We start from the raw sequence: 57,671 nt of genomic DNA on the forward strand, positions 1-57,671 counted from the left end.
CAATCGACGCACGATTGGCACATTTATCAATTTCAGATGACGCCATTATTGCAAGCCTTGCGGACATTTATGCCGATGTAATTAGTCCGCTTGGACAACGTATTCAAGTATTTGGTAAACCAGCATTGCTACAACAAAAATCGGTGCAACATCGTATTCGCGCCCTGTTGTTAGCTGGTATACGCGCCGCAGTATTATGGCGCCAAGTTGGTGGTAAACGCCGCCACTTTTTCTTTGGCAAAGGTAAAATTGTCAAAATTGCAAAACAGTATTGTTAATCTCTAGTACAAATATTTAGGAGTGATTATGGAGCTTTCAGCGTTAACTGCTATTTCACCTGTTGATGGTCGTTACGGCAGCAAAACAACTGAGCTTAGAGAAATCTTTAGTGAGTATGGCCTAATTAAATACCGCGTTACTGTAGAAGTTCGCTGGTTACAAGCACTTGCTGCTGCCGAGGGTATCGACGAAGTACCATCACTAAGCGCTGAAGCAAATCAAATCTTAGATAACATCGTTGCAAACTTTAATGAAGAAGATGCAATGCGTGTTAAAGACATTGAGCGCACCACAAACCACGACGTGAAAGCGGTTGAATACCTACTAAAAGAAAAAGTAGCTGACAACGCCGAGCTTAATGCAATTAACGAATTTATTCACTTTGCATGTACCTCAGAAGACATCAATAACCTATCACACGGTTTAATGTTAAAAGAAGCACGTGAAAACGTTCTTTTACCATACTGCGATAAGCTACTTGATGCTGTTCACGCACTTGCAAAAGAATACCAAACAATTCCGATGATGTGTCGTACACACGGTCAGCCAGCTTCACCTTCAACTATGGGTAAAGAAATGGCAAACGTGTACATGCGCTTAAAGCGTCAACGCGACCAAATCGCTAATGTAGAATTACTTGGTAAAATCAACGGTGCAGTTGGTAACTACAACGCACACATTAGCGCTTACCCTAACTACGACTGGCATGCACACGCTGAAAAGTTTGTAACAAGTCTTGGTCTTGAGTGGAATGCGTTTACAACACAAATCGAGCCACACGATTACATCGCGGAACTTTACGATGCAATTGCACGTTTCAATACTATCTTAATTGATTTTGACCGTGACGTTTGGGGCTACATTGCGCTTAATCACTTCAAGCAAAAAACAATTGCAGGTGAAATTGGTTCATCAACCATGCCACACAAAGTTAACCCAATTGATTTTGAAAACTCTGAAGGTAACTTAGGTATTGCGAACGCAATTTTTGCACACCTAGCGCAAAAACTACCAGTATCTCGCTGGCAGCGTGACCTTACGGATTCAACCGTGTTACGTAACTTAGGTGTAGGTATGGGTTATGCGTTAATCGCTTACCAAGCAACGCTTAAAGGTATTAGCAAATTAGAAGTTAACCAAGAGAAGCTACTTGCTGAACTTGACCAAAACTGGGAACTACTTGCTGAGCCAATTCAAACTGTAATGCGTAAATATGGCATTGAAAAGCCATATGAAAAACTTAAAGAATTAACACGTGGTAAGCGCGTTAACAAAGAGATCATGGCTGATTTCATCGATAATCTTGATTTACCAGAAGCGGTAAAAGAAGAATTAAAACAACTTACACCGGCTAATTATATTGGCCGTGCAGTTGAATTTATCGACGACATCAAATAACCAGCAGTTTTAGCTTGAATAAAAAGCGAAAGGTATTTCTAATATCTTTCGCTTTTTTATTATCAATTTTTAGAGACGCCTATGTATCAACTCAGTTTCAATATCAAAACACCAGATGGTGTTAAAACCCGCTCTCAACAAGAATTTATTAATGAGTATTGGCAAAAAAAACCGGCGTTAATCAAGTCGGGGTTTGCTGACTTTGTTGATCCAATTAGTCCAGATGAACTTGCAGGCCTTGCGATGGAGGAATGCATTGAGTCGCGTCTTATTTCTAATCACAACAATGAATGGCAAGCACACCACGGCCCGTTTGAAGATTTCGAATTATTAACACCAAAAAACAGCACACTTCTTGTGCAAGCCGTTGACCACTGGCATCCTGAGGCTGCCGAGTTAATCGAACCGTTTCGCTTTATTCCAAACTGGCGTATTGATGATTTGATGATCAGCTTCTCAACGCCCGATGGTGGCGTTGGGCCTCACTTAGATCAATACGATGTATTTATTATTCAAGGCCAAGGTAAACGACATTGGCGCGTTGGCGAATCTAAGCAAAGCTTCAATGAAGTGATTCCGTGTAAAGATCTGCTGCAAATTGACGGGTTTGATGCCTGTATTGATGAAGTACTTGAACCAGGCGATATTTTATATATTCCACCTGGCTGCCCTCACGAAGGTTACGCAGTCGAAAACGCCATGAACTATTCAGTTGGCTTTAGAGCGCCAAATCAGCGCGAATTATTGTCGTCATTTTCAGATTACCTCATTGATAACGATTCGGGTAATACACGTTACAGCGATCCAGCGCTTCAATTACGTAATAACACCGGCGAGTTTTTAGCAAATGAAGTCGCAGATGTTAAACGACAAATGCTAGATGCACTTAATAACAATCAAGATTTTAATTTATGGTTGTTACAAAGTCTGAGCGAAGCAAAACACGATCTCGATTTAGCGCCGCTTGAAGATGAATACGAACCCAGTTATGTACTTGAATTACTAAACCAAGATATTGAAATTCATCGCCTAGGTGGTCTTCGCTGCTTTTATTTATCAACAGAAAGCAATGTGTTGTTTGCAGTAAACGGTGATGTACTTACCCTACCACTTTCGTGCCTTTCATGGGTGGAAACACTTTGCCAAAACGTAACAGTGACATCCGATCAGATTAAAAGTTCCACAACTTGTTCACACTTTATGCAAAACTTTACTAATCTTTTAAATGAGGGCTATTGGTATTTCGATTAGTAGAGGAAATGATGAGCTTCACATTTAAACAGGTCACATGGCGAGAAAAGCGTAACGAACTCAAACAAGTGAGGGAAAAAGTATTTGTTTATGAATACCATATCCCAAAAGACGTTGAATTTGATAAGTGCGATTTAAGTTGTCAGCATCTGCTTGGGTTTGATCATCAAGGTAACAGCATAGCAACCGCAAGAATAACGCAACAAGGTGAAATTGGCCGCGTTGCTGTGCTGCAAGCTTACCGAACTCATGAGTTTTATAATCTAATGTTTGAGCAAATTGCGTTGTGTGCGAAAGAATTAGGTGCCGAAGAACTAAGTTTCAATTGTAATATTGTTGAGAAAGAAAAATTTAAGCGCTGCGGTTATGCCGAACAAGGCAATGTGTTTATGGAGGCTGGAATAGCGCGACAACGATTATCGTGTCCGTTATCGCGTTTTGACCCTAAACCCTTTACTTTGGTTCATTAGTCCAAAGTTTTTCATTGCTGTATAAGTCATACAGACCTTCAGCACGGTTCACAAGCAAGTTAGCAAAATCGATTTGAGCTTTGTCACCTGCACTGTTTTTAGCAAGCTGGTCTGCTTTTAATTGCCATTGAAACGAAAAATGGCGAAGTGCGTCACGGGCATTGGTTGCCGCAGTCACTTCAACGTGATCTGTCGGTAAATTGCCAGACACAACCCAATAAGTTTTGCCTTGTTGACTTTTGATTTTCCAAATTGCACACATAGGCGCAATATAACGGCTTTCTTTATCTAGAATCGTCTTTGGAATAACGCCTTTTTCTGCTAAATGTTTATTAGCGCGATCAAGTGTAGAGCGGATCCATTGATTTTGAGCAGCTTGAATTTCTGCTTGAGTTGGTTGTGGTTTTTGTTCTTGGTTTTCCATAATACATCTTTAGAAAATTTCAATTTCATCACTGTACTGTGTCACCCTTTGCAAAGCAAGATGTAACGTTAAAAAGATGAATTTGGTTGTGTCAAAAATGTTAACTCTTGCTCAGTAGATTTGCGCCCTAATATGGCGTTGCGGTGTGGATAACGCCCAAACTGGTCGATTATTGACTTATGCGCCGCTTCAAATTCATAACTAGGATGATCTTTATACAGCATCATCGCCAATTCATGAATTTTCGCGCTTTCGCTGTGCATAAATGGTAAGTACATAAACCCGACTTCAGTTTCATTAAGTTGCTTATCAAAGCCCTTATCAATTGCTGTTTGCGCCAAAGCTAGCGCCAACGGATCTTGGCGAAACGCCTGAGCTTGGCCTCTAAAAATATTCCTTGAAAACTGATCGAGCACTATTATCTCACACAGCGAACCCATCGCAGTGTGTCGCCAATGATGTAATTCGCCTGCAATCGCTGCATCAAGAATAACCGTAAATTTATTGTTGATTGTTTTATCTAGCGCGTCATTAACAGAAAACCAATCATTAGGTGTTAATTCCGTAAACCAAAAGTCGTATATATCTTGATAATTCATATTATCCCAACCAACTAATAAATTGATTAATCACCAACGCATTTACAATATCAATAAAAAATGCGCCCACCAAAGGTACAACAATAAATGCTTTAGCTGAAGGCGAATAGTGTTGCGTTACCGCCGTCATATTAGCAATTGCTGTTGGTGTCGCGCCTAAGGTCAACCCAGCATAGCCAGAAGCCATTACCGCTGCATCGTAGTTCTTACCTAGACTAGGAAACACTACATAGGTGCTATAGAGTATTGTCGCCAACACCTGAAAAACAAGTAACACAACAAATGGCATTGCTAAACTCGTCAACGTCCAAATCTTAATACTCATTAACGACATTGCTAAAAATACCCCTAAGCAGACATCGGAAATAAACGACAACGACGCACTATTAGTAGGCCAAAGCTTAACTGATATTAAGCGTGGTACCGTGTTACTAATAATGATGCCGGCAAACAGACAACATACAAAAAATGGTAATTCAAAATCAAAATAAACTAATGCGGCTTCAATACGATTACCTAATCCAATTGCCAGTAAAATAACAAAGATACTGATCAGAAACTGATCTATGTTAACACTTGCAAATTTCGCATTGTCATGGGAAACCCCAACTTTCAGTGGCTTAGCAGAATAAACCGTTTGTTTTAACTGGTGCTTCTCTATTATGAACTTCGCGATAGGACCACCAAGCACACCACCAAAAATTAAGCCAAATGTCGCGCACGCCAAAGCGAGTTCCAACGCCCCTTCAATCTGATACTGCTCACTAAAAAATGGCGACCAGGCGATTGCCGTGCCATGCCCACCGCTTAATGAAATCGAGCCACCTAGCAATCCGCTCACCGGTGGCATGCCAAACGAGGTAAATACACCAATCCCAACAAGGTTTTGTAAGATTAAAAAACCGACTGCCAGTAGTAATAGAATCATTAAGCTTTTACCGCCTTTTATTAGGCTATCTAACTGTGCATTTAAGCCAATCGTGGTAAAGAAAATGATGAGTAGCACATCGCGCTGTTGAAGTGAGAAAGTGATTTCAGTATTGAAAACATAAAACGACAAAGCCGCTAAACTTGAGGCAACAATGCCGCCGGTAACGGCTTCTGGAATATTAAAGCTTTGTAACGGCTTATAACGACGGTTTAACCATTTACCTAAAAAGTAAACCAGTATTGCCGCCATTAAGGTAAGCCGTTCATCTATCAGCATCTAATGTCCTAGTATTTTTGCAGGGTCCGTTTTGCTGGCTTTAACTGCTGGATAAATGCACGCAATTATCGCCATTGTAAACGTAATCGCCGCGGTGATCAGTAAATCGTTTACGTTAAGCTGACTTGGTAGATAGTCTATAAAGTAAACACCAGACAACACATTTTTGCCTAGCAATTCACTTATTAGTAAATAAATATCACTTACTGTCAGCGATAAAATAATGCCTAAAATCAAACCAATACCTAACCCTATTGCCGCCTGATGAATACCTTGTAGTAAAAAGCAGCGCACAATTGTGCCATCGGTTGCACCCATGGTTTTTAAAATCGCAATACTCGCGCTCTTTTCTTTCACTTCCATAATCAAGGTAGAGACAATATTAAAGCTAGCAACAGCGACAATTAAAAACACCGTGATGTAAACAATTAAGCGCACCATTTGTATATCTTGATACAAATTGCCCTGACTACGGTACCAGGTTTCGATATACACCAATTCATCTAATTTTTGACCTATCGCAAGGGCGCTGTTTCTCACATTAAATACATCACGTATCTTAACTTGCAGCCCATCAAACTGGGTATTGCTCACGTTTTTTAGCTGTTGCGCTTGGCTTAATGCAATTTGGCCAAAATTCATATCAAGTTGACCACCTAAATTAATGGTGCCAACTAAGCTTAAATTAATTCGCTTAATACTCGCGAGCGATTGAGTTCCAGGCTCTGGCAGTAACACAGACACCGTATCACCAGTTTCCAGCTGTAACTTATTTGCCAGAGCCTTACCGAGAATAACCTCACCCTTTTCAAGATTAACGCTGCTTTTAGGGGAAATGTACTTAGCACTGTCTGACACGGTCGCGTCTAACTCTGGATCAACGCCTTTTAATAGCACGCCATGCATTTTACCTTTGTGCGACACCATCGCATTTAGCTTAATATAAGGGGCAACTGCGACCGCTTCTGGATGACTGAGTAGTTTTTCTTGATGAGAAGCGAAATTATCCAGCGGTTTTGCTGGCGCATAATACTCAATATGTGGAATAACGCTTAATAAGCGATCTTTTAGTGCAACTTCAAAGCCGTTAATCACCGATAGCGCCAAAATAAGCACCGCCACACCAAGTGAAATACCAATTGTAGATGACTTACTAAAAAAGCCACTAACCGTGGTATCGCCTTTACCGCGTCGAAAACCTTTAACTAAATAAACACTTAAACTCATTGGCTAACCAACTTTCCCTGTTTAATAAACATGGTTTTATCAAGCTTTGCCGCTAACTCTAAATCATGGGTCACCACAATAAACGCAGTATTGTGAGTGGTTTTTAGCTGGTTAATCAGTTCGTATATGTTCTCGCCATTATCTTTATCAAGGTTACCTGTCGGTTCATCAGCAAGCACTAATGCAGGTTTGGTGATAAGCGCACGGGCAATGGCAACACGCTGACGTTCACCACCCGAGAGTTGATCCGGTTTATGCGTAATTCGATGACTTAATCCCACGTTTTCGAGCATTTCACTTGCTTGAATTTTGGCGTCTGATTTTGCCATTCCCCCAATCAATAGCGGCAGCATCACATTTTCAAGCGCGCTAAACTCCATCAGTAAATGGTGAAATTGATATATAAAACCAATGTGCTTATTACGAAAATCGGCTTGCTGCTTGCGATTAAGCGTCGTTGTATCGACACCTTTTATTTCGATTTTACCAGTATTAGGCTTATCTAATGTGCCGAGCAAATGTAATAGCGTACTTTTACCCGAACCTGAGCTGCCAACAATGGCAAGTGTTGTGCCCGCTTCAAGGGTTAAATTTAAATCATCTAAAATATCAACTTTAACATCGCCATCTTGATAAGACTTAGCGAGGTGTTCACATTTTACTACTAGGTGATTATTCATATCGTAAAACCTGTGCTGGTGCTAATTTCGCAGCGCGTCTAGCGGGATAAAAGGTGGCTAAATAGCTCATCGCAATACTTAACGTAAAGATCACACCTACTTGCAACCAAGATACATCGACCGGTAACTGCATACCTGCAATAATTTGAATGCCAATCAGTGCTAATATTTCATTAATGTTTAGCGCAACAGCTAAACCAAGTAGTACCCCAAGCACACTGCCAACTAAGCCATTGTATAAACCTTGTACCATAAATACCTGTAACACACCGTTGGGTGTTAAACCTAAGGTTTGTAAAATCGCAATTTCAGACTGTTTTTCAGATACCATCATGGTCAATGCCGAGAGAATATTAAAAACCGCAACTAAAATAATCAGTCCAAGTAATAAGCTCATAATGCGCTTTTCCATTGCCACTGCAGAAAAGAGCGAACCTTGGGTATCTTTCCAATCTGCTACCTTCAGCGTTTTCAGCTCTGGCATGTCATTAATTAGGTCATCTAATTTAAATGGATCGGTTAAATACAGTGCAAATTCGTTAAAACTCGATGGTTTTATACGATTAAGTCTTAATAAGTTTGGTGTACTCGTTAAAATTACCTGACTGTGAAACGCGCTGTTATCAAGCAGTACTGAAACGGTAAATAAACGTTGCGATGGCATACGTCCAACTGGGGTAAAGGTAGTGACACTCGGTAGCATTAAGCGAATTTTATCGCCGACAGAAACATTAAGCTCTGTTGCTAAGCGCCGCGTAATCGCTACCGAATATTTAGTGTTCGCCAATTGTTTAACGGTTTCACTATTAAGCATGACTGTCAAAGGCGTGTCTTGGCTATCATCTATGCCATAAATTTTTGCCGCTAATAATTTAGTATTTGACACAACCAACCCTTCACTGCTTTTAAAACGTGATATTGAGGTAACATCTGGATGTGTTGCCAAGGTTTGATACAAGGGGTGGTTTTGCTTGTCGGGTAGTACAACAGATAAATGCGGCGTAATTTGCAGCATCGATTGCTTAAGTCGGTTCTCAAACCCGTTCATTACGCTGGTCACACAAATTAGCGCAATGATACCGAGCGTAATACCCGCGATAGAGAAAAATGAAATAAAAGAGATAAAGCCGTTGCCTTTGGCTAATTTCGCATAGCGCATGCCAATAAACAAACTAACTGGCTGAAACATAGATTACTGATTGTTTAATAAGTGTAATTTTTTGGAAGTTTAACACTTATTAATAAGAAGTGTATTATTTTCTAGGCAATCTCAAAATAACAGATCTGATCAGTGAAATTTTTGCCATAATTCCAGTTAAGCTACTGTAACTATTTAAACAGTCTAGGTAGAATACCGCGTCTGCAATATAGGGGTATGCCTTTTGTTCGAGCGATTTAAGCACTTTCAACTCCGTGGTGACTTATTTGGTGGTGTCACTACTGCAATTATCTCACTACCACTTGCCCTAGCCTTTGGTGTGGCGTCAGGCGCGGGTGCCGAAGCCGGTATCTGGGGCGCTATTTTAGTGGGCTTATTCGCTGCACTGTTTGGTGGTTCAAACTCGCTCATTTCTGAGCCAACCGGTCCGATGACCGTGATAATGACTGCAGTACTGACCGCAATGATGGCCAAACACCCAGAGCAAGGCATGGCAATGGCCTTTACCGTGGTGATGATGGCCGGCGCATTTCAATTTTTACTTGGTTCATTAAAACTCGGTAAATACGTTACCTTAATGCCTTACAGTGTTATCTCCGGTTTTATGTCAGGCATTGGTGTTATTTTAATTATCTTACAATTAGCACCACTTTTAGGCCATCAAACGCCATCTGGTGGCGTAGTCGGCACGCTGACTGAACTCCCCAGTTTAATTTTCAATCTTCACTTTTCAGAATTATTTTTAGGTCTTGCAACGCTCGGTATCTTATTTTACTTCCCAAAGAAATACCGTAAATATATCCCCGCTCAACTCGTTGCACTTATCGCAATTACGCTTGTTTCCGTTATTTTATTTAGCGATGAATCGATTCGCCGTATCGGTGAAATTCCAACCGGGTTACCTAATTTAGTATTCCCGACGTTTACCGCCGACCAATTCGTTACCATGATCATTGAAGCCATGGTACTTGGCACACTTGGTTGTATCGATACCCTTTTAACTGCCGTAATCTCTGACTCATTAACGCGTCAAGAACACGATTCAAATAAAGAACTGAAAGGTCAAGGTATCGCTAACATGATCTCAGGTTTATTTGGCGCACTGCCGGGTGCAGGTGCAACCATGGGCACAGTCGTGAGTATTCAAGTGGGTTCTCGCTCTCCTGCCGCGGCAATTATCCGCGCCGTTATTTTGATGCTTGTGGTATTAGTTGCTGGCAGTTTAATTGAGCCAATTCCAATGGCGGTGCTTGCAGGTATCGCGCTGTATGTTGGTATCTCGATTCTCGATTGGAGTTTTTTACAGCGCGCGCACAAAGCCAGCATGCAGCAAACCGCGATTATGTATGCGGTAATGCTACTAACTGTTTTTGTTGACTTACTTATTGCGGTTGGCTTGGGTGTATTTATCTCAAATATCATCGTGATTGAACGATTAAGTCGTGAGCAGGCAAAACAAGTCAAAGCTATTAGTGATGCTGATGACGACGATGTACCGTTAAATAAACAAGAGCGGGCAATTTTAGATAAAGCAAAAGGCAATATTTTGTTCTTTTACTTGTCGGGTCCAATGATTTTCAGTGTATCTAAAGCGATTTCTCGTCAGCATTCTTCTGTACATAAGTACAAAGCGATGATCCTAGATTTAAGTGATGTGCCGATGATCGATATGACCGTTGGTCTCGCCTTAGAAAATGCCATTAAAGATGCTATAGAAGCACGCTGTGAAGTCTTTTTATATTGCCCAAATAATGATGCTAAACATCAACTTGAAAGGCTTGGCATTGATGAATTAATCGGTAAAGAACGTTTTGTAAATACACGACTTGAGGCACTTAATCAGTCGTTAGAAGTTATCGAGAACGTGCCGTTCACCGGCAGCTAACTGAAAGTTAAATAAATTCTTTGCCTGAACTCCCCTGTTCGGGCTAAGATTATTTATTATTTAATGATTTACAATGCATATGTCCGACCTCATCGAACAATTTAATCAATACTTTCAAATCGAACACGCAATTAGCGTTAACTTAGAACAGGTTAACGAAGATAAATTGCCTAGCGATGACAGTGACATAGACAAAATAATCCCACCGCTATTTAAACTAGCCAATGAAGTAAACGTGCTAGAGCAAACCGCCCTTCGCCCACTCAGACAGCTAGGTGATGTAGCAGATGATTTAGCGCAGTACCTTAAATTACAGTCACGTAAAATTGACCTTATTTTGTCGCATATATTAGCGACGGAAAATGAAGACGAAGCTCAGCTAGAAACGGTAAGTTTTGGTGGCAGCGGCTTTGTACTGCAAACAAACACTTGCTATACCCCCAACAGTTTTTTTCGGAGCAAACTGTTTTTAGCGGATGAAGCGGCAGCAGTGTTTTGCTTTACCCAAGTTGTGGATAGTGAACCGCACCAAGATGGATATAAGACACGATTTATATTCAGCCACATTCGAGAACAAGATCAAGAACTTATGGTTAGAGCAAGCCTGCATACACAAGCCAAAGTGTTAAAAAAGAAGCAATCAAAGAAAAACATCAATTAAACACTAATAAATAGTGTCGCCATTTGCTAATATTGGCCAAAATTACCCTTGTTAACTACTATGAACACTGTTTTTCCAGCTGAATGGGCATTGCAAGATGCCGTGCTTTTAACTTGGCCGCATAAAGATACTGATTGGGCCGATATTTTGCCTCAAGTTGAGCTCACCTACCTTGCTATCGCAAAAGAAATTCTGTCGCAGCAAGCACTTGTGATTGTTGCGCATAATGATGCGTTAAAACAACATATTAGTGCGCTTTTTCATAGCAACGATCTACCATTAGACAAGGTCCATTTTGTTGTATGCCCAACTAATGATACGTGGGCGCGTGACCATGGGCCAATTAGCACATATCGTGGTGACACTCTTCATGCCCTTGATTTTACCTTTAATGGCTGGGGTAATAAGTTTCAATCAGAACTTGATAATGCGATTAATCAGCAGCTATTTAACACAGTATTAGCCAATGGCGCATCATCACAAAAAGTGCCGCTGGCACTCGAAGGTGGTGGTATTGAAAGCGATGGTAACGGCACACTGTTAACAACCAGCGAATGCTTATTAAACGACAATCGTGAAAACAATTTAAACAAAGCACAGCTAGAAGCAAAGCTAACGGAATTATTAGGCGTTAATCACTTTCTTTGGCTTGATCACGGTTACCTTGCAGGAGACGATACCGACAGCCATATCGACACGTTAGTGCGTTTTGCACCTAACGATGCCTTAGTTTACGTTTCATGCCCTGATCAAAACGATGAGCACTTCCAAGCGTTAGACGCAATGGCTAAGCAGTTACAGACATTCACTACAAAAAGTGGCGAGCCTTATACTTTGCACGCCTTACCTTGGCCACACGCGAAATACGATAACGATGGCGAGCGCCTTCCAGCAACCTATGCCAATTATTTAATTATCAATAACAAGGTATTGGTACCTACTTACCAAGATGCTAATGATCAAGCTGCACTTGATGTAATCGCAGAAGCCTACCCTCAACATCAAGTTGTTGGTATTGACTGTCTGCCATTAATTCACCAATTTGGCAGCTTACACTGTATTACCATGCAATTACCTAACGGTTTTTTACGGAGCTAATTATGTCTCAAACGATTAAAGTTGCGGCAATTCAACATTCAAATAGCGGTGATTTACAGCATAACCAAGACAAAACAGTACTTGGCATAAAAGAGGCCGCAAAAAATGGTGCCAAGTTAATTGTATTGCAAGAACTGCATCGCAGTCTTTACTTTTGCCAAGTAGAAAGTACCGATAACTTTGACTTAGCAGAATCGATTCCAGGCCCAAGTACCGCGCTTTACGGTGCGCTTGCAAAAGAGTTAAATGTCGTTATTGTTACCTCATTATTTGAAAAACGTGCAACGGGCTTGTATCACAATACCGCCGTTGTACTTGATACTGACGGTGAAATCGCGGGCACTTACCGTAAAATGCATATTCCTGATGACCCTGGCTTTTATGAAAAGTTTTACTTCACACCGGGCGATTTAGGTTTTCAACCAATCGAGACCTCAATTGGTAAACTGGGCGTGTTAGTATGCTGGGATCAATGGTTCCCTGAAGCTGCGCGTTTAATGGCAATGGCAGGTGCAGAGTTTTTAATTTACCCAACTGCCATTGGCTGGGATTTAGACGACGACAGTGCTGAACAACAACGTCAACTTGATGCTTGGGTTATTGCCCAGCGTGCTCACGCGGTATCAAATGGACTGCCTGTGATTGCCTGTAACCGCCAAGGCCATGAAGCCGACCCAAGCGAGCAAAGTAAGGGCATTCAGTTCTGGGGCAATAGTTTTATTACTGGTCCACAGGGCGAAATTTTGGCGCACGCGTCAAATAATGACGATGAAATCCTGTATGCCGATATCGATCGTGCACGCAGTGAATCCGTACGTCGTATTTGGCCGTATTTACGTGACCGTCGTATCGACCATTACCAAGATCTAACGAAATTATACCGAGATTAGTAAGGAGTGACATTAATGCAAAGTCAGTGGCTTAACTTACCCTGGATCAAAACCCAAAACGACAAAATTGCGTGGGGCAATTTAGCAGGTTCAGCCTTAAGTTTAGCAATTTCAGATGCGGTAAAAAGCCACGCTGGATTTAAATTAATTGTCACTCAAAACACACAGCAGGCGCTTAAGCTTGAAGCTGAGCTAAATTACCTGTTGCCTAATATCCCAGTTAACTTATTTCCAGACTGGGAAACCTTGCCTTACGACCATTTTTCGCCGCACCAAGATATAATTTCCCAGCGCTTAAGCCTATTAAGTCAGCTTAGAAATCAGCATAACGGAGTGTTGATTGTGCCTATTGCGGGGCTTATGTTGCGCACCGCCCCGTGTGAATTTATTTACGGTAAGGCAATCAAATATAAAGTTGGTGACACGCTCGATAGCATGACGTTGCGCACCGCACTCGAGTCGGTTGGCTATATCAACGTACAACAAGTAATGGCCCATGGTGAATTTGCGATTCGTGGTTCCATCATCGATCTATTCCCGATGGGTAGTAATACGCCGCTACGTATTGATTTATTTGATGATGAAATTGACTCAATTCGCCAATTTGATCCGGAAACTCAACGCTCACGGGACAACATTCAAGAAATTGACTTATTGCCCGCGCACGAATTTGGTACCGACGAAGACGACATCGAGCGTTTTCGTATTAACTATCGTGAAACCTTTGGCATGGCACATGAAAAAGGCTCTGTCTATTCACAAGTCAGTCAAGGTAGTTTGCCCGCAGGTATTGAATATTATTTACCATTGTTTTTTGATAACACCGCAACCCTGTTTGATTATTTACCAAGTGACAACGTTATTTTTACCTTGGGCGATATTGAACACAGCTGCCGTGAAACTTGGCAAGATATTGAAAAACGCTTCGAAAATCGTAAAGTTGATCCATTACGCCCACTGCTCGAACCGTCAAAGCTTTATCTTAATGTAGAAAACTTATTTTCTGCGCTAAATGGTTCGCCGCGCGTTGCGCTCTCTCAAGCAATGCTTGGTACGAAAGCAGGCAATAGCAATATCGCCCTTGATGCTATACCTGATATCCGTGTAAACCATCAACTTAAGCAGCCGTTTGAACACGTCTTAAACTACATTAGCGCGTTAAAAAGTGATAACACGCGTATTTTATTTTCAGTAGAAAGTGACGGCCGCCGTGAATCATTATTAACTTTGCTGAAACCAACTGGGTTAAAGCTTTCAGAGTTCGAGTCTATTGATCAATTTACTGCAGCAAACAGTGATGTTGGCTTAATTGTTTCACCGCTTGAGCAAAGTATTCACCTTACTACGCAAAACTTATGCATTATCACTGAGCAAGAGCTGCTTGGTGTAAAAATATCTCAAAGACGCCGTCGCAAACATAAATACGAAGTCAGTCAAGATTCAATTATTCGTAACCTTGCTGAACTGCAAATTGGTCAACCCATAGTACATTTAGATCACGGTGTCGGCCGTTACCAAGGGCTAGAAACCATTGACGCTGGGGGTGTCAGTACCGAGTTTGTTACCATTCATTATTTAAACGACGCGAAGCTTTATGTGCCTGTGGCATCACTGCATTTATTATCGCGTTATTCAGGTGGCGACTTAGAAACTGCTCCACTCAATAAACTGGGCTCCGAAGCGTGGGAAAAAGCCAAACGTCGTGCCGCCGAAAAAGTCCGCGATGTTGCCGCTGAATTACTTGATATTTATGCCCAGCGCGAAGTTAAGCCAGGTTACGCATTTAACCATGACAGCAGCGCTTATCGCCAATTTGCCGATAGCTTTCCGTTTGAAGAAACCGATGACCAACAAAATGCCATTGGAGCCGTACTGAATGATATGCAAAAAGCACAAGCGATGGACAGACTTGTGTGTGGTGATGTTGGTTTTGGTAAAACTGAAGTTGCGATGCGCGCCGCGTTTGTCGCAGTAAACGACTCTAAGCAAGTCGCGGTTTTAGTGCCAACTACCCTGCTCGCTCAACAGCATTTTGAAAACTTTAAAGACCGTTTCGCCAACTCTGCCGTTGAAGTCGCCTTATTGTCACGATTTAAAACGGCAAAAGAGCAAAAACAAACGCTTGAAGGCTTAGCTGAAGGTAAAATTGATATCGTTGTTGGAACACATAAGTTACTGCAGCAAGACATTAAGTTTGATGATCTTGGCTTACTGATTGTCGATGAAGAACACCGTTTTGGCGTACGCCAAAAAGAAAAAATTAAGTCGTTACGTGCTGATGTTGATATTTTAACGCTCACCGCAACGCCAATTCCGCGTACGCTAAATATGGCAATGAGTGGCATGCGCGATTTATCAATTATTGCCACACCACCGGCTAAACGTTTAGCAGTCAAAACCTTCGTTCGTCAAAGCGACGATGAACTGATTAAAGAAGCAATCATTCGTGAAATTAAACGTGGTGGCCAGGTTTACTTCTTACATAATAATGTTGAAACCATCGACAGCTTTGCAAGCGACATTGCTGCGTTAGTACCTGAAGCTAATGTTCAGTACGCCCACGGGCAAATGCGCGAAAAAGAACTCGAATCATTAATGTCGGATTTTTACCACCAAAAGTTTAACGTGTTGGTGTGTACCACGATTATTGAAACTGGTATTGATATTCCAACCGCAAATACCATTTTGATTGATAGAGCCGACCGTTTTGGCCTTGCACAATTGCACCAATTACGTGGCCGCGTTGGTCGTAGTCATCACCAAGCCTACGCCTATTTGCTGACTCCAAATGAAAAACTGATTAGTAAAGATGCGAAGAAACGTTTAGAAGCAATTTCATCACTGGAAGATCTTGGCGCTGGTTTTACCTTAGCAACGCACGATTTAGAAATTCGTGGTGCGGGTGAACTATTAGGTGATGAGCAAAGCGGTCAAATTGAAAGCATTGGCTTTAGCTTGTATATGGAAATGCTCGACCAAGCTGTTGAAGCGTTAAAACAAGGCAAAGAGCCAAGCCTTGAAAACTTGCTACGCAAACAAAGTGACGTTGATTTAAAAATTCCTGCGCTTATTCCAAACGACTACATTCATGATGTAAACACGCGATTAAGCATGTATAAACGTATTGCAAGTTGTACTGATAAAGATGCAATGGATGAATTGTCAGTTGAATTAATTGACCGATTTGGTTTACTACCAGAAGCATTGCAAAACCTATTTGCAATTCAACAACTCAAAATTACGGCCTCAAGCCTTGGTATAACTAAGATTGATGCCAATATCAAAGGCGGTTATTTTGAATTTGGCCAAGATACTAAAGTCGATCCAAGCTTTATTATTGGATTACTTCAATCCAATCCGCAATTTTATAAGATGGAAGGCGCCAGTAAATTGCGTTTTATGATTGAAGAAAAGAATAACCAAGAGCGCTTAAAGCTCGTTACTGCAATGCTAAGAGACTTTGCCCAAAAGGTTGTAAAATAATGATAATAAAATATGTTTTGCCGTTAAGCCTGCTTAGCGCAAGTTTTATGGCCAGCGCCAATTTACGTTGGTTTGATATTGAATTGATCTTTTTTGAAAGACCCACCGATAGCGAATTAAAAGAAGATCTTTCAGCCGAAGACTTCCCAGCGATTAACTACACTAACAGTAAAGACATTATCGCTGAAGCCTATCAAGAACTGCAAAATGTGAAATATAAAGAATGCATGGGCATCGAAGTCGATAATGAAAATGGCGAGCAGATTGACGGCCTTGACCAGCCTGCCATTAGTAGCAATGAAGTTATTGAAACATTAGAGACATCACCACAAATTAATAACGGCGATGAACTTGATAACCTTGCGCAGCTTGAGTGCCAACGTTTTAGCAATGTAGCCGAATTAGAGGCGTTACCGCTTACCCCAGATGCACTGACGTTCGAACACACCGATTACATTTACTTGTTATCAAAAGAGCAGCTAGAGCTTAACGAAACCGTAAGCCGCTTAAAACGACGTGGCTTAACGCCGTTATTGCACACCGGTTGGCGCCAACCTGAAAGTAATATTCGTAACGCGACACCTATGTACTTGTATGGTGGTAAGAATTTATCGGCAGTTATTAATAAGTCAGAAAATGAGCAATCACTTGAGCAAATGCTTAATGAATATACGCAATTTGAACAAAGCGATGCAATTGATTTAAATGGCGTGCCGCAAAGTTCAGACATAGATGCGTTTCCAAACGATATTGTTAACAACGTTGAACCGTTCGAAAACACGCCTAGTCCGCTTTTAACTGAACAAACATGGCAGCTACAAGGCAAATTTAAAGTATTTATTCGTCGCAATTATCTCAATATTGAAGCCGATTTTGATCTCAACGAGTTAGTGGAACAGACCGTTGACAACATCAACTTTACTGATGGTGACAATGGCTTGGCTTTGCAACAACTCACTGAAACTGTATTAAAAACCGAACGATTTTCACAATTCCGTCGTGTGATAAGCTCCGAAATACATTATTTCGACCATCCAAAGCTCGGCATTATTATGCAAATTCGTCGTTATAACCATTAAGGACTTTGTCTTATGAAAAAATTATTTATTACTGCTGCTGCACTACTTACGTTAACTGCATGTTCAAAAGTGACCTTAGAAAACTACGAAAAAATTAAAGTAGGTCAAGACAAGCAAGAAGTTGAAGCGATCCTTGGCAGCGCATCACAATGTGAAGAAAAAACCATGCACACAGACTGTACTTGGGGCAATGACAGCACAAACATTAAAGTAACCTTTGTAGGCGGTAAAGTAACCCTTTACTCAGAGAAAGGCCTTTAATCGCATATTGCCGATACAATATAAAAAGCCGAGCTATCTCGGCTTTTTTTATTTTTAAAAACGCTAAGTTTAACTAATGCTAAGCCGTAATTACCGCACAAACATATTTATTATTAAGCTAAGTTCATTCACATCTAACTGTTCTGAATACATATTTTTATGTGCAAGAAGCATCGCATAAATATTCAAATTGGTATAAGTTGTACCTTGATTTAACGCAAAGCTTGTACAGAAACTTATGAATATTCGCAATATTGACCTAAATCTGCTGGTATATTTAAACGTCTTATTAGAAGAACGAAGTGTTTCACGCGCTGCAAACAAGCTTGCTTTAACACAGCCAACGGTCAGCGCTGCATTAAAACGACTACGTGAATATTTTTCTGATCCTTTATTGGTTCGCACCGCAGGTGGCATGCAACCAACTGAAAAAGCATTAGCACTTAAACCACAGATCAATGAGTTTATTCGCCTCAGTGAATCAATCACCCAATCCGACAGCCAATTTGACCCGATTACTGCGCAACACACCTTTAAAATTTTAACCAACGATTATATTGAAAGCTGTTTACTGTTTCCGTTTATAGCGAAGACTGCTGAGTGTTATCCGAATATTAGCTACAACATTACGTCCCCTGGCGACAGTTCACTTGGTGAATTGCAAGAAGGCAGTGTTGATATCGCAATTAACCGCTTTAAACAAGCGCCGACATCATTTCACCAAAAACGATTATGGCGCGATAATTTTAGGGTGATCTGTCATCAGGATAATCCGTTTGCACAAACGCCAGACCTTAATAGCTATTTAACACAGCCACATATTTGGGTGAGTCGCAGTGGTATTATCAGTGAAAACCGCATTTCAAAAGATAGTCATCCCAGTAAGCTTGGCGAGCTTGACGAAGCCCTTTGGCAGATGGAAAAAAAGCGTAATATTCAGATATTTACCCGCCATTTTCAAGCACAAGCGTTAATCACCGGCAGTAAAAGTTTGCTGCTTACTATTCCTAACCGCTTGGCATTGGCGAGTTTTCAAAACGAACCATTGGTTACCTTGCCATTGCCATTTCAAATGGTGCCGCAAGAGATCAGCATGGTTTGGAGCCCAATAAAGCACTACGACCCAGCGCACACTTGGCTGCGCCAGCAATTGACAGGGTTTGCATCTACTTTACCGAGTTAAGCTTAGATTTAGCACAGCTAATATAGACAACATCTATATCAACAATTGAATTATTCAATTTTTAAATTTTGATTAGGTTAGTTACTCTTTTTGTTAAGGCAAATGCCAATTTATCAACAAAAACGAGGAACATTACAATGAGCTCAGGTCAATTTCATAAACATCAATTCTTATACATTGAAGAAAACTTATTTAACCAGTTAACAGCAACTTACCATTTAGATAACGCAGAATGTCAGGCGCAGTTTATTGAGAATTACATTAAACTATTGAAAGAGTTTGGTGGCAAAATCAGAAAAGCGATTACTAAGCCGTGCGTACACACTATTAGCAATGAATCACTCTGTGAACTGGCAAGCGTTACAACACCAAGCATTACGGCTCGCCTGTTGGCTGGTGAAACCTTAGAAATTAAAGATAAATACAGCTGTCCCACACCAACGTTAGTATTTGCAGCTTTTATTGCTGCCGCAGGTAATGCACAAGTTGTTGATGTTAAGAATATTGATGCAGCGCTGCTGTCGGTATATCAACAATGCGTTGATTACTTGCGACCGCTTTATCAATCACAACTAAAACTATCAGCCTAATGTTAAGGCTAATGTTTCTTGAAATTGCTTAAAGGATATCGTGTTATCCTTTAAGCTTTTTTCCGCCTCAAATAAACCCTTTGTTAGATAGTTAGCCGCTTCTAAACAACCCAAATGATAAAACAGCGAAACAACCGCATTTATCAGTGCAACTGGGGTTATCTCATCACTACCCACTAAACTGTGCAACGGTCCGTGTTTTGGTTCAAAAATACAGATGTCATTGCCAAAATTAGTTTGGCTTACCTTGTTTATTTGCCCTAAACTACCCGTAAAATATTCATTTAAAATGGTCGCTAAATAGTTCGCTGCAATATAAATGGTATCGCCCTGCTCTGTGCGGTTTTGAGTGAAAAACTGCAGCAAAGAGCACACATCAATTGCAATATCATCAACATATTTTGGCAATGAATCATCGTCTGATTTTTGACTGTAACGCTTGATTGAACTGAGCGCCCAACGCACAACACTGCCCTCAGAAATCGGTAAACTATTGGCATGGTGCACTATAGTGATTTTTTTAATATTTCGCAATTTTGCTAGCTCAATTACAGAAGATAGCAGCATATCTACGCCACTTTCTGAAATATACTTAAGTGCCATTACACTTTTTTCTGCCAGTGGCACCTTATTGACACCTAGCTCTTCTTTTAAAAATGTCGCAAGTAAATTGCCATCAAATGAATCCGTTTGCCATTCAAGCTTTATCGGCAAATCTTCACTGTTATCGCGCAGGACATAAAGAGCATTACCATTATGTGATACATATCGTGTATACGACGTGCGCAGTCCAAGTTCGTGGCGTAGCGCGACATTAAGGGATTTAAAACCATAACCTATCGGTGCGGTAATAGGCCCTATTAATGCGCATTTGTATTGTTCGATTACATTCAATGTTTCTTCAGGAAACCAATCACCTTGATACTGCGCAGCGGCTTTCTCACCGCAAAGTACAGCTTTCCAAATAATTCTACGCTGCTCGCCATAGCACTTTTTAAGTACGTACTCGGCGATAGTGCGGGCATAGGTCATTAACTCAGGGCCTACACCATCACCTTCAACATAAGGTACACAAAATTCTTGATTGGGTTGGATTGTCATAGTGCGGTTGATTGGTTTATTTTCCTACACTATGACAAATATGTAAGCTTAGGTTCAAGCTTTATAACTAAAGTGTTGATAAAACCTTAGTAACATGGCTTTGTCGTGCTCAGCGAGGTGCAACTTTTGGCCAAGTTTATCAATCAATTTAATCACCTTGTTAATGTAGGCAGCATACCCTGCTTTCACTACACAGTTTTCAGCCATGTAAAATACTAAATAGGCGTTACTATTGATGTAGTCGTCGTCAATTAGTTGGATCACTTCATGTTCTGTATTGCCAAAATTTAAACTCACTAGCTCACCGTTTTGATTAGCACTGCCTGAGACTAAGTTTGACTTAACAACCGGATAGCGATTCGATGCAACATAGGCTAAGTGACTTATGCCAGCTTCTTGTGCTAGTTGAATAAGCAAGTGTGATACTTCACCATGCATCTGACTGACATCGTATTCATGATTCAGCACTTTTTCACTAAGCAGTTCACTAAAATTGGCTTTTACCACGATAAAGGCTTTACTGTTGCGCTCTTGCGGCAAGGTTAAACCAGAGCTTTCATAACGTTTTTCAATAACACGAAAACCATGAGCTTTCGATTGGGTCGCCGATGAGTGCTTTTCAAGTCCAAAACTAATGTGTTGGTGATCTTGCAGTTTAATTGCATCAACAAAGCTAAACGCCGCTTTAATTTCATTTACCAACATCACAACTTTTTGATGAAATAACGCTGCATTTTCACGTAAATTTTCGCCGGTAGCAAAACACACGAGGCGAAAAGAATGGATGGTGCTTGCATCGTCTGCGCATACACCCACTACGCCTTTACTTTTTTCTGGGTTGTAGTAAACGATATGCTGCTCATTAGTGGTGTTAATTTCATTATCAACACCATAACGTACTCGGATAAACTTGTTTGACGCAATCAAGGCAACAAAATCTATCTCATGGTTTGCGACAATACGTCTTACCTTGTTAAGCAATAACGAAAGTAATTCTTTTGGCGATGGGTTAAGTGTTTTGTCAGATAATTGTGCAACAAGCGCGTCATTTACCGCGAGCTCCGCGATCACATACTGATTGTCCCTTGAATCAGCCGGTACATAAACGCGATTATCTTGCTGCTTATTACGACTAATTAAACTTCTATTCCTGATGATTCCCATGTGCTTTCAACTCAATTGTGGATTTGCCGAGAGCTTAGGTGGGTTTAATTACAATTAGTTTGCAGTTTAGTGACAGGTAAATTAAATAGGCGAGCAATGCATTCTAGAACTAGTTTACAACGCGTTTTATTCGATAATTAATATCAAATATTAAATTTGAATGGCATCGCAATGATCGTTTTGTGAATAAAAAAGCCGCAGGTTATTAACCTGCGGCTTTATCGCTAATTATTCTTAAATTAGAACTTAACGTTTACACCAGCGAAGAAACGACGACCAAGTACATCGTACGTGTACGGGTCAGTGTTTGAATCGTTGTTACCTGTGTAGTAAGGCGCTTGCTTATCAAATAAGTTGTTTACGCCAGCTTGTAATGACACAGTGTCATTAAGCATGTAAGAACCGCTGATGTCGTGGTACACCACAGTACCAACACTTGGTACTAAACATTTTGCGTCTGCTTTTTGACACGAGTAGTCGTCAACACCATCGATCATACGCGCTTCGTACTGTGCATCCCAGTTGTCGCCAGACACTTTAAGGTTTAAGTTAGTTTTTAGCTCTGCGTAGCTACCTAAACCTGAAGTGATAAGGCCTGCGTAATCTACGCTGCCTGCGCCTGCCGATTCAACTGTGTATTCGTCTAGAATGGTTACATCTAGACCTGTACGCCAAGCTAAACCAAGTGCGTCGAATGTATACTTGAAGTTTACATCGTAACCTTTAGTGTGCTCAGTACCAATGTTTTTAAGTTGGTTGTTAAACGTTACACGACGTGTTTTGTCGTTATATTTAACAGATGCGAACTGACATAGTGCTAAATCGTTATTAACGTTTTGACCTGTCGCATCAAGACATGTTTCAACAATGTATTGCTCGTTTTCACGTGCGATTGCGTTTTCAATTTCGATATCGAAGTAATCAACCGTCATTGAGAAACCGTCTAACCAAGATGGCGCATATACAAAACCAGCTGTTAGTGTGTCAGCTTGTTCTGGTGTTAGGTTTTCGTTACCGCCAACCGTTACTTCAGCTTGCTTTTGAGCATATGGTAAATCAATTTGCTCGAATGACGGACCTTGACCTGCATATAGTTCGTTAACTGTTGGTGCACGGAAAGCTGTTGAACGTACTGCACGAGCCATAAACTCATCATTTACACGCCATGTTAAACCTAGCTTCCACGTTTCGTCAGAACCGAATGTGCTGTAATCGAATGCACGTACTGCTGCACTTAAATCAACCATTTCTGCAAACGGTGCGTCAGCTAGAAGTGGTACTGCTAATTCAACGTAAGCTTCATTTACGTCAAAACGGCCGCCTGTAGGATCAACACGAGGGTCGTTAGCTAAACCTTGTGATGTAAGTGAATCTGGCACATACCATGCTTTTTCTTCACGGTGCTCGATACCTGCAGCAAAACCTACGTAACCTGCTGGTAATTCCATTACTTCGCCGTTTAAACCAGCTGAAAGAACTAATAACTGGCTACCACCTGAGTTGTTTTCAGTGTAGTTGTAAGGCTTTAAGTTCTCTTTTGACCAGTCACCTTGATCTAGTGGGTTGAATTCTTGCTTGCTGATAGCGTCTTGAATTGAGCCCATGTTTAGTAAGTTTGTAGCGCGGTCAACTGAGTCGTTACGACCGAATACAACTGACGTATCCCAGCCCCAACCGTTATCGAATTCACCGTTTAAGCCAATTACTGCGCGAACTGTATCAACAACTTGCTCGTAACCACGAGGACCAACGTCAGTCATACGACGACCGTAAGAGATCTCCTCACCATCAACTACACCGTGAGATAATAGTGAATCGCCCATTGCGTCAGCATCGTATTTAAAATCAAACCATACTGGCTGTGGTGCCATTTGCTGATCTGACCAACGCTTTGAGTAAGTGAATTCAGTTACTAAACGTGTATCGTCAGTTAGGTCAAAGTTACCAACACCCGTTAGGTTTAAACGACGCATTGGCGTATATAAATAGCTCGCCTGAGAGAAGTTATATGCATCGTTTTCAGTTACATAGTCATGCCAGCTGCCGTCTGCGTTACCTTGAAGGTCAGCAGTGTCACCCCATACGCGACCAAACGGTGAGTAAGGAGAACCACCACAGTAGAAGCTACCATTTTCGAAATCTTCTTCAATTGGACAATCAGAGAAATCGCGGTCTGCTTGAGACGCATCGCCACGGTCTGTGTATTGTAAGCCAATTACCACGTTACCGCGGTCAAAGCTTGAACCCATTGTGATATCAAATGATGTTTCGTCTGCATCGCCCTCGCCGCTAATCGCGCCGTTAAGGTTCATATCTAGACCTTCGAAATCATCTTTTAAGATAATGTTTACAACACCCGCTACTGCGTCAGTACCGTATACTGCTGAAGCACCATCTTTTAGTACTTCAACCTGTTTGATCATTGACACTGGGATTGTGTTTAAATCAACGGTTGATGCAGCACCTGTACCTGAGTTGATCATACGACGACCATTAACAAGTACTAATGTACGTTGTGCACCTAAACCGCGTAAATCAACACGCGCATTACCACCAGAGCCATTGTTTACTGCTGGGTTAGTCATTGCACCGCTTGCAGCAGTCATTTTTTGTAAAACGGCATCAATTGACGCTGCGCCAGAGGCACGAATTTCATCAGCACCAATCACTGTTACCGGGCTTGCTGTTTCCATATCAGTACGTTTGATGCGTGAACCTGTTACTTCGATACGTTCTACAGCACTTGCTGACGTTTCTTCAGCTGCTACAGCATTATGAGCAGAGAATAGTGGAACTGCTGCGGCAATCGCTAAGCCCAATTTAGTTTTATTCATAATAAACCTTTATTAGTTGTCTAACCCTTTAGTTGAAAGCACTTCAACTAAGTGAATAACTTGTTGCATTACCCACTTTCAGATACAGATTGTTGTTCCTAAATTGACGCTAGAAACATGGCTTCGGATATAAAACCAGGGAGAAATCTGAAAACGGATGCAGCAAACTAGGCTTGTGAAAATGAATGAAAACTGAATGCGAGTTCAGCTTTTGTTCAGGCATAAAAAACGGCGCTTAGGATGCGCCGTTTGTTACGATTAGATTAACAGAAATAACATCTGTACCGCTTATTTATCAGTATGTTACACACTAATAACGCGCTTTTATTGATACTCGTTTTCGTGCGTTACCAGATGTAATCAATTGTAACCAAGCTACATCTGTAGACGCTCAGTTAAGCATTTGTTACGACAAAGTTGAGAGTTGCTGTTTTTTCACGCTGGCTTGAAACATCAAGGTAACGTAGCTGAATTTGCCACACCATTTCGCGCTTACTACATACCCCAACCATGCCCATGGCGTGATAAGTTGAGCCATCTTTTTGCGAAAAGAATAATGGGATTTTTCCCATATACATATTTACCCCCTCAATATGCGCGTCGATGATTTCAATTTTATTACGTGGGGTAAAAACAATCTCAAACTCGGTTTCTGGTTTGACGGTTTGTTCATTAATTTTGAGCTCAGAAGAATTTATGTGTTGCTCTTTGCTCGATGCTTTTTGTGAACGACTAAACTCACCACAGCTTGTTAAAATGAGTGCTGTAAAAATGATGGTTAAAATGCGCATTAATTTCTCTTCAATAACGGGCGTTTGTAAGATGGCCGCGAATTTAGACTAAATTTGCACAAAAATAAATCACCCTCACCGAGAATATTTGATTGAGGTCATAATTTTGGGCAAATGCGCTATCTTTTTAAAAGCAAAAATTTTATTATTTCTCATGCAAAAAAAGAGTTTTACTGGGTTTGTTTTCTTGCCAGCTTAATCTTTGACTTTAGTCGTACAAAAAAGTTCGAGTTAGTAAGGTAACGAATTTGGTAAATATTTTAGAGGCCCCATTTCTTTAATTAGAACTGGGAAATTCATTTCTTATTGCAATTTATTGCAGCGGAAACCGGAAAATGAGCCAAACAACAGTAGCATCACAAACAGAATACAACTATAAAGTTGTACGCCAATTCGCCATTATGACGGTGATTTGGGGCATTGTTGGCATGGGTGCCGGAGTTTTCATCGCAGCTCAGCTAGTATGGCCTGCGTTAAACTTTGACATTCCATGGTTAACTTACTCTCGACTTCGTCCGTTACATACGAACGCAGTTATTTTCGCATTTGGTACAAGTGCACTATTTGCAACGTCTTACTACGTTGTACAACGTACCTGTCAAACGCGTTTATTCTCAGACAAGCTTGCATCATTTACCTTTTGGGGTTGGCAACTTGTTATTGTATTAGCAGCAATTACACTGCCTCTTGGTTTCACAAGTGGTAAAGAGTACGCTGAGCTAGAGTGGCCAATCGACATCCTAATTACGGTTGTTTGGGTTGCTTATGCGGTTGTATTCTTTGGTACCTTAATCAAGCGTAAAGTGTCGCATATTTATGTTGCTAACTGGTTCTATGGTGGTTTCATTATCACTGTTGCTGTTTTACACATTGTAAACAGCATGGCAATTCCAGTTTCTCTGACTAAGTCGTACTCAATCTACGCGGGCGCAGTAGATGCCATGGTGCAATGGTGGTACGGTCACAACGCAGTAGGTTTCCTACTGACAGCTGGTTTCCTAGGTATGATGTACTACTTCGTTCCTAAGCAAGCTGGTCGTCCAGTTTACTCTTACCGTTTATCGGTAGTTCACTTCTGGGCACTAATTTCTCTTTATATTTGGGCGGGTCCTCACCACCTACACTACACTGCTCTACCTGACTGGACTCAGTCTTTAGGTATGGTAATGTCAGTAATCCTATTTGTGCCATCATGGGGTGGTATGATTAACGGTATCATGACGCTATCTGGCGCATGGCATAAACTTCGCCACGATCCAATTCTTCGTTTCTTAGTTGTTTCACTATCGTTCTACGGTATGTCAACGTTCGAAGGCCCAATGATGGCAATCAAATCTGTAAATGCACTATCTCACTACACTGACTGGACTGTTGGCCACGTACACTCAGGTGCATTAGGTTGGGTTGCAATGGTATCAATCGGTGCGGTTTATCACTTAATCCCTAACCTATTTGGTCAAGCTCGCATGTACAGCACTAAGCTTATCAACACACACTTCTGGTTACACACAGTAGGTGTTGTTCTGTACATCGTTGCAATGTGGATTTCAGGTGTAATGCAAGGTCTAATGTGGCGTGCAGTTAACTCTGACGGTACATTAATGTATAGCTTTGTTCAGTCACTTGAAGCATCGTATCCATTCTACTTCATGCGCTTTGTAGGCGGTGTATTCATCGTTGTTGGTATGCTAATCATGTTATACAACGTTGTTAAAACTGTTGCAGCTGAAAAAGGTGCATTGCAAGCTGAAGCTCAGCCTGCTTAAGGAGTAATGTATGAGCCAGAATAATTCACAAAACAAACACGAGATTGTTGAAAAGAACGTTGGCCTAATGGCTATCCTAACGGTTTTCGCAATCAGCTTTGGTGCACTTGTGGAAATTACACCACTAATGTTCCAAGAAGATACGACAAAACCTGTAGATGGCTTACGTCCGCTAACAGCGTTAGAAATGGAAGGTCGTGATATCTACGTGCGTGAAGGTTGTTACAACTGTCACTCACAAATGATCCGCCCATTCCGTGACGAAGTTGAGCGTTACGGCCACTACTCGGTCGCGGGTGAAAGCGTTTGGGATCACCCATTCCAGTGGGGTTCTAAGCGTACTGGTCCAGATCTAGCTCGCGTAGGTGGTCGTTACTCAGACGATTGGCACTATGCTCACTTGGTAAACCCACGTGATGTAGTTCCAGAGTCAAACATGCCAGGTTACCCTTGGTTAGCGACAAACAAAGTTGACACAACGCATACACTTAAGAAATTACAAGTGTTCCGTGACAATTTTGGTATTAACCAAGAAGCGTATCCAGGTCGTGGTTACGGCAGTGATGAAGAATTACAAGCTGATGTTAAATCTATTGAAGGTAAAACTGAAATGGAAGCGCTTATTGCGTATCTACAGCAGCTTGGTACTCACTTAAAGTAAACCACTATGGATTACGGCACATTCAGAGGCATATTTACTCTGGTATTATTAGTACTTTTTATTGCCATTGTATGGTGGGCTTACAGCAAACGTTCTAAAAAGAACTTTGATGAAGCAGCAAACGCGATTTTCGAAGACGAAAACGTACATAACAATACAGTTGGCGAAAAGGAAAAAAAGGAGTCTGAGAAATGACTACGTTTTGGAGCATTTGGGTTATTGTATTAACCATAGCATGCTTAGCAATCTGCTTCGGACTACTAGTTTGGAACTTAAAGAACTACGTAGGCGTTGAAGAAAATGAAACATGTGGCCACGAGTTCGATGGTATCGAAGAGATAAACAACCCACTACCTAAGTGGTGGACAATTATGTTCTTCGCAACCTTCGTATGGGGCGTTGTATACCTTATCCTTTATCCGGGTATGGGTAACTTTAAAGGTGTTTTAGACTGGACGAGTTCAAACCAAGGTGTTTTGAACATCCAAGAGTCGAAAGACGCTGTAATAGCTAACGCAGACAAACGCGTACAGCTAGATAAAGAAATGGAAGCTGCAGAAGAACGTTTTGGTCCGGTATTCCAGCAATTCGCAAAACAAGATATTAAAGATCTTGCTACTAACGAAGAAGCACTCGAAATCGGTCAACGTTTATTCTCGCAAAACTGTGCACAGTGTCACGGCTCTGATGCACGTGGCGGTCAAGGCTTCCCTAACCTAACGGATAACGATTGGTTATACGGTGGTTCACCTGAAGCTATCAAACAAACACTTCTTCACGGTCGTGTTGCTGCTATGCCAGCGTGGATTGATGCACTTGGTGAAGATGGCGTTAAAGAAGTTACAGCCTATGTACTAAGCCTTTCAGGTCGTACCGTTAACCAAAAAGATGCAGCTGCAGGTCAAACTAAATTTGCAATGTGTGCTGCGTGTCACGGTATGGACGGTAAAGGTAACTACGCGTTTGGTGCACCTAACCTAACAGATAATGTTTGGTTATACGGTGGTTCACAACGTGCGGTTGAAGAAACGCTTCGCAATGGCCGTGCCGGTGTAATGCCAGCGTGGAAAGATATCCTAGGCGAAGATAAAGTACATATCTTAACTGCGTACGTATACAGCTTATCTCAAGATAAGTAATTGATTAGTTAAACTTAACGCGTTATTTAAACTAATTTTAAAATTGCGTTAAGAGTACGAATCTAGATCAAAAAAGCTCCCAATCGGGAGCTTTTTTTTACCCTTTTCACACCACATCAAGTAGAATAACGCCACATTTGATTTAACGATTATTCACTATGTCTACAACCCCTTGGTATAAACAATTTTGGCCTTGGTTTATCATCTTTGTACCAGCGAGTGCCGTTATCGCATGTATTACCCTGCTTTTTTATATGTCTGACAAAGGGCCTTCAATGGTTGTTGACGACTACTACAAAAAAGGTAAAGCAATTAACTTAGAACTCTCTAAGTTTGACCGTGCTAAAGCACTTTACTTGCACGCAGACCTAACCGTTAGTAACGGTGTTGTTACCGTTAATTTCACAAAGGGCGACTCACTTAAGCCGGCTGCACTAAAAGTATCGTTTTATCACACCACATTAAAAGATAAAGACGTTGACTTAATGCTAGCACCTAACGCCAACGGTGCGTATTCAGGCGTTAGCGAAAAATTGCTTGATGCACGCTACACGGTATTTATTGAACCGATTGGCGGCGAATGGAAATTAAAAGAAAACATAAAACTACCTTACGACAGCGCATTTAAGATTAAGCCAGAATATAAGTAACCTATGTCTAAAAATTGTTTTCATTGCTTAGAGCCTATTCCAGCAGGTATTTCATTAAACATTACCTTTGAAAATGACGAAAAGCCGATGTGTTGTTTGGGCTGCCAAGCAGTTGCCGAGGCGATTATTGAACAAGGTATGTCGGATTATTACAAATACCGCACCGACAGCGCAGGTAAAGTTCAAGAACTTGTGCCGGAACAGATTAAAATGTTCCAAAGCTACGATGATGAAGATATTCAGTCAGAATTTCTCACCAAGCAAGGTGATATCGCAGAAATCTTGCTAAGTGTCGAAGGCATTAGTTGCGCGGCATGTGCTTGGCTTATTGAAAAACAGTTACTTAATCTAGGTCACGTGGTGCGTGTTGATGTAAATACATCAACCTATCGCGCCATGGTAAAATGGGATCAGTCCAAACTAAAACTCAGTACCATTATTGAATCATTGGCACGCATTGGTTACCGTGCCTACCCCTTTCAACAAGATCATGAAGAGCAACAAAAGCGACAAACAGCGCAATCCTATGTGCGCAGGTTAGGTGTCGCTGGCCTGATGACCATGCAAGTCATGATGTTCGCTTTTGCCATGTACTTTGGTATGTTCTCAGGCATGGATGAAGGCTTTGAGCAATACTTCCGTTGGATCAGCTTAGTACTTGCCACACCGGTTATTCTCTACTCTGCCCTGCCATTTCTTACGTCTGCGATTCGCGGTTTAAAAGCCAAGCAATTGAATATGGACTTACCGGTATCACTTGCTATTTTTGGCGCGTATGGTGCAAGTTGCTGGGCAACCGTGTTTGAAACCGGCGAAGTGTATTTTGAATCTATCTGCATGTTTACCTTCTTATTATTGTTAGGTAAATATTTAGAATTCCGCGCTCGTTTAAAGGCTTCTGAATTTACTGCCAACTTGCAAAAACTGTTACCGCTTACCGCCCGTTTAGTAAATGATGAAGAAGAAATCATTGCGGCAAAACGTCTTAAATTAAACGACAAAGTGATGATCAAAGCAGGTGAAACAATCCCTGCGGATGGTATTCTAATCGACGGTAAAACGTCTGTTGACGAAGCAATGATGACAGGCGAACACGCCGCCGTTGCTAAAACAGTTGGCGACCAAGTTTATGCCGGCACGGTCAATCACGATGGCGTTATTAGCATTGAAGTTAACCAAATTGGTCAAGACACACTTATTAATCAGATAGTCCGCCTACAACATCAAGCGCTCACTTCGCGCCCTAAAATCGCAGAAATTACCGATAAAGTGGCGCAATGGTTTGTGGCATGTTTACTTGTATTTGCATCGATTACCGCTTTTTCGTGGTACCACATCGAACCAGAACATGCGTTTTGGGTGACCATCGCAGTACTGGTAGCTACCTGTCCATGTGCACTGAGTTTAGCTATTCCCACAGCGCTTACCTGTGCTGTTGCCAAACTCACCCAGCAAGGGGTACTTATTAAACGCTCCCACGTGCTCGAAACTTTAACTAAGGTTACTGATATTGCGTTTGATAAAACGGGTACGTTAACCGAAGGTAAATTCACCTTACTTGATACCAAATTGTATGATGACAGCGTGTCATTAGAACAGGTTTACGCGCTAGCAAAAACCTTGGAAACCTATTCAGAGCACCCTATTAGTAAAGCTTTTACCGAATTAGATGTGTCACCTGTCGCAATTAGTGATGTTGAAATTGAAACAGGAAAAGGTATCTCTGCAGTATTTCAACAGCAAACTGTTGCAATCGGTAAAGCAAACTGGCATTGCCAAGTTGCAGATACAACGCACGACGTGTTTTTATACCTAAACGAGCGCGTGATCGCGGGCTTTAAATTGCAGGATAAAATTCGCGACCATGCGGCAGATACCTTAAGTGCACTTAAAGCTAATAATTTGCAGCTGCAAGTTTTAACGGGCGACCCTTCGCTTGCAGGTAAACAACTAGTATCAAGCTTAGGTATTGATCATGTAAAAACAGGTTGTAGCCCAAGCGATAAACAAAAAGAGGTTGAGCAACTTTCGCATCAAGGCAAAATTGTTGCTATGGTCGGTGATGGCGTGAATGACAGCCCGGTATTTAATAGTGCGCATTTATCAATTGCGATGGCATCGGGTGCAGATATATCAAAAAACACCGCCGATGTTGTTTTGCTAAACAGCGAACTTAAAGGCATCAGTCGATTATTTAATACCGCTAAATTAACTCGCCGAGTGATAAAGCAAAACCTTGCTATTTCGCTATGTTACAATGGCTCTATATTACCACTTGCGGCAATGGGCATGGTACCACCATGGGTTGCTGTTATCGGTATGTCGGCAAGTTCACTAATTGTAATCGGTAATTCATTACGTTTACTTAAATAAAGGGGCACGTAACAGTGAGCATTATTTATGTATTAATTCCCATCGCTATTTTGTTGGTAATTGTCGCAATTGGCGTGTTCTTTTGGGCTGTTCGCAGTGAGCAGTTTAATAATCTTGATAAACAAGCACACAGCATATTATTCGAAGACGATAAAGAGCAGCACAACAAAAGTAATGACAACTAGTCACTTAATATCAGCGCTTGTTATGGGGTTGTTAGGCAGCGGACACTGCTTAGCAATGTGTGGCGGTGTTGCGTCATCATTAACGCTCGCCATTAAAGACAAAGCACAAATTAAGCGCTATACCCTAATCTATAATTTAGGCCGCGTACTAAGCTATTGCACCGCCGGTGCACTGGCCGCTGGCATCAGTCAGCAGTTTGCTTCGCAATCAACCACATTTTCACATGCTTTATCAATATTAAGCGGTGTGTTTATGATTTTGGTTGGACTTTATATTATGCGCCTTACGTTTTCGCTTAATTGGATTGAAAGTTTTGGTAAAATCGCTATCTGGCAACATTTAGTTAAACTAAACAAACGCTTATTACCGATTAACACAAAATCAAAAGCACTTGCGTATGGTATGTTGTGGGGCTGGTTGCCTTGTGGCTTAGTCTATTCTGCCCTGCTTTTTGCTATATCAACCCAATCAGCAGTGCAAGGTGCAGCCTTTATGTTGTTGTTTGCCATTGGCACGTTACCCGCCATGGTTGGACTGGCATTTGCGGCAGAAAAATTTAAGCAAATACTTAATCATACGATGATGCGTATGGTGTTTGGTAACATCTTCATTTTCTACGGTTTATACCTTTTGATAATTGCGTTACTATAAGGTTTTAGTATAAATTATTCTGGTATTTCCTTTTCTCTAGGTGTGTCATGGAATTGAACAAAAAATCAGTATCGAAAAACTGCGCGATTAAGTGTCAGGATTGTAGTATCAGTCAGCTGTGTATTCCGGTTTCTCTTAACGCGGAAGAAATGGGCAAGTTAGATGACATCATCGAGCGAAAGAAACCGCTTCATAAAGGTGATTACTTATTTGAAGCCGGACAACCACTTCGTTCTATTTACGCCGTGCGTTCAGGCTCGTTTAAATCATATACCTTAACTGAAAGTGGCGAAGAGCAAATCACAGGCTTTCATTTAGCGGGCGACATTGTTGGCTTTGATGGCATTAGTACGATGAGCCATAAAAGCTACGCACAAGCGATGGAAACAGCCATGGTATGTGAAATTCCATTCACCACATTAGATGACCTTTCAGGTAAATTGCCTAAATTACGTCACCAAGTGATGCGTATGATGAGCAATGAGATCAATTACGACCAAGAAATGTTACTGATGCTGAACAAAAAGACTGCTGAAGAGCGTTTAGCAGCGTTTTTAGCGAATCTTTCTACCCGTTTTGGTGAGCGTGGTTTTAGTAAAAAAGAATTCCGTTTAACCATGACCCGTGGTGAAATTGGTAATTACCTTGGCCTAACCGTTGAAACTATCAGCCGTTTATTAAGCCGCTTCCAAAAAGCCGAGATCATCAAAGTTGAAGGTAAGTTCATTACCATTTTAGATGCTGACGAATTATTCAAAGTCGCTTCTATTAAGTCTTGATCTAAAACAAAATAATCTATTAGAAACCTTTCAAATTAGTATAGATCCAGTACACTGAATTTATAATTTGGGAGGTTTTTATGAATACCATCAAAAAAATTCTTGCGGTTATCGACCCAAGTAAAGATAAGCAAATCGCGCTAAACCGCTCATTCGAGTTGGCAAGGAAGTCCGGCGCTCAAATTACTGCCTTTTTGTCTATTTACGACTTTTCATATGAAATGACAACTATGCTCAGTCGTGAAGAGCGCGATGCGATGCGCGACGCGGTTATCAACGACAGAAAAGAATGGATCACATCTTTAATTAACCAGCATGGCGGTGACATAAAAGTGGATTGCCAAGTGGTTTGGCATAACCGCCCTTTCGAATCCATTATTGAAGCGGTGCTTGAGCAAAGCTACGACATGGTTGTAAAAGGCACGCATCAGCATGATACGCTTAAATCGGTTATTTTCACGCCTACCGACTGGCACCTAATTCGAAAATGCCCAGTGCCTTTGTTACTTGTAAAAGAGCATGATTGGCCAGCAGGCGGACAAATTTTAGCTGCAGTTAATGCATCAAGCGAAGAAGAAACCCATCAAGCGCTTAACCATACAATTATGAAAGAAGCCGCTTATCTGGCTGATTTAATTGACGGTAATCTTAACTTAGTCAATGCCTATCCAGGTACGCCGGTTAATATTGCAATTGAAATTCCAGAATTCGACGCAGGTCAATACGCGGAGTCAGTAAAAGCACACCATGTTGCAACTACCCATAAGCTTGCAGAGCAATATCAAGTCGAGCCAAGTCATTGCTATATTAACGAAGGCTTACCTGAAGATGTACTGCCACAAGTAGCAAACCAATTAGATGCAGAACTGGTTGTTATGGGCACCGTTGGGCGCACTGGCATTAGTGCAGCACTAATTGGTAACACCGCTGAACATGTAATTGATAGTTTAAATTGCGATGTATTAGCCTTAAAACCACAAGGTTATAAAAGCCCTTTAGATAAGTCTTAACCTCGTTAATATTTTCACCTATAATACGCCCCTTTATTTGTTCTAGGGGCGTATTTGTATGTCGCATTCAGCAGAAGCTAAAGCGAAATATAACCTTAATAAGTTACAGAAACGACTTCGTCGTTTTACTGGTCAAGCAATTGCAGACTTCAATATGATTGAAGAAGGCGACCGTATAATGGTGTGCTTATCAGGCGGTAAAGACAGCTATACGCTGCTTGATATTTTGCAAAACTTGCAACGCTCTGCGCCGGTTAACTTTGAGCTGTTTGCAATCAACCTAGATCAAAAGCAACCTGGTTTCCCTGAGCACATTTTACCTGAGTACCTCGAGTCTCTGGGTATTGAGTATAAAATCGTCGAAGAAGATACCTACAGCATCGTAAAAGATAAAATTCCTGAAGGTAAAACCACCTGCTCACTGTGTTCACGCTTGCGTCGCGGTATTTTATACCGTACAGCAAAAGAAATGGGCGCAACTAAAATCGCACTCGGTCACCACCGTGATGACATGATTGAAACCATGTTCTTAAATATGTTTTATGGTGGCAAATTGAAAGGCATGCCAGCAAAGCTATTAAGCGATGATGGTCAGCACATGGTTATTCGCCCACTTGCCTACTGTAAAGAAAAAGACATTGTAAAATACGCTGAAGCCAAAGAATTTCCAATTATTCCGTGTAACTTATGTGGTTCGCAAGAAAACTTGCAACGTAAGCACATTAAAGCAATGTTAAATGAATGGGATAAAACCCACCCAGGCCGTGTAGAAACTATTTTTACATCAATGCAAAACGTGGTGCCATCGCATTTAGCGGACCCATCAATCTTTAATTTTGCTGAGTTAAATAAAGATTCGCAGATTGATGAAGGTGATATCGCCCTTGATAAACCTGATGTACCTGCGGTACCTGTTGGGTTAGAAATTGACGAACAAGACGTGAACGTTATACAACTCTAATCAATTTGCTACTTATCTCTTTATAAAAGGAAGCGTCGGCTTCCTTTTTTCTTTTTCATATCAAACAACTGTTTAATTTAATACTGTTTTTTACTAGTATTGGCTTATCAGCCCTCAATATGGCTCGCGTTACTATGTCTAAAAAAATTGCGTTAATTACTTCTGGCGGCGATGCGCCCGGCATGAATGCCGCAATCCGCGCCGTAACACTGCAAGCTGAGAAATATCAGTATCAGGTACTTGGATTTATTGGCGGTTATAACGGGTTAATTGACAACCATTTTATTACCCTTGATTGCCATAAAGTCGACGATATTATTCGTAAAGGCGGTACCATTTTAAAGTCAGCACGCTGCCCTGAAATGCTTGACAGTAGTGGTCCAAAACGCGTGGTTGAGACATTAGAAAACAATAACATCGACTCATTAATTGTGATTGGTGGTGATGGCAGTTTTAAAGGCTGTTTAGCTATTAGCGAACTGTGGCAAGGTAATATCATCGGTATTCCAGGCACCATAGATAACGATATTAACGGCACAGATCAAACAATCGGGTTTTGGACCGCGGTAGAAACCGCGCTCGACAGCATAGATAAAATTCGCGATACCGCTAACGCGTTTGAGCGTATTTTTATTGTTGAGGTAATGGGCCGAAACTGTGGCTTTTTAGCGGTTGAGTCCGCCATAGGTTCTGGTGCGGAACATATTGTTTGCAAAGAAATTATTGAAGATGAAGTTCAGTTTATTGATAACCTACTCGTCAACATCAATAAAGCCATTCGCAACCATCGTACCGATAGCTACATTATTGTTATGGCGGAAAATTCGCTTAGCTTTAGTGCTCATGACTTGAGTAAGAAAATCGAACGCTACACCGGTGTAGACAGCAAAGCAGCGATTTTAGGGTATATTCAACGCGGCGGCAGTCCGGTTGCGCCTGACAGAGTACTCGCAACTCAGCTAGGTGTCGCGGCGGTTGAAGCAATAAAAGAGAATAAAAGCAATATTATGGTTGGCATGCTAAATAATACGGCCACCGAAACTGCCTTTAGCGCCACCAGTTATAGCAATACGTATAATCAGAAAATTATCAGACGTCTTAACCAGTTGAACTTTAATTTAGATTAAAACCGATTAGCTTTGGCCTACCAAGCCCCTTTTACCGCGCCCAGCAAACACGTTAATTGCTGCTGGGTGACAAGGCTTATTACTTAGTTAAACTGCCACGCACTGCCTCTAGTAAGGTGCTTGCGATACGCTCACTCTCAACAGGCATAAATTTACCTGTTACTGAGTAACCTTCAACAAAAGAAGCAAGCAGTGCTGCTGATGTTTTAAGCGTGCAATCATCACTGCTTAGCGGCCTTAACACATCGCATATAACTGTAAACACCGTTTCATAGTAGCGGCGTAAATATTCATTTATATCGTCATTTCGTGTTGAAATCGCCCAATACTCTCTGAATATTCGACACATATCCGATACTTCTCGAGCATAATTAAGCTGAGATGTAATTAACAAATGTAACTGCTCAAAGCTCTCAAGCGGAGTTTGTTGCTTTAACTGTGTTACGCAATCATCAAAATATTGATCTGCTATCGCCTGAAGCAAGACATTTTTGTTGGTGTAATAATATTGTACGTTACTAAGCGAGATACCTGCTGAGGTTGCTACTTTGCGCATCGTCAAGCCCATGTCACCTTCTCTTTTTAATAGCTGAGTTGCTACCTGCAATATCTTTTTATTTTTATCGTTTTGTTTAGTCATTAAGGGATATCTACCAACGTTAAAATTTTAAATACACCAACTATTGACATTTTAGGTCGACTGACCAAATATAACAATAGGTCGAATGACCTAATAATTATATAAGGTGAAATATGAAAGGACTTGTCGCTGAAAATAGGCAATTAGTGATTAAACGCGATTTGAACATGCCTCTAGTTGGTGAAGGTGAAGTACTAGTTCAAATTAAAAGCACAACGATTAATTTAATCGATTTAGAGTTTGCGAGAGGTAAGTATGATTTGTTTCTTAAATTCGCAAGAAATAACTACACAGTTAAGACAGGTATCGAGTTTTCAGGTCTAGTGGCAACGGATGGTCACGCATTTAAAAAAGGCGACAGGGTTTTTGGTTACGTCAATCTGCTAAAAAGCGATAAAACCCACCAAGAATTTGTTAGCGTAAACGAGCAATACATTGCAAAAATACCCGCGAATTTGTCGTTTTCACACGCAGCGGCCCTACCGCTTGGTGCACTAACAAGTTATGTTGCGCTTAACGAGTTAGTTAATCTCTCGAGTAACAGCAAAGTGCTTATAATCGGCGCATCAGGCGGACTTGGTGTATATGCAATTCAAATTGCTAAGCGCGCTGGCGCACACGTCACAGCGCTTGCACGTGATGATCATCTGCAATTTTTAAAATCTCTTGGCGCCGATGATGTAATCGACTATCACGCGAACCCTTTAGAATATTTAAAAAGCACGTACGACGTTGTTTTAGATTTATCCAATACAAAATTATATAAACAAGTAAAACACCTGTTAGTGAGTGATGGGGTCTTTATACCTGCTGAGCCTAACAAACACTTCTTAAGTTTTGTTATGAATGCATTTAGAAAGAAAAAAACCAAATACTTGTACGTGGATAAAGGTGATAGCGCAAAATTAACACAGATAGCAAATTGGGTTGCGCAAGGAGAAATCCAAACCTGTGTTGATAGTGAGTTTCTATTCGAAGATTACCAAAGTGCTATCTCACGATTTTTACAAAAAGGGCGACGTGGTCGTGTTGTGCTCAATTTCGAATAATTAGGCAATTAGCAGTTGAGAAATCAAATATAAGAAGCGCAATTAAAATGCCACAGCGAAAATATGGCAATACACCGTGAATAAAGTATCTGTTGCTCAATATGAGCAACAGATACTGCATGCTAGCGATTTATCAACTTAGCTCGCTAAGGCGGCTTTTACTTTATCGCGGTAGCTGCGGCTTACTTTTAATTCTTGACCGTTTTCTAGTACCAGTAAGTATTCGCCACTTACCTGCGTGACTAGCTTGTTGATTTGCTTGCTATTGACAATAGCGCTACGGTGTACGCGCACGAACTCTTTTGGATCAAGTTCGGCTTCCAGCTCTTTCATGGTTTTGCGTAAAATATGTGTTTTACCATCAGCACAGTGTAAACACATGTAGTCGCCTGCGGCGTCAACCCATTGAATACTGCTCACCTGCACACGAACAATCTCACCCTGCTCTTTTACCGCAATGGACTCTGGGAAACGGGTTTCTTCTAGTTTATCGCCAGCAGCAAGCTTTTTAAGAATTTCTTCACAGTTGTTACCCGTAATACCCGCTACAAAGCTAGCAAGTTTACGTTTATGGCTTGTATCTTCTTGTGATTTTAAATATGTTTGCACTTTTTCTACCGCCTTCTTCAATCTGTTGTCGTCTACTGGTTTAAGAAGGTAGTCTAATGCGTGAATTTCAAATGCTTTCACTGCGTATTGATCAAATGCAGTAACAAATACAATTGCAGGGATCCCTAACGCCGATTCAGACAGTTGTTTTACAACTTCTAACCCCGACAACCCTGGCATTTGTATATCTAAAAACATTAGATCTACTTGCTGACGTTTACATTCCGCCAACGCTTCTTCACCGTTTTTACAAAGGCCCACTACTTCAATTTGTGGGAAATCTCTTAACCTTATTGATAACCCCTTTCGTGCGAGAGGTTCGTCATCAACAATAAGTGTTTTTATTGTGTTCATGGTTATCCTTTTTCAAACGGTATACGTATATTTACAACAAGACCTTGCGGCTGATTGTTAGATAATACAAATGAATAGTTATGTTCGTAAAGCGTCTTTAAGCGATCTTGCGTATTTGCAAGTCCGACGCCTGAACTTTTCACTAATTCACCCTCACTGATATCCGTACCAGGACCGTTATCGGATACTTCTAATAATAATTCGTTAGCAAACACCTGTGCCTTAATTGCTATCGCCCCACCACTTTCTAAATTGGCAATGGCGTACTTAATTGAGTTTTCGATCAAGGGCTGCAAAATCATACTGGGTACCAGCGCATGTTTTGCTTCTTCGCTTACATCAATTTCAATGCTTAAGCGGTCGTCAAAGCGTACTTTTTCAATATCAAGGTATAGCCCCAAAACATGTAGTTCTTGTTCAAACGGCACGCGTTTGATGGGATCGGTGTTTAAGGTATAACGTAAAAACTCACTTAACTTAGAGACCATTTGGTTAGCGTTTTTATTCTCTTCTACCAAAATCAACGTCGAAATTGCGTTAAGCGTATTAAATAAGAAATGTGGATTAAGTTGATAACGCAACATTTTTAATTGCGCTTCATGTGCCATGGTATTGGCTTTTAACGCCTTTTGCTTTTCGCCTTGCAGTAGTTGATAGTATTTAATACCAAAATACAAACCACTCCAACACAGCACAATGTAAACTGAATCTAAGCCTTGTTTGAAATAGTAAAACCATTCGTCGGGGCGATAGCCGTGACGATAAATTTCCCACAAGTTAAATTTTTGAATAACTGACCAAGATGTACCGACAATATAGGAGGCGACAAATACCACAAAAATCAAAAATAGCGGCTTGGCATTCCAAATCTTACGATATAAATAACGCAGAGGGATCGTTAACAAGCATCCTGCATAGGCATTTAGCACGATAACAAATACGTAGATGTCGCGCATTTCGAAAACGCGTGAGCCAATATAGTTTACTAGGGCATAACCAACCCAGCCGGCTATTTGTAATACCCAAAAAAACTTTTGTCTGTCTTCTACTAGTCTTTGCCAGTTCAAAATTCTTAAATTCATGTATCCTTGGTATCTCTTATTATAAGAATGTGGGCCAGAAAGGCACTGACAGCTACCTTGCTTTCCATGCAACTCATCGCAAGGCAGTTGCAATTTGCCATAAAAAAAGCTGGCAGAAGCCAGCTTTCAATTGTTAAGTGATTATAAATTAACCTAATTTATCAGACGCAACTTTATAGGTTGGATCTTCAATTACGTTAACTTCAACTAAGTCTTTTGCGCGAGACAATAACTTCTGACAGTCTTTAGAAACATGACGCAAGTGTAGTTTTTTACCTTGTTTAGTGTAACGTTCAGCAAGACTATCAATTGCTTCAATGGCGCTGTGATCGGCAACACGACTGTGTTTAAACTCAACAATCACATCCGCTGGGTCATTTTTAACATCAAATAGCTCTAAGAAGTTTTTAACTGAGCCAAAGAATACCGGACCGTGTAATTCATATACTTTTGAGCCGTTTTCATCGATGTAAGACGTCGTGTAAATATGTTTCGCGTGCTCCCAAGCAAACACTAACGCAGACACAATAACACCTACACATACCGCTACAGCAAGATCGGTTACTACCGTAACACCCGATACTAACACAATCACAAACGCGTCTGTCTTAGGCACCTTTTTCATAATACGGAAACTTGACCACTCAAATGTGCCAAGTACTACCATAAACATTACGCCTACAAGCGCTGCAAGCGGGATCATTTCAATTAGGCTGGCTGCAAACAAAATAAACATCAGTAGCATAACAGCTGCTGTAATACCTGAAAGACGTGAGCGACCGCCTGAGTTAATGTTGATCATTGACTGACCAATCATCGCACAGCCCCCCATCGCACCAAAGAAACCACATGTTACGTTTGCAGCACCTTGGCCAATACATTCTTGGTTACCGTTACCACGTGTTTCAGTAATTTCGTCAATTAAGGTCAGCGTTAATAACGACTCAATTAGACCAATTGCCGCAAGTACTAAGGCATACGGTAAAATAATCCACAGGGTTTCAAGTGTCATAGGTACGTTCGGAATATGGAATTCAGGTAAGCCGCCTGCCATCGTCGCGTTTACGTCACCTGTCATATCTTTTAAGAAATCAACAACTGTACGTGCTTCTAAATCTAAACCAATCACCAAACCAGTTACTACAACAATTGCCGCAAGTGATGAAGGAATTGCAGATGTGAGTTTTGGTAAGAAATGAATAATCGCCATGGTTAACGCAACAAGGCCTGCCATGATAAACATTGGCTCGCCTGTCATCCATTGCATTTCACCATTTGCATCAGGCGCTTTAAATTGCCCTAGCTGCGCTAAGAAAATAACAATAGCCAAACCATTAACAAACCCGAGCATTACTGGGTGCGGTACCATACGGATAAATTTACCAAGCTTTAGCACACCTGCTAAGATCTGCAAAATACCCATCAAGAGTACGGTTGCAAATAAATACTCTACACCGTGGGTGACAACTAGACTCACCATAACCACAGCAAGCGCGCCTGTTGCACCTGAAATCATACCTGGGCGACCACCAAATACAGCAGTAATTAGACCAACAATAAATGCTGCATACAAGCCAACCAAAGGTTCTACGTGCGCAACAAATGCGAAAGCCACCGCTTCTGGCACAAGGGCTAGTGCGACGGTTAAACCAGACAGAATATCGTTCTTTGCCGATTTAGGGGCTCTAGATAATAAGTTAAACATGGATCTCCCATTGAGTAGCACAACATTGAGCAAAACTTGCTGTAATGCGTTTATTTTAGTCTATTTTGAGGGCGCGAAGTTTAGCAGAATCGACGATTTATAACAATTTATTAAATTTCACAAAAAAACCGCCTAAAGGCGGTTTAAATATAAATATTGTTATCTGTGAGCCCCGTTGGAGTGCTCAATAACTCGAAATTATAGCGGCAACGAAGTTGAGCGTTTTACGCAGGTCATGGTTACGTTCGAGTGTACTTCTTGAACGTAATCTAAACTTAATAATTTATCACGCACAAACTGCTCATAGCCTTCAATGCCTTTTGAAATAATACGAAGCATAAAGTCCATAGTGCCTGCCATGGTGTAACACTCAGTTACTTCATCATAGCTTTGAATAAGTTCTTCAAATTCAGCTAGTTGTGCGCGGCCATGGCTAGACAGGCGCACATGCGCGTAAACCAACATATCAAAACCGAGTTTTTTCGGCTCTAAAATCGCTACCTTGCCTTTAATGTATCCTTCTTGTTCTAAACGAGAAATACGACGCCAACAAGGAGACTGTGATAGCCCTACTTTGTCAGCAATCTCTGCCGTTGATAAGCTCGCGTCTTTTTGAATCAATGCGAGTATTTGACGATCTACTTGGTTTAATGACATAGCTTATTCTTAAATTTACTCATTAATGGTTAAATAATACTATACAATAGTCTTTGCGTCTGCTGATTTATTAATAATTTAGCCAAAGCGACCACTGGTAAATGGGTTGGTACGTTTTTCATGACCAACAGTTGTGGTTGGCCCATGACCTGGGTAAACCGTATAATCCTCTGGCAGCGAATAAATCTGTGATTCAATCGACTGCTTTAGCTGCTGTGCATTGCCACCTGGAAAATCAGTGCGCCCTACCGAACCGTTAAACAAAACATCACCAACGAATATCCGTTTAGAGTCATGTTCAATAAAAATAACGTGGCCTGGCGTATGCCCTGGGGTAAAACGCACTTCTAGGGTAATTTCACCAAATGAAAAGGTATCACCGTCCGCTAGCCATGTATTAGGGGTAAACACCTCAGCAAGCGGAAAGTTAAACATTTCACTTTGTCGTGGCAATGTATCTAGCCAAAACTTATCGCCTAAATGAGGACCGACAATATCCACATCGTAGGTTTCGGCCAATTGCTTCGCAGCACCAACATGATCTAAATGACCATGTGTTAATAAAATCGCTTTTAGTGAGGCATTTGTACTATTAATTGCCGCAATTAACTTTTCAATATCCCCCCCGGGATCAATAATCGCAGCGTGTTTAGTTGTTTGACACACTAATAAATTAGCATTTTGTGCAAACGGCGTAACAGGATTTGTAAAAACGTCTAACATAATCACTCATACTCAATTAAAACGGGGTAATTTAAGTACCCGCCATCGTAAAATGGGGTTTTGCTGTACAGCCACGCTAAACGTTTTTGCGCACTGTTTTTAAACTCACTATCGCTGTCTAGCTTTTCGTCAAACGCACGCTTCAACGCTGGGTCATTTGCTAGCATTTTTTCTGCAAACGGCAATAACGCATAGTTTTCTGAATATTCAGTGCGTTGAAAGATACTATTAAAAAAGCCCCACTTAAAGAACGAGTCTTCCGCTTCCGGTTGCAGTAAATGCACCGCCAATTTACCATTTGGTTGCGCAGTGCTTATTTTGTAATACGTACTTAAATCAACTTTAGCGGCATTTGAATACTCAAATTCGCCGGATACCTGCAATCGGCTTTCAAATGGTGTTGATGCAAAAGTGTGATCGGTAACCGCAATTGCTTTTAAGTTATTTACAACACCATAGGCACGCTCAAGCTTAATACCATGTTGCTGTAATTTAGCTGCGATATTACTCCACGCTTTTGGTAAATAATATGCGGCAGGCACTTTCACTTTTTCAACCACCTCTTTGCGCCAAAAAACCGGTAACCCTTTGTAAATTTTTGCTTTACCGGTGTAACGCACTTCTTGTTGAGCGCTTAATTCGCTGAAATATTTTTCATATTCAATACCCAAAAAATCAATATTTACCGGTACTTTGCTATAACTACGGGTAACGACTAATTCACGCGGCATAAAGTCTTTTTCAATTTTCACAGTGCGACGTAACTTGCTCAAATTATTTGAAACGGCATCAATAACACCATCTAAAAACACATAAGTGCCAAGTACACGTTGTTTGTATGGTTTTAATGAATGATTTTCTAATAAAATGGTTGGCAAATTAGTAATATCACCCCAGCCATTAGAATAGCGCGGCGTGGCAACCCAACCTGCTAGACCTTCGCTCATTTCACGCTTATTCATAACAAACACCAGTGGACCTGGGATATGGCCAAAACGTGACAGCTTAGCGTCAATTACCGGATTGATCTTTTCTGTAATAAACTGCGCAATTTTTGGTGAGTCTGAAGCGAAACTAGGCGTTGAACCATAGGTAATATCATACTGATAATCCGCTCCGTCGGTTACATGCATATCAACATACATATCCGGTTGATATTGATTAATCACGCGCATCACCGCCTGAACTCCAGGGGTTTCAAGCTTAGTATAATCTCTGTTTAGGTTTAAATTGCGACCATTAGTGCGAAACCCCATGACCTCAGGGCCACGCTGATTAATGCGGTTAAAGCGGCTCGCATTTTCATGTCCATCGACATTTAAAATCGGAATAAACAGTAAATTTACGCGTTTTAAAATATCATTTCGCTGCCCTTGAGCAATATCGCGAAGCAACATAAAGGTGGCATCTTTGCCATCTATTTCACCAGAGTGAATACCCGCTTGTAGCAAAATAGTCGCTTTATTCTTATCGATTTGACCTGTTTCACTAGCGATAACCATTTTTATTGGCCGACCCGCGTCACTGGTACCTATAGACTCGATTTTAAACTGCTTACTATTTGCCTCAACCAGTTTATCGAGATACACCATGGTATCGTGATAGTTTGGGGATTCCATACCACCTGAACGTTCAAATTGTGTTGCCAGTGGATTGGTTGGTTGTAATAGGCGTTCACTTTGCCCTTGCCACACGTTAAGTGGCGGTAAGTGGTCAACTGCAGAAAGGCTCGCAGTCAGTAATAAAGCGTTTAAAAACATGCGTGTTATTTCTTTATAATAATTTGGCTTTACGGTAATCAAATTAACTTGAATTTGCAATTGAACGCGTTAAGGTAGGGCCAATTATTCTTTAAAATCAGAACATATGACTAAAACAGTACTAATAACAGGTAGTTCAAGCGGCATTGGCTATTACTGTGCAAAAGCGCTCGTTGAGCGTGGCTATAAGGTCGTCGCAAGTTGCCGTAAATTAGAAGACGTTGCGCGCCTACAACAACAAGGTATTCACAGTGTCCAACTCGACCTTGCGAGTGAAGCCAGCATTGAAAGTGGGTATCGTCAAGCGCTCGATATTCTTGGTCATATTGATGTGCTATTTAATAACGGTGCATATGGTCAGCCGGGCGCAGTAGAAGACTTACCAACACATGCGCTGAGAACCCAATTTGAAACAAACTTATTCGGTTGGCACCATTTAACCTGCCTAGCCATAAAGCATATGCGTGAACGTGGCCAAGGCCGCATTATTCAAAATTCATCTGTGTTAGGTTTAGTCACTTTACCCTATCGTGGTGCCTATAATGCCAGTAAATTTGCACTAGAAGGCTTAACCGACACACTGCGCCAAGAGCTATCAGATACCAATATCCAGGTTAGTTTAATTGAGCCTGGGCCAATTGAATCGAAATTCCGTGATAATGCGTTAGCCGCATTTTTTAGTGCTGAGATTGACGCTGAAAATAGCGCCCACTATGAAAACTATTTAAAACAACAAGCGCGCCTTGAAGTAAAAGGCAAAGCACAGCCATTTACACTTGGCCCAGAAGCCGTTTATAAAAAGTTACTGCATGCAATCGAAGCTAAATGTGCAAAGCCACGTTACTATGTGACCTTCCCTACCTATTTATTTGGCTATTTAAAGCGTATTTTATCGACCCGCTTAATGGACAGCATTTTAACCAAGTCGAGATAGGGTTTCGGGTTCAGGATTCAGGATTCAGGATTCAGGATTCAGGCGAATTGTAAGCACAATAATATCGGGAATATTATTGAACAGTGATACTGGCCTAGAGGGTGTAAGGCAGGATGCCTGAAGTAACCGAAGTCTTGCAGTGCAATGAGGTGAGGTCAATGGTGACCGATGTAACCCAACTTCATGGATGAATTGCTAAAAACAATTCCTCATCAAGTACTAAGCATTAAAAAAGGGAGCATAAGCTCCCTTTAAATCTGTAAAGCGTTTTAATCAAAGATTAAGCAGCTAGACCTTCTTTTGCTTTAGCAACTAGTGCTGCGAAAGCTACTTGGTCGTATACAGCGATATCTGCAAGGATCTTACGATCGATTTCAACAGATGACTTCTTAAGACCGTTAATGAAACGGCTGTAAGATAGACCGTTCTGACGTGCTGCCGCGTTGATACGTGCAATCCATAATTGACGGAAAGTACGTTTCTTAGCGCGACGGTCGCGGTAAGCGTATTGACCTGCTTTAGTTACTGCTTGGAACGCTACGCGATAAACACGTGAACGTGCTCCGTAGTAACCTTTAGCTTGCTTTAAAACTTTCTTGTGACGTGCACGTGCGATAACACCGCGTTTAACTCTTGCCATGACTAAAAACCCCTATTAAGCGAATGGTAACATACGGTTGATAAGGCCGATATCGTTCTTATGAACCATAGCCTTAGGACGTAAGTGAAGCTTACGCTTAGAAGATTTCTTAGTCAGAATGTGACGTAAGTGCGCTTGTTTACGCTTGAAACCGCCTGAAGCAGTCTTTTTGAAGCGCTTTGCAGCACCTCTGTGGCTTTTTAATTTATAGCCCATTGCAATAACTCCAATTGATATTGCTTTAATATTCAGCAAGTAGGCGGAATTTACATTCACTTTTCAGGCCTAACTTACTACCAATTACCGGTGGAACAAAGTTCACTTTAACCGGCTAAACAAGGTGGAGGCTAAAAGCCTCACTTTATACCTAGTTTATCTGTTCACCATTACTTTTTAGCAATTGGTGATAACATCATAATCATTTGACGGCCTTCCACTTTTTTAGGGAAAGACTCAACTTGAGCGATGTCTTGTAAATCGTCTTTAATGCGGTTTAATAAATCAATACCGATTTCTTGGTGCGCCATTTCACGACCACGGAAACGAATAGTAACTTTTGCTTTATCGCCCGCTTCTAAGAACTTAGTTAAATTGCGTAATTTAACTTGATAATCACCGATGTCAGTACCTGGACGGAATTTAATTTCCTTAATCTGGATCTGCTTCTGCTTTTTCTTTTGTTCTTTTTGTGCTTTGCTTTTTTCAAAGATGAACTTACCGAAATCCATCACTTTACAAACAGGTGGCTCTGCATTTGGGCTAATTTCAACTAAATCAACACCGGCAGCATCTGCTTTATCAAATGCTTCTTGCAGGCTAACTACGCCTAATGGCTCACCTTCAAAGCCGACTAAACGGACTTCTTTTGCTGTAATTTCTTCGTTGATACGATTTTTTTGAGCCGCTGGGCCCTTTTTTCCGCCTCTAATGGTTCGTTCCTCCACGAAATACCAAGATTAAAAACAAGGTGCGTAATGTACATTATTTATACACACCTTGCACTATTTTATTTTCTATTTTTAACTTCTTCAGCAAGCTTAGCAATAAAGTCATCAACTGATAACTTGCCAAGGTCTTCACCAGTACGTGTTCTAACTGCTAGTTCTTGTTGTTCTACTTCTTTATCACCAACAACTAGTAAATACGGAATACGTTTTAAAGTATGCTCGCGAATTTTAAAGCCTATCTTCTCATTTCTCAAGTCAGCACAGGCTCTAAATCCAAGATTATTCAATTTTTCTACAACTTCTGTAACATATTCAGACTGTTTATCGGTAATATTCATTACCACAACCTGTTTTGGTGCCAACCAAGTTGGGAATAATCCCGCATATTCTTCAGTTAAAATACCAATGAAACGCTCAATTGAACCTAAAATCGCACGGTGGATCATCACTGGCGTTTTACGTTCGTTATTTTCTGCAACATAAGTTGCACCTAAACGACCTGGTAATGCAAAGTCTAACTGAACCGTACCACATTGCCACGCACGCTCTAAGCAGTCGTATAATGTGAATTCAATTTTCGGACCGTAGAATGCACCTTCACCTGGTAGGTATTCAAATTCAATACCATTTGCATCAAGTGCATCAGCCAGTGCTTTTTCTGACTTGTCCCACATTTCATCTTCACCAATGCGCTTTTCCGGGCGCGTTGATAGTTTTACCACGATTTTTTCGAAGCCAAATGTTTCGTACGTGTCGTATACCATTTTGATACACGATGACACTTCTTCCATTACCTGCTCTTCTGTACAGAAAACGTGTGCATCATCTTGGGTAAAGCCACGTACACGCATTAGGCCATGTAGTGCACCCGATGGTTCGTTACGGTGACAACAACCAAATTCAGCCATACGAAGTGGTAAATCACGGTATGATTTTAAACCTTGGTTAAAGATTTGAACGTGGCCTGGGCAGTTCATAGGCTTAATCGCATATTCGCGCTTTTCAGATTCAGTGGTAAACATCGCATCGCCATATTTATCCCAGTGACCTGATTTTTCCCAAAGTACACGGTCCATCATTAATGGGCCTTTTACTTCTTCGTACTTATATTCGCGCAGTTTCTCACGGACAAAGTCTTCTAGCTCGCGGTAAATGCTCCAGCCGTCATTGTGCCAAAACACCATGCCTGGCGCTTCTTCTTGCCAGTGCCATAAGTCAAGTGCTTTACCAATTTTACGGTGATCACGTTTTTCTGCTTCTTCAAGACGCTTTAAATACGCTTTTAATTGTTTTTTATCTGCCCACGCTGTGCCATAAACACGTTGTAGCATTTTGTTGTCTGAATCACCGCGCCAATAAGCACCAGCCACTTTCATAATTTTAAAGTGCTGACAGAACTTCATATTAGGTACGTGTGGACCACGACACATATCAATGTATTCTTCGTGGTGGTATAAACCCGGCGTGTCATCACGGCTGATGTTTTCGTCTAAGATTTCCATCTTATACGTTTCGCCACGCGCTTCAAATGCATCGCGCGCTTCTTGCCAAGTAACAACTTTTTTAACAACGTCGTAATTTGTTTTCGCAAGTTCTAACATACGCTTTTCTAGTTTTTCTAGATCTTCCGCTGTTAATGAGTGCTCCATATCGATGTCGTAGTAAAAACCGTTGTCGATTGTTGGACCAATCGCCATTTTAACATCTGGGTAAAGCTGCTTAATTGCATGACCTAACAGGTGAGCACATGAGTGACGGATAATTTCTAAACCATCGTCATCTTTTGCGGTAATGATTTCCAGCTGGCTGTCTTCGGTGATTAGCTGGCATGCGTCTACACGCTCGCCATTAATGCGACCAGCGATGGTTGCTTTAGCTAAACCAGGGCCGATGTCTAGTGCAACGTCTAATACAGAAACAGGATTATCAAATGCTCGCTGTGAGCCATCTGGAAGAGTAATAATTGGCATGTTTTGTCCTTGCTACAGTGGTGATGCCTACAATGCATCACATGCAGTTAATAAATTGAGTCCAGCATTCAAAACACTTTTACAATAAGTGTGGTTACTTAAATACTCGGCTCATGAAAGTAAAACAGTTATTTTAACTAGCAAATTATGAATTACAAGGAGAAACCGAGCCGATTGACTAATTTTCCAAATCACACATACTTAGGGGTAATCAGCAAGCGAAGTAAAGACAATGTCACTGACCATAGCCTCTCTAAATTTATGCAATTACTGCAAGCCACCTTACAGCTTTTATGACTTCGAATCGACCTACACTAAAGCACAATGGCAGCAAAAAGAAGCATGGCTGAGTCAATTGTTATTAAACACCCGCCCCGATGTCATTTGTTTTCAAGAAGTGTTCTCTGTATGCGCATTAACTGAACTAATCGCCCAATGCGGGCTTCCCCACTTTGCTATTTGCGATGAACCTGCGATTGATGAGCACAACCCTTATTTATATAAACGTCCAATTGTTTTAATTGCATCGCGATTTCCAATTACCAGTGTCAGGCGCATTGATGTGCCGCCATTTTTAAAAATGTCGGCGCTGTCGCGTGAAATTATTAATTGTGAAATCACTCACCCTGAATATGGCCATATTCGGTTGTACGGCACACATTTAAAATCAAAGCGCGCAACCGATATCGCCGACGAACTGCCTAACGCAGACGAAATATCACCTGTCGCAATTGCCCATATTGGCCGAATACTATCTGATAAACAACGTGCCGATGAAGCCATGGCACTGTATTTTGATTTTATTAGTCAGCAACTTAAACACCCGCTTCCCAGTTTTATTATGGGAGATTTTAATCAACAAGCGGTGCAATCGAACTTAGCATTTTTTACCGAAGAAACTGAATTTAAACAAGACCTTGATGGCGATTTAAAACTACTCGACAGCTTTTATTTGAGCCAATTACAAACCCGTAAACCGACTCACTATTATTATGGCAAAGGCAGTGTGCTCGACTACATCGTTTGCCCTGAATCGATTTTAAGTGAATTAAATTTGAGTACACTTGATTTCAAGGTGCAAGACGAGCACATCAGCCAAGACGAAATTAACGTAACAACCGACCATGCAATGGTCTGTATTACCCTTTCCTAACAGCGCCATTAATCATGGTAATTTATCTGAACACACTAATGTTATTTATAAGGCCTGTGGTAAACTAGCGAAAATTTTTAGTTAGGAATGCCCCAATGAGAACATGTGGTGTTGAAATTAAAGGCTCTGAAGCCTTAATTTGTGTATTAGCAAAAGACAACGACGTATTTGATATTCGTGATGTGCGCCAAACACGTTTTGTATTACCAAAAAGCGATGATGCTGAAGAAATCCGTAAATTCCAGTTCGACTTTGCAAAACTAATGCAAGATTACCAAGTTGATAGCATCGCCATCAAAGAACGCCAACAAAAAGGTAAATTTGCGGGCAGCCCACAAGGCTTTAAAATTGAAGCGGCACTGCAATTGATTGACGATATGCGTGTGGTATTACTTAATCCAACGGCAATGAAAGAACAGCTGAAGAAAAACCCGTTGCCAATTGATTTTGAAGATACCGGCCTTAAAAAGTTTCAAGAAACGGCCTTTGTTACAGCCTACATAGACTTAACGCACCGTACTTATAATAAAGCTTAAGTAAAAAAGGCGCCAATTGGCGCCTTTTTTGTATTTACTGAGTATTACTAAACAATAAATTAAGTTACTTAGTGTAAGCACGTGGCATATTGGTTTCAGCCATATAGCGGTCACGTAATTTATCGTGACGCGACTCAGTCGATACTTCAACACCATTAATCATCACTTTTTCAAGTGTAGTACTGAACTCAAATGGGTCTGCCGACCATACAGCTAAATCTGCAGCCTTGCCAACTTCAATGCTACCTGCATCTTCAATATTAAAGATGTCAGCAACATTACTCGTAATCGCTTTCAGTGCACCTTCTCGGCTCATGCCATTGGCAATTGCATTACCTGCGTCATAACGCAGTTGATACACATTGTGACTGCTATCGCCTGCAATAGTAAGTGCCACCAGCACGCCGGCTTTTTCTAACTCGCCTGCTGTTTCAAGTGACGCATTTAACGAATCAAAATCACCCGGTAAATTTGCCATCGCACTTAAAATAACAGGTATCTTAGCTGCCGCCAGTTCCGCTTTGATTGGCAATGCATCTTCCGCGCCTGAAATCACTAAATCGATACCAAAGCGCTCTTTCACTTTAATTAGCTCAAGCATGTCTTGTGCACGTGATACACGCACAACAACAGGTTTTTCACCGTTTAATGCCGCTGTTAATAGCTTTTCTTTTTTAGAAGGCTCTGCTTTATCGTCTTTTTTGTCAGATTTTTTTGCTTTCGCAATTTTCGTTTGCTGCTCTTCAAGCGAATCGATAAATTCGCTTAAAGACGCTGCACGTGAACCATCTTTAGTACCGCCTAAATTAACAATAATCGCATTTTGGCTATCAACCACACTTGTACCAAACTCGCCGCTTAAATTAACCGTTGAGCTTAAACCAACAAATGGACTTTCACCCCAACTTGGCGCAATAACATCACGGGTGATCCCGCCTTTACGTGCATACGCAATGAGTGTTGATTTTGGGTTAAATGCAAGTGATGGATCAAAGGTAATGCCACCTTTTTTCTCGTTGCCATCACGCGATGAAGCAACGGCGCCAACTTCCACTAAACCAAGTTGGTTCATGCTGCCAATAAAACCAGGCGTTACAATTTTACCCTGTGCATCAATAATCATATCTGCGGTTGCTGCGTCAGTAGTAATGGCCTTGATTTTGCCGTCTTCAATGATCACACTACCATTTTTAATAACACCTTGCTCAGATGCAGTATGGATTTGTGCGTTAATAATTGCAGTTGTTTGCGCCATTGCGCCTGCTGAACTTAACACCGCTGCAGCAAGTAAGGTCTGTTTAAATAATTTCATCACTGTATTCCTTATTGCTGGCCTAACATAAAGTCGCTTTTCGCTTGGTATTTATCATCGTTTCGGTCATATACTTTTGCGCCGTCGATAAATACTTGCTCTGCCTGTGCGTAAACACTAAATGGACTTTGATTCCAAATAACAACATCTGCTTGCTTGCCCGCTTCTAGGCTACCCACTTTATCTTCAACACCCAGCGATTTCGCTGCGTTTTGCGTGATCCAACGAATTGCGTGCTCTTCTTTAATATCAAAACCGTTTTCATTGGCGCGGTACATTACTTTTGCCGCTTCTTGGTTTAGACGCTGAATTGTTGTGTCAGAATCTGAGTGAACGATGGCACATGAATTTTTAACTGCATCAACAATGGCAATGTTTTCTTGCACCATGTCGTAAGCTTCCATCTTAAAGCCCCACCAATCAGGCCAAAGTGCTGCACAGCTGCCATTATCTGCTAGTAAGTCTGCAATTTTGTATGCTTCAATACCGTGGTGGAAAGTACCTGCGTGGTAACCAAATTCTTTCGATAGGTCAATCATCATCGCCATTTCTTCTGCTTTGTAGCAGTGGTTATGGATCATGATCTCGCCATCTAAAACGCCACGTAGTGTATCTAGTTTGATATCACGCTCAGGTGCATCAACGGTTAAGCCTAACTTATGCTCGCGATCGTATTTTTCCCAAGCAAGTTTGTATTCTGTTGCCTCAGCCCATGCGCTGCGATAGCCAGCCATGTTACCCATACGTGTTGCTGGTGACTCTTTGCGGCTACCATATACGCGTTTCGGGTTCTCACCACATGCCATTTTTAAACCATAAGGTGCATCTGGGAATTTCATTGCTTGCATGGTGTGCGATGGCACGTTTTTAAGCGTTACGCCGCGGCCGCCAAATAAATTAGCGGAGCCTGGTAAAATTTGCAGTGATGTAATACCACCAGCACGGGCAGTATTAAAACCAGGATCTTGTGGCCAGATTGAGTGTTCAACCCATACGTAAGCGGTATTCGGGCTAGTCATTTCATTGCCGTCTTGGTGCGATTCAACCGACGGGCTTGGGTAGGCACCTAAATGCGAATGTACATCAATAATACCCGGAGTAACCCACTTGCCATTGGCGTCAATTACGCGTGCACTTGGATGACTTAAGTTTTCGCCTACTTTTGAAATTTGGCCATTTAAAATCAATACATCTGCATTATCAAGACGTTCGCCAGTACCTGTTAATACGGTAGCATTCTTAATCAGTAATTCTGTACTTTCATAAGGTTGATAAGTACTCGGGTATGGATTTTTGTTAATTGAAACGTGCTCACCTTGTGGTGCTTGTTTATTACAAGCTGCCAGCCCCAGTGACATAGCAACAACTAACGCAGAAGGGATAAATCTTTGCATTATTGTTATTCTCCGAAAAAATACTGCTCAAATGTAGCGAATAAAAGCCGCAATTGCACATTTTTACGGTAAACACCCGCTTATTTGCTATAAACAAATGTAAACGCTACAAATGTAATCGGTAAAAATAGTCGCCCTTGTCATTTATCACGCTAATCTTTAACAAACTAGCGTAGGCTAAATCAATGGATTGCTGAAACTGCCCATCGGATTGTTGTACGCCGAGTACTAACTGAAGAATTTCGCGCATCACGCCAGCGTGACTTACCAATAACAGATTCTTTCCTTGATACTGCTGACAGACAAATTTAAACGCTGTGGTTACACGTTGATTAAACGCCACCATGGTTTCACCATTAGGAGGCGATACCGAATACGGCGATTTAAAAAATGCCATAATTTGGCTGTTATGGTGCTCAAATAATTCGCTAAATGGTTTGCCATCCCAATCGCCAAAATTCATTTCAGCAAAATCACTCATTGTTTCAAAACTGAGATTTTTGTCATCGGCGTAGGTTTTTGCAAAATGGCAACAACGCTTAAGTGGCGAACTAATAACGGCATCGATAGTTAGCCCATCGCTTGCCTGCTGCATTTGTGAAAACCCGTGTTCGGTGATAGCAAAATCCGTCAATCCACGTAAGCATTTATCACCCTCTGGCAATCCATGCCGTAGTAAGTAAATATTAGTCGTGTTTGAGCTCATGTGGGATCCCAGCAATGGTAAACGTAACCGTGCTTGCAATGCGCGCAACATCTTGATTTAACCAACCTTGCTCATCGGCAAATTGGCGCGCTAATGCATTATCGGGGGTTATAGAAAAACCCACTTCATTACTTACCATAATCACAGTATGTTTAGTGCGCGTTAACCAATCAAGAAAGCGTTGCTTTTCTTCTTGCCAATCAATTTGTTGATAATACAAACAGTTATTTAGCCAAACCGTTAAGCAATCAATCAATATAATGCAAGGTTCTTCAACTGCATTCAATGAGTCAACAAGTTTGGGACCGCTTTCAATGGTTTGCCACTGCTTAGGGCGCGTGTGTTTGTGGCGCTCGATACGGCTTTTCATTTCATCGTCAAATGCTTGAGCAGTTGCGATATAAACAACCGAAAGTCCTAACTGAGTTGCGTATTCTTGTGCTGTTTGTTCGGCATAACGGGATTTACCGGAACGCACACCACCAATTACTAAATTTTTCTTCATTAAAAGCAAAAGCCCTTGTTCCTACTGGGTTTGTCACGCACAATAACTAAAAAATATTTGGAAATCCAGATGTCTATCAGTAACAATATTGCCGACACAATTCAAAACACTATTAACGGTAAGATTAAACCGTTAGGCTCGCTTGGCAAAATAGAACAACTTGCAGCGCAAATCGCTACGCTACAACTTACCCCACATAGTGCAAATTCATTATCTATTCTTAACCCTACGTTACTTGTGTTTGCTGGCGACCATGGTATTGCTAAACACAATATTAGCATTGCCCCAAGTGACGTTACCACGCTGATGGTGAGTTGCTTTTTAAACGGACAAGCTGCGATCAATAGCTTTATAAAGTCAACAAATTGGCAATTAAAGGTCGTCGATTGCGGTATTCAGACCCAATTACCAACGCATAATAATTTAATAAACGCGCGCTTAGGTAATGTTTGTGGTGATATAAGCGTAGAGCCCGCTTTAACTGAAACACAGTTCGATGAAGCTCGCTTGCATAGTGAAAAGTTGCTACAACAGCTAGATACTAATCTAATAGCCTTTGGCGAAATGGGGATCGGTAATACCAGTCCAGCAAGTGCTATATTTGCAAAACTATTTAAGCTACCTGTAGAAAATGTGGTTGGACATGGCACTGGCATTGACCAGCAACAATTTAACAACAAACGTTCGCTTATAAGTAAGGCGGTTAACCGTGTAGACAGCGACCAGCCGCTCGAAATTTTGCGCCAGCTAGGTAGTTTTGAGATTGCTACCATGACCTTTACCATGCTGGAAGCTTCTAAACACAACAAATTAATATTGGTTGATGGATTTATTGTAACAAGCGCAGCGGCTATTGCTCTGGCAATCAAACCAAGTATTAGAACTAATTTAGTATTTGCCCATAAATCAAACGAATCCGCACATGGCCAAATGTTAGACAAATTAACGGTAGAGCCATTACTTGATCTTTCTTTAAGGCTAGGAGAAGGCACTGGCGCCGTACTTTGCCTAGGGTTAATTGAGGCAGCGGTTAACTTTTACAATGAGATGGCCAGTTTTGAAGATTTGGGAATTTCCTTGTAATGACGCTACAACATGAAATCGCGTTATTTAAGTTAGCGCTCAGCTTTTTAACGCGTATTCCCATTCATATAGACGACTACAGTGATGACAAACTCAACAAGGCGTCTGGTTATTTTCCACTAGTTGGCGTATTTATTGGGTGTTTACTCGGGTTATGTGTTTACCTTTTACAACTCGTGTTGCCAATTAGCGTATCGGTTGTGCTTGTAATAATAATTGGTTTATTACTTACGGGCGGTTTTCATGAAGATGGCCTAGCAGATGTTGCCGATGGCTTTGGCGGTGCATTCGATGCCCATAGAAAACTGGAAATAATGAAAGACTCACGCCTTGGCACCTATGGTACACTTGCTCTGATTTCGCTGTTTGCAATCAAGTATCAAACACTCGTTGCAACAAGTCATATTGTCATGGCATTAATCGCAGCACATGGTATTAGCCGTGCATTTGCCACCAGTATTATTGGCACATGCCCATATGTCACAGAAGACACCACAAGCAAAGTAAAACCAATTGCCAAACACTTGCCAAGCAGCGCTCAGAACCGTTTATGGCTTAGCTTTTGTGTACTATGTGCTGTGTTATTTTTGTATGGCATGAGTTTACTACAGCTTATAGCACTCATTGTGACCTGTTTCGCGGTTCGCAGCGTACTTATCGCTTGGTTTAAAAAACACATTAATGGCTATACCGGAGATTGTTTGGGCGCGGCTCAGCAAATTTTCGAAGTATTGATATATTGCTTAGTTTTATTATTTTTGGAATAACAATGTCAGATAAATTTGAACAACATCAAAAGCGTCAAGAAAAAATCAAAAAAGCGGTCGATGAGAAAGTTGCCAAAGCAACCATAGAAAAAGGACTATTTCTCGTTATCACTGGTAATGGCAAAGGA

57 protein-coding genes (2 of these 57 only partly in view) are annotated in these 57,671 nt (G+C 41.2%); 32 read left to right on the forward strand and 25 right to left on the reverse strand.

Annotated features, from left to right (window positions below):
* The 4 genes from hflD to AC2IOM_RS11865 form a co-directional block, all read left to right on the forward strand.
* Positions 1-278 carry the end of a high frequency lysogenization protein HflD gene (gene hflD / locus AC2IOM_RS11850; protein WP_100913301.1) on the forward strand. 322 nt of this gene lie to the left of the window's left edge, so 278 of the gene's 600 nt are visible here — the last part of the coding sequence; its start codon lies off the left edge, out of view; its stop codon occupies positions 276-278.
* 28 nt (positions 279-306) lie between these two features.
* The gene (gene purB / locus AC2IOM_RS11855; RefSeq protein ID WP_100913300.1) at positions 307-1,677 is read left to right on the forward strand and encodes an adenylosuccinate lyase; all 1,371 of its coding nucleotides are present in this window, start codon (positions 307-309) and stop codon (positions 1,675-1,677) included.
* An 81-nt stretch (positions 1,678-1,758) separates the two neighbouring features.
* A complete protein-coding gene (locus AC2IOM_RS11860; RefSeq protein WP_486358482.1) occupies positions 1,759-2,928 on the forward strand; it encodes a JmjC domain-containing protein in 1,170 nt (389 codons plus the stop codon).
* Positions 2,929-2,936: 8 nt separating this feature from the next.
* On the forward strand, positions 2,937-3,398 hold the full coding sequence (locus tag AC2IOM_RS11865; RefSeq protein ID WP_084616533.1) for a GNAT family N-acetyltransferase: 462 nt from the start codon (positions 2,937-2,939) through the stop codon (positions 3,396-3,398).
* On the opposite strand, the gene AC2IOM_RS11870 is transcribed toward AC2IOM_RS11865, so the two are convergent.
* The 6 genes from AC2IOM_RS11870 to AC2IOM_RS11895 form a co-directional block, all read right to left on the reverse strand.
* A complete protein-coding gene (locus tag AC2IOM_RS11870) occupies positions 3,382-3,822 on the reverse strand; it encodes a DUF4826 family protein (RefSeq protein ID WP_010560194.1) in 441 nt (146 codons plus the stop codon). The two genes, AC2IOM_RS11865 and AC2IOM_RS11870, sit on opposite strands and share 17 nt — an antisense overlap.
* Positions 3,823-3,890: 68 nt before the next feature.
* The gene (locus AC2IOM_RS11875) at positions 3,891-4,421 is read right to left on the reverse strand and encodes a DUF924 family protein (protein ID WP_486358483.1); all 531 of its coding nucleotides are present in this window, start codon (positions 4,419-4,421) and stop codon (positions 3,891-3,893) included.
* A gap of 1 nt (position 4,422) precedes the next feature.
* Positions 4,423-5,628: a sodium/glutamate symporter gene (gene gltS / locus AC2IOM_RS11880; protein WP_486358484.1), complete on the reverse strand. Its 1,206-nt coding sequence runs from the start codon at positions 5,626-5,628 to the stop codon at positions 4,423-4,425.
* The gene (locus AC2IOM_RS11885) at positions 5,629-6,855 is read right to left on the reverse strand and encodes an FtsX-like permease family protein (RefSeq protein ID WP_486358485.1); all 1,227 of its coding nucleotides are present in this window, start codon (positions 6,853-6,855) and stop codon (positions 5,629-5,631) included. It abuts the gene before it with no gap.
* Entirely contained in the window at positions 6,852-7,535 is a 684-nt protein-coding gene (gene lolD, locus AC2IOM_RS11890; RefSeq protein WP_100913294.1) for a lipoprotein-releasing ABC transporter ATP-binding protein LolD, read from the reverse strand. Before lolD ends, AC2IOM_RS11885 begins: the two co-directional genes overlap by 4 nt.
* Positions 7,528-8,724 (reverse strand): lipoprotein-releasing ABC transporter permease subunit, encoded by a 1,197-nt coding sequence (locus tag AC2IOM_RS11895; RefSeq protein ID WP_486358486.1) that lies wholly within the window; start codon positions 8,722-8,724, stop codon positions 7,528-7,530. The genes lolD and AC2IOM_RS11895 overlap by 8 nt, the downstream gene beginning before the upstream one ends.
* A 193-nt stretch (positions 8,725-8,917) precedes the next feature.
* Here AC2IOM_RS11895 and AC2IOM_RS11900 point away from each other — a divergent pair, with 193 nt between their 5' ends.
* From AC2IOM_RS11900 to AC2IOM_RS11940, 9 genes are all read left to right on the forward strand, one after another.
* On the forward strand, positions 8,918-10,579 hold the full coding sequence (locus AC2IOM_RS11900) for a SulP family inorganic anion transporter (RefSeq protein ID WP_010560200.1): 1,662 nt from the start codon (positions 8,918-8,920) through the stop codon (positions 10,577-10,579).
* 73 nt (positions 10,580-10,652) lie between these two features.
* Entirely contained in the window at positions 10,653-11,240 is a 588-nt protein-coding gene (locus AC2IOM_RS11905) for a PilZ domain-containing protein (protein ID WP_327077695.1), read from the forward strand.
* 60 nt (positions 11,241-11,300) lie between these two features.
* Positions 11,301-12,338: an agmatine deiminase family protein gene (locus AC2IOM_RS11910; RefSeq protein WP_486358487.1), complete on the forward strand. Its 1,038-nt coding sequence runs from the start codon at positions 11,301-11,303 to the stop codon at positions 12,336-12,338.
* A 2-nt stretch (positions 12,339-12,340) separates the two neighbouring features.
* Positions 12,341-13,228: a carbon-nitrogen hydrolase gene (locus AC2IOM_RS11915; protein ID WP_010560203.1), complete on the forward strand. Its 888-nt coding sequence runs from the start codon at positions 12,341-12,343 to the stop codon at positions 13,226-13,228.
* A gap of 15 nt (positions 13,229-13,243) precedes the next feature.
* Positions 13,244-16,711 (forward strand): transcription-repair coupling factor, encoded by a 3,468-nt coding sequence (mfd, locus tag AC2IOM_RS11920; RefSeq protein WP_486358488.1) that lies wholly within the window; start codon positions 13,244-13,246, stop codon positions 16,709-16,711.
* Positions 16,711-17,790: a CsiV family protein gene (locus tag AC2IOM_RS11925; RefSeq protein ID WP_486358489.1), complete on the forward strand. Its 1,080-nt coding sequence runs from the start codon at positions 16,711-16,713 to the stop codon at positions 17,788-17,790. Before mfd ends, AC2IOM_RS11925 begins: the two co-directional genes overlap by 1 nt.
* Before the next feature lie 12 nt (positions 17,791-17,802).
* Positions 17,803-18,051 carry a hypothetical protein gene (locus AC2IOM_RS11930; RefSeq protein WP_010560206.1) on the forward strand — a complete coding sequence of 83 codons (249 nt, stop codon included), beginning with the start codon at positions 17,803-17,805 and terminating at the stop codon, positions 18,049-18,051.
* A 238-nt stretch (positions 18,052-18,289) separates the two neighbouring features.
* A complete protein-coding gene (locus tag AC2IOM_RS11935) occupies positions 18,290-19,234 on the forward strand; it encodes a LysR family transcriptional regulator (protein ID WP_486358490.1) in 945 nt (314 codons plus the stop codon).
* 137 nt (positions 19,235-19,371) lie between these two features.
* Positions 19,372-19,824, forward strand: a complete 453-nt coding sequence (locus tag AC2IOM_RS11940; RefSeq protein ID WP_486358491.1) for a hypothetical protein — start codon at positions 19,372-19,374, stop codon at positions 19,822-19,824.
* Here the strand turns inward: AC2IOM_RS11940 and AC2IOM_RS11945 are convergent.
* The 4 genes from AC2IOM_RS11945 to AC2IOM_RS11960 form a co-directional block, all read right to left on the reverse strand.
* Positions 19,816-20,925, reverse strand: coding sequence for an isocitrate/isopropylmalate family dehydrogenase (locus tag AC2IOM_RS11945; RefSeq protein WP_486358492.1), 1,110 nt, complete (start codon positions 20,923-20,925; stop codon positions 19,816-19,818). The two genes, AC2IOM_RS11940 and AC2IOM_RS11945, sit on opposite strands and share 9 nt — an antisense overlap.
* 54 nt (positions 20,926-20,979) lie before the next feature.
* Complete coding sequence (locus AC2IOM_RS11950; RefSeq protein ID WP_486358493.1) at positions 20,980-22,089, reverse strand: DUF3083 family protein; 1,110 nt, start codon at positions 22,087-22,089, stop codon at positions 20,980-20,982.
* 239 nt (positions 22,090-22,328) lie between these two features.
* Entirely contained in the window at positions 22,329-24,923 is a 2,595-nt protein-coding gene (locus AC2IOM_RS11955; protein ID WP_100913283.1) for a TonB-dependent receptor, read from the reverse strand.
* Positions 24,924-25,318: 395 nt separating this feature from the next.
* Positions 25,319-25,714, reverse strand: a complete 396-nt coding sequence (locus AC2IOM_RS11960; RefSeq protein WP_486358494.1) for a hypothetical protein — start codon at positions 25,712-25,714, stop codon at positions 25,319-25,321.
* Positions 25,715-26,049: 335 nt separating this feature from the next.
* On the opposite strand from AC2IOM_RS11960, the gene ccoN reads away from it, so the two are divergent.
* From ccoN to AC2IOM_RS12020, 12 genes are all read left to right on the forward strand, one after another.
* The gene (ccoN, locus tag AC2IOM_RS11965) at positions 26,050-27,480 is read left to right on the forward strand and encodes a cytochrome-c oxidase, cbb3-type subunit I (protein WP_054980100.1); all 1,431 of its coding nucleotides are present in this window, start codon (positions 26,050-26,052) and stop codon (positions 27,478-27,480) included.
* Positions 27,481-27,490: 10 nt separating this feature from the next.
* On the forward strand, positions 27,491-28,141 hold the full coding sequence (gene ccoO, locus AC2IOM_RS11970) for a cytochrome-c oxidase, cbb3-type subunit II (RefSeq protein WP_100913281.1): 651 nt from the start codon (positions 27,491-27,493) through the stop codon (positions 28,139-28,141).
* 6 nt (positions 28,142-28,147) lie between these two features.
* Positions 28,148-28,336, forward strand: a complete 189-nt coding sequence (locus tag AC2IOM_RS11975) for a cbb3-type cytochrome oxidase subunit 3 (protein WP_010560215.1) — start codon at positions 28,148-28,150, stop codon at positions 28,334-28,336.
* Complete coding sequence (gene ccoP / locus AC2IOM_RS11980; RefSeq protein WP_100913280.1) at positions 28,333-29,280, forward strand: cytochrome-c oxidase, cbb3-type subunit III; 948 nt, start codon at positions 28,333-28,335, stop codon at positions 29,278-29,280. Before AC2IOM_RS11975 ends, ccoP begins: the two co-directional genes overlap by 4 nt.
* Positions 29,281-29,438: 158 nt before the next feature.
* Complete coding sequence (locus AC2IOM_RS11985) at positions 29,439-29,930, forward strand: FixH family protein (protein WP_100913279.1); 492 nt, start codon at positions 29,439-29,441, stop codon at positions 29,928-29,930.
* Positions 29,931-29,933: 3 nt separating this feature from the next.
* Positions 29,934-32,303: a heavy metal translocating P-type ATPase gene (locus AC2IOM_RS11990; protein WP_486358495.1), complete on the forward strand. Its 2,370-nt coding sequence runs from the start codon at positions 29,934-29,936 to the stop codon at positions 32,301-32,303.
* 14 nt (positions 32,304-32,317) lie between these two features.
* Entirely contained in the window at positions 32,318-32,488 is a 171-nt protein-coding gene (ccoS, locus tag AC2IOM_RS11995; protein WP_010560219.1) for a cbb3-type cytochrome oxidase assembly protein CcoS, read from the forward strand.
* A complete protein-coding gene (locus AC2IOM_RS12000; protein ID WP_486358496.1) occupies positions 32,478-33,140 on the forward strand; it encodes a sulfite exporter TauE/SafE family protein in 663 nt (220 codons plus the stop codon). Before ccoS ends, AC2IOM_RS12000 begins: the two co-directional genes overlap by 11 nt.
* A 47-nt stretch (positions 33,141-33,187) precedes the next feature.
* Positions 33,188-33,919, forward strand: a complete 732-nt coding sequence (locus AC2IOM_RS12005; protein WP_010560221.1) for an FNR family transcription factor — start codon at positions 33,188-33,190, stop codon at positions 33,917-33,919.
* An 80-nt stretch (positions 33,920-33,999) separates the two neighbouring features.
* Positions 34,000-34,929 carry a universal stress protein UspE gene (gene uspE / locus AC2IOM_RS12010; protein ID WP_486358497.1) on the forward strand — a complete coding sequence of 310 codons (930 nt, stop codon included), beginning with the start codon at positions 34,000-34,002 and terminating at the stop codon, positions 34,927-34,929.
* Positions 34,930-34,987: 58 nt separating this feature from the next.
* Positions 34,988-35,890 (forward strand): tRNA 2-thiocytidine(32) synthetase TtcA, encoded by a 903-nt coding sequence (ttcA, locus tag AC2IOM_RS12015; RefSeq protein ID WP_138629642.1) that lies wholly within the window; start codon positions 34,988-34,990, stop codon positions 35,888-35,890.
* Between the two features lie 134 nt (positions 35,891-36,024).
* Entirely contained in the window at positions 36,025-37,017 is a 993-nt protein-coding gene (locus AC2IOM_RS12020) for an ATP-dependent 6-phosphofructokinase (RefSeq protein ID WP_486358498.1), read from the forward strand.
* 79 nt (positions 37,018-37,096) lie between these two features.
* Here AC2IOM_RS12020 and AC2IOM_RS12025 read toward each other — a convergent pair whose 3' ends face one another.
* The gene (locus AC2IOM_RS12025; RefSeq protein ID WP_486358499.1) at positions 37,097-37,657 is read right to left on the reverse strand and encodes a TetR/AcrR family transcriptional regulator; all 561 of its coding nucleotides are present in this window, start codon (positions 37,655-37,657) and stop codon (positions 37,097-37,099) included.
* 113 nt (positions 37,658-37,770) lie between these two features.
* On the opposite strand from AC2IOM_RS12025, the gene AC2IOM_RS12030 reads away from it, so the two are divergent.
* On the forward strand, positions 37,771-38,706 hold the full coding sequence (locus AC2IOM_RS12030; RefSeq protein ID WP_486358500.1) for an NAD(P)-dependent alcohol dehydrogenase: 936 nt from the start codon (positions 37,771-37,773) through the stop codon (positions 38,704-38,706).
* 138 nt (positions 38,707-38,844) lie between these two features.
* Here AC2IOM_RS12030 and AC2IOM_RS12035 read toward each other — a convergent pair whose 3' ends face one another.
* The 6 genes from AC2IOM_RS12035 to AC2IOM_RS12060 all read right to left on the reverse strand — a co-directional run bounded on the left by AC2IOM_RS12035 (position 38,845) and on the right by AC2IOM_RS12060 (position 45,596).
* Positions 38,845-39,669 carry a LytR/AlgR family response regulator transcription factor gene (locus AC2IOM_RS12035; RefSeq protein WP_010560227.1) on the reverse strand — a complete coding sequence of 275 codons (825 nt, stop codon included), beginning with the start codon at positions 39,667-39,669 and terminating at the stop codon, positions 38,845-38,847.
* Positions 39,670-39,671: 2 nt separating this feature from the next.
* Positions 39,672-40,736 carry a sensor histidine kinase gene (locus AC2IOM_RS12040; protein WP_040641592.1) on the reverse strand — a complete coding sequence of 355 codons (1,065 nt, stop codon included), beginning with the start codon at positions 40,734-40,736 and terminating at the stop codon, positions 39,672-39,674.
* A 163-nt stretch (positions 40,737-40,899) separates the two neighbouring features.
* Positions 40,900-42,456: a SulP family inorganic anion transporter gene (locus tag AC2IOM_RS12045; protein ID WP_010560229.1), complete on the reverse strand. Its 1,557-nt coding sequence runs from the start codon at positions 42,454-42,456 to the stop codon at positions 40,900-40,902.
* A 198-nt stretch (positions 42,457-42,654) separates the two neighbouring features.
* On the reverse strand, positions 42,655-43,113 hold the full coding sequence (locus AC2IOM_RS12050) for an Lrp/AsnC family transcriptional regulator (RefSeq protein WP_010560230.1): 459 nt from the start codon (positions 43,111-43,113) through the stop codon (positions 42,655-42,657).
* 78 nt (positions 43,114-43,191) lie between these two features.
* Positions 43,192-43,836 carry an MBL fold metallo-hydrolase gene (locus AC2IOM_RS12055; RefSeq protein WP_486358501.1) on the reverse strand — a complete coding sequence of 215 codons (645 nt, stop codon included), beginning with the start codon at positions 43,834-43,836 and terminating at the stop codon, positions 43,192-43,194.
* 2 nt (positions 43,837-43,838) lie between these two features.
* Positions 43,839-45,596 carry a M14 family metallopeptidase gene (locus AC2IOM_RS12060; RefSeq protein WP_486358502.1) on the reverse strand — a complete coding sequence of 586 codons (1,758 nt, stop codon included), beginning with the start codon at positions 45,594-45,596 and terminating at the stop codon, positions 43,839-43,841.
* Positions 45,597-45,702: 106 nt separating this feature from the next.
* On the opposite strand from AC2IOM_RS12060, the gene AC2IOM_RS12065 reads away from it, so the two are divergent.
* Positions 45,703-46,530, forward strand: coding sequence for an SDR family oxidoreductase (locus AC2IOM_RS12065; RefSeq protein ID WP_486358503.1), 828 nt, complete (start codon positions 45,703-45,705; stop codon positions 46,528-46,530).
* Between the two features lie 280 nt (positions 46,531-46,810).
* On the opposite strand, the gene rplT is transcribed toward AC2IOM_RS12065, so the two are convergent.
* The 4 genes from rplT to thrS form a co-directional block, all read right to left on the reverse strand.
* Positions 46,811-47,170: a 50S ribosomal protein L20 gene (gene rplT, locus AC2IOM_RS12070; RefSeq protein WP_010387194.1), complete on the reverse strand. Its 360-nt coding sequence runs from the start codon at positions 47,168-47,170 to the stop codon at positions 46,811-46,813.
* A gap of 15 nt (positions 47,171-47,185) precedes the next feature.
* Positions 47,186-47,386 (reverse strand): 50S ribosomal protein L35, encoded by a 201-nt coding sequence (rpmI, locus tag AC2IOM_RS12075; RefSeq protein WP_010560234.1) that lies wholly within the window; start codon positions 47,384-47,386, stop codon positions 47,186-47,188.
* Between the two features lie 170 nt (positions 47,387-47,556).
* Positions 47,557-48,114 (reverse strand): translation initiation factor IF-3, encoded by a 558-nt coding sequence (gene infC, locus AC2IOM_RS12080; RefSeq protein ID WP_010560235.1) that lies wholly within the window; start codon positions 48,112-48,114, stop codon positions 47,557-47,559.
* 62 nt (positions 48,115-48,176) lie between these two features.
* Positions 48,177-50,087 (reverse strand): threonine--tRNA ligase, encoded by a 1,911-nt coding sequence (gene thrS, locus AC2IOM_RS12085; protein WP_010560236.1) that lies wholly within the window; start codon positions 50,085-50,087, stop codon positions 48,177-48,179.
* Positions 50,088-50,319: 232 nt separating this feature from the next.
* On the opposite strand from thrS, the gene AC2IOM_RS12090 reads away from it, so the two are divergent.
* Complete coding sequence (locus AC2IOM_RS12090) at positions 50,320-51,240, forward strand: endonuclease/exonuclease/phosphatase family protein (protein ID WP_486358504.1); 921 nt, start codon at positions 50,320-50,322, stop codon at positions 51,238-51,240.
* Positions 51,241-51,335: 95 nt separating this feature from the next.
* Entirely contained in the window at positions 51,336-51,776 is a 441-nt protein-coding gene (locus AC2IOM_RS12095) for a DUF3010 family protein (RefSeq protein WP_105171482.1), read from the forward strand.
* A 64-nt stretch (positions 51,777-51,840) separates the two neighbouring features.
* Here the strand turns inward: AC2IOM_RS12095 and AC2IOM_RS12100 are convergent, their stop codons facing one another.
* The 4 genes from AC2IOM_RS12100 to cobU all read right to left on the reverse strand — a co-directional run bounded on the left by AC2IOM_RS12100 (position 51,841) and on the right by cobU (position 55,693).
* Positions 51,841-53,088 carry an amidohydrolase family protein gene (locus tag AC2IOM_RS12100; protein WP_486358505.1) on the reverse strand — a complete coding sequence of 416 codons (1,248 nt, stop codon included), beginning with the start codon at positions 53,086-53,088 and terminating at the stop codon, positions 51,841-51,843.
* Between the two features lie 11 nt (positions 53,089-53,099).
* Positions 53,100-54,482, reverse strand: coding sequence for an amidohydrolase (locus tag AC2IOM_RS12105; RefSeq protein ID WP_486358506.1), 1,383 nt, complete (start codon positions 54,480-54,482; stop codon positions 53,100-53,102).
* Positions 54,483-54,588: 106 nt separating this feature from the next.
* Complete coding sequence (locus AC2IOM_RS12110) at positions 54,589-55,188, reverse strand: histidine phosphatase family protein (protein ID WP_486358507.1); 600 nt, start codon at positions 55,186-55,188, stop codon at positions 54,589-54,591.
* Positions 55,169-55,693, reverse strand: coding sequence for a bifunctional adenosylcobinamide kinase/adenosylcobinamide-phosphate guanylyltransferase (gene cobU / locus AC2IOM_RS12115; RefSeq protein WP_486358508.1), 525 nt, complete (start codon positions 55,691-55,693; stop codon positions 55,169-55,171). Before cobU ends, AC2IOM_RS12110 begins: the two co-directional genes overlap by 20 nt.
* A 69-nt stretch (positions 55,694-55,762) precedes the next feature.
* Here cobU and cobT point away from each other — a divergent pair, with 69 nt between their 5' ends.
* The 3 genes in view from cobT to cobO are tightly spaced (at most 2 nt apart) and all read left to right on the forward strand, a layout consistent with a single transcriptional unit that may run on beyond the window.
* Complete coding sequence (gene cobT, locus AC2IOM_RS12120; RefSeq protein ID WP_486358509.1) at positions 55,763-56,776, forward strand: nicotinate-nucleotide--dimethylbenzimidazole phosphoribosyltransferase; 1,014 nt, start codon at positions 55,763-55,765, stop codon at positions 56,774-56,776.
* Complete coding sequence (gene cobS / locus AC2IOM_RS12125; RefSeq protein WP_486358510.1) at positions 56,776-57,543, forward strand: adenosylcobinamide-GDP ribazoletransferase; 768 nt, start codon at positions 56,776-56,778, stop codon at positions 57,541-57,543. The genes cobT and cobS overlap by 1 nt, the downstream gene beginning before the upstream one ends.
* Positions 57,544-57,545: 2 nt before the next feature.
* Positions 57,546-57,671: the start of a cob(I)yrinic acid a,c-diamide adenosyltransferase gene (cobO, locus tag AC2IOM_RS12130; protein WP_054980124.1), read on the forward strand. 471 nt of this gene lie beyond the right edge of the window; only the first 126 of its 597 coding nucleotides appear in the window; the start codon lies at positions 57,546-57,548; its stop codon lies off the right edge, out of view.

The organism is Pseudoalteromonas sp. NS-SX12, from assembly GCF_057367955.1.

Bases quoted from the DNA above. Each gene is read 5' to 3' on its own strand.
- purB (WP_100913300.1), top strand. From the start codon at position 307: ATGGAGCTTTCAGCGTTAACTGCTATTTCACCTGTTGATGGTCGTTAC.
- AC2IOM_RS11860 (WP_486358482.1), top strand. From the start codon at position 1,759: ATGTATCAACTCAGTTTCAATATCAAAACACCAGATGGTGTTAAAACC.
- AC2IOM_RS11865 (WP_084616533.1), top strand. From the start codon at position 2,937: ATGATGAGCTTCACATTTAAACAGGTCACATGGCGAGAAAAGCGTAAC.
- AC2IOM_RS11870 (WP_010560194.1), bottom strand. From the start codon at position 3,822: ATGGAAAACCAAGAACAAAAACCACAACCAACTCAAGCAGAAATTCAA.
- AC2IOM_RS11875 (WP_486358483.1), bottom strand. From the start codon at position 4,421: ATGAATTATCAAGATATATACGACTTTTGGTTTACGGAATTAACACCT.
- gltS (WP_486358484.1), bottom strand. From the start codon at position 5,628: ATGCTGATAGATGAACGGCTTACCTTAATGGCGGCAATACTGGTTTAC.
- AC2IOM_RS11885 (WP_486358485.1), bottom strand. From the start codon at position 6,855: ATGAGTTTAAGTGTTTATTTAGTTAAAGGTTTTCGACGCGGTAAAGGC.
- lolD (WP_100913294.1), bottom strand. From the start codon at position 7,535: ATGAATAATCACCTAGTAGTAAAATGTGAACACCTCGCTAAGTCTTAT.
- AC2IOM_RS11895 (WP_486358486.1), bottom strand. From the start codon at position 8,724: ATGTTTCAGCCAGTTAGTTTGTTTATTGGCATGCGCTATGCGAAATTA.
- AC2IOM_RS11905 (WP_327077695.1), top strand. From the start codon at position 10,653: ATGCATATGTCCGACCTCATCGAACAATTTAATCAATACTTTCAAATC.
- AC2IOM_RS11910 (WP_486358487.1), top strand. From the start codon at position 11,301: ATGAACACTGTTTTTCCAGCTGAATGGGCATTGCAAGATGCCGTGCTT.
- AC2IOM_RS11915 (WP_010560203.1), top strand. From the start codon at position 12,341: ATGTCTCAAACGATTAAAGTTGCGGCAATTCAACATTCAAATAGCGGT.
- mfd (WP_486358488.1), top strand. From the start codon at position 13,244: ATGCAAAGTCAGTGGCTTAACTTACCCTGGATCAAAACCCAAAACGAC.
- AC2IOM_RS11925 (WP_486358489.1), top strand. From the start codon at position 16,711: ATGATAATAAAATATGTTTTGCCGTTAAGCCTGCTTAGCGCAAGTTTT.
- AC2IOM_RS11930 (WP_010560206.1), top strand. From the start codon at position 17,803: ATGAAAAAATTATTTATTACTGCTGCTGCACTACTTACGTTAACTGCA.
- AC2IOM_RS11935 (WP_486358490.1), top strand. From the start codon at position 18,290: ATGAATATTCGCAATATTGACCTAAATCTGCTGGTATATTTAAACGTC.
- AC2IOM_RS11940 (WP_486358491.1), top strand. From the start codon at position 19,372: ATGAGCTCAGGTCAATTTCATAAACATCAATTCTTATACATTGAAGAA.
- AC2IOM_RS11945 (WP_486358492.1), bottom strand. From the start codon at position 20,925: ATGACAATCCAACCCAATCAAGAATTTTGTGTACCTTATGTTGAAGGT.
- AC2IOM_RS11950 (WP_486358493.1), bottom strand. From the start codon at position 22,089: ATGGGAATCATCAGGAATAGAAGTTTAATTAGTCGTAATAAGCAGCAA.
- AC2IOM_RS11955 (WP_100913283.1), bottom strand. From the start codon at position 24,923: ATGAATAAAACTAAATTGGGCTTAGCGATTGCCGCAGCAGTTCCACTA.
- AC2IOM_RS11960 (WP_486358494.1), bottom strand. From the start codon at position 25,714: ATGCGCATTTTAACCATCATTTTTACAGCACTCATTTTAACAAGCTGT.
- ccoN (WP_054980100.1), top strand. From the start codon at position 26,050: ATGAGCCAAACAACAGTAGCATCACAAACAGAATACAACTATAAAGTT.
- ccoO (WP_100913281.1), top strand. From the start codon at position 27,491: ATGAGCCAGAATAATTCACAAAACAAACACGAGATTGTTGAAAAGAAC.
- AC2IOM_RS11975 (WP_010560215.1), top strand. From the start codon at position 28,148: ATGGATTACGGCACATTCAGAGGCATATTTACTCTGGTATTATTAGTA.
- ccoP (WP_100913280.1), top strand. From the start codon at position 28,333: ATGACTACGTTTTGGAGCATTTGGGTTATTGTATTAACCATAGCATGC.
- AC2IOM_RS11985 (WP_100913279.1), top strand. From the start codon at position 29,439: ATGTCTACAACCCCTTGGTATAAACAATTTTGGCCTTGGTTTATCATC.
- AC2IOM_RS11990 (WP_486358495.1), top strand. From the start codon at position 29,934: ATGTCTAAAAATTGTTTTCATTGCTTAGAGCCTATTCCAGCAGGTATT.
- AC2IOM_RS12000 (WP_486358496.1), top strand. From the start codon at position 32,478: ATGACAACTAGTCACTTAATATCAGCGCTTGTTATGGGGTTGTTAGGC.
- AC2IOM_RS12005 (WP_010560221.1), top strand. From the start codon at position 33,188: ATGGAATTGAACAAAAAATCAGTATCGAAAAACTGCGCGATTAAGTGT.
- uspE (WP_486358497.1), top strand. From the start codon at position 34,000: ATGAATACCATCAAAAAAATTCTTGCGGTTATCGACCCAAGTAAAGAT.
- ttcA (WP_138629642.1), top strand. From the start codon at position 34,988: ATGTCGCATTCAGCAGAAGCTAAAGCGAAATATAACCTTAATAAGTTA.
- AC2IOM_RS12020 (WP_486358498.1), top strand. From the start codon at position 36,025: ATGTCTAAAAAAATTGCGTTAATTACTTCTGGCGGCGATGCGCCCGGC.
- AC2IOM_RS12025 (WP_486358499.1), bottom strand. From the start codon at position 37,657: ATGACTAAACAAAACGATAAAAATAAAAAGATATTGCAGGTAGCAACT.
- AC2IOM_RS12030 (WP_486358500.1), top strand. From the start codon at position 37,771: ATGAAAGGACTTGTCGCTGAAAATAGGCAATTAGTGATTAAACGCGAT.
- AC2IOM_RS12035 (WP_010560227.1), bottom strand. From the start codon at position 39,669: ATGAACACAATAAAAACACTTATTGTTGATGACGAACCTCTCGCACGA.
- AC2IOM_RS12045 (WP_010560229.1), bottom strand. From the start codon at position 42,456: ATGTTTAACTTATTATCTAGAGCCCCTAAATCGGCAAAGAACGATATT.
- AC2IOM_RS12050 (WP_010560230.1), bottom strand. From the start codon at position 43,113: ATGTCATTAAACCAAGTAGATCGTCAAATACTCGCATTGATTCAAAAA.
- AC2IOM_RS12055 (WP_486358501.1), bottom strand. From the start codon at position 43,836: ATGTTAGACGTTTTTACAAATCCTGTTACGCCGTTTGCACAAAATGCT.
- AC2IOM_RS12060 (WP_486358502.1), bottom strand. From the start codon at position 45,596: ATGTTTTTAAACGCTTTATTACTGACTGCGAGCCTTTCTGCAGTTGAC.
- AC2IOM_RS12065 (WP_486358503.1), top strand. From the start codon at position 45,703: ATGACTAAAACAGTACTAATAACAGGTAGTTCAAGCGGCATTGGCTAT.
- rplT (WP_010387194.1), bottom strand. From the start codon at position 47,170: ATGGCAAGAGTTAAACGCGGTGTTATCGCACGTGCACGTCACAAGAAA.
- rpmI (WP_010560234.1), bottom strand. From the start codon at position 47,386: ATGGGCTATAAATTAAAAAGCCACAGAGGTGCTGCAAAGCGCTTCAAA.
- thrS (WP_010560236.1), bottom strand. From the start codon at position 50,087: ATGCCAATTATTACTCTTCCAGATGGCTCACAGCGAGCATTTGATAAT.
- AC2IOM_RS12090 (WP_486358504.1), top strand. From the start codon at position 50,320: ATGTCACTGACCATAGCCTCTCTAAATTTATGCAATTACTGCAAGCCA.
- AC2IOM_RS12095 (WP_105171482.1), top strand. From the start codon at position 51,336: ATGAGAACATGTGGTGTTGAAATTAAAGGCTCTGAAGCCTTAATTTGT.
- AC2IOM_RS12100 (WP_486358505.1), bottom strand. From the start codon at position 53,088: ATGAAATTATTTAAACAGACCTTACTTGCTGCAGCGGTGTTAAGTTCA.
- AC2IOM_RS12105 (WP_486358506.1), bottom strand. From the start codon at position 54,482: ATGCAAAGATTTATCCCTTCTGCGTTAGTTGTTGCTATGTCACTGGGG.
- AC2IOM_RS12110 (WP_486358507.1), bottom strand. From the start codon at position 55,188: ATGAGCTCAAACACGACTAATATTTACTTACTACGGCATGGATTGCCA.
- cobU (WP_486358508.1), bottom strand. From the start codon at position 55,693: ATGAAGAAAAATTTAGTAATTGGTGGTGTGCGTTCCGGTAAATCCCGT.
- cobT (WP_486358509.1), top strand. From the start codon at position 55,763: ATGTCTATCAGTAACAATATTGCCGACACAATTCAAAACACTATTAAC.
- cobS (WP_486358510.1), top strand. From the start codon at position 56,776: ATGACGCTACAACATGAAATCGCGTTATTTAAGTTAGCGCTCAGCTTT.